Here is a 55937-nt window from a genome sequence, read left to right on the forward strand (position 1 = left end):
TGGCATTGGAGCTCAGTAACATTTTCACGACTACAAAAGAAAAAATATACGGACTGACCAGGCTGGCTAAGTGGCACGAAAAGGTCAGGCAATCCGGCTTCAAATCATTCAATACCGTTGCCCGCTCGATTGAGAATCACTACAAGACCATTGTTAACTATTTTGATAACAGAAGCACCAATGCATCCGCTGAATCTTTCAATGCGAAGATCAAAGCGTTCAGGGCGCAGTTTAGAGGAGTCAGGAATGTAGAATTCTTCCTTTACCGCCTTACCCAGTTATATGCTTAATCCAAGGTGCTCCACAACATTTGGTCTTGATCCACAATTGCTTTTCACCCGAAATTGCACAAGGCCGCTCAATTATACTACTTATAAGCCATCTCTATGTCAACATAATTTTACATATTTGAGGCAGTCCAAAATGTATTGTTACCATCATCTGACTCAATGAAAAGAATATTTACCTATTTGCCGCTGCTTCTGGCTTCCTTGCTCCCCTCATCATGTACCATGGTCGATCACGTAATACCTGATCCGGAGCCAACCGTATATGTTAGCGGGTTTGACGTATCAAACCTGGGTTATGAAGGGAAGTACTGGAAGAATGGCGCATCAGTGATACTGCCGAAGGCTGCATCCAGTATTTCGATAGAACCCTTGTCAATTGCGGTATCCGGAAATGATGTGCATGTGGTAGGATTCGAGGGGAATGCGCAATTTCAAACCATCGGCAGATATTGGAAAAACGGTGTAGTAACGCAGCTCGATGGCGTGCCGGGGATACTGAATGAAGTCGTGACGTCAGGAAATGACGTTTATATTGCCGGTGTTAGCTACGCTCCCGATTCAAGTAGTACTAGTGCAACTTACTGGAAAAACGGAAAATCAGTCAAACTTGACAATGCGGTACATGGCGGGGCGGATGCCATTGCGGTGTCCAATAATGACGTTTACATAGGAGGCTATACTTTTACCTACCTTCCCGGCGCTCGCACTATCGCAACTTATTGGAAAAACGGAGCAGCCATACCCCTGGGAGATGGTTCTAAATTCACGTCGGTTAATTCCATTGCCGTAGCAGGCAACGATGTCCATGCCGTGGGTTACGTGGTAGATGATTCCACGTCCAGCTATGTCGGTAGATACTGGAAGAATGGTGTAGAAACTCCGTTAACAGGTGGAGAAAAGTCATCTAACTTTCATGTGAGAGTTTCAGGTAGTGACGTATACATTTCAGGTAATGATGAAATTAGTCCTGGGAGATACAGAGCAAAATATTGGAAAAATGGAATCCCAACAATACTGAATGACGCGGGCGCTTCCAGTACGGATATTCGGGGTCTTTACGTTGTAAAGAATGACGTTTATGTGACGGGAGTTAGTCTCTACCCCGTGGGTTGGGTTGCGAAGTACTGGAAGAACGGCGTTCCTGTGAATTTGTCAAATGGAACTACAAGTGCTCATCCAACTTCCATTTTTGTGTTACAGCAGTAATATTCTAGTTTAGTAAAAGAGACCATGAATTCCTGTAACAGGATTCATGGTCTCTTTTGCTTCTCCTTCATTAAAACCACCCCCACCACCGCCGCAGGAAAAATGCAACCCATTCATTATCTTCGCCATGCAAATATGAAGAAGATGACGTTGTTGAAGAAATTCCTGCTTTTTGTGCTGTTGGTTGCGACAAATATTTCCCTCTATTATTCTGTGATTATCCTCGAACCCCAGGTCGACTACCGGGTAGTTTTCATTGTCGTGCGTGCGATGCTCGTTACAAGCGTGCTGATGCAGGTACTCACGGCGACGGGGTTCATGAAGGAAGAAAAACCTTGGTGGTAACCCCGTCACGCGACGCATTTATTTAGCCTTGAACCGGATCCATGATTCGGCGCGATCTCTCACCGCGGTATAGTCGTACGGGGTTTTTTGTAACTTTTTATAAGTTTCTAAATTGACAATGGAGAAAAGTCGCATCCGGAGTGAGATCGGTGTCCAGGGATTCAGGTGGTAATCTATGATGTAGAACTGTGACCGGGTCTCGCCTACGGCCATGTTGGCCGTGTTGATATCGGCAGACCAATCGAGAAAGTCTTCTGTATCGATTCCGCCGACGGTCATGTAGAGTGCATACTGATTTTCCTGCCCCTTAGGTGGCTCGGCGATCCGCTTGTAAGTCAACTGCACTTTGTACCGGTACAAGAAGTCTTCTGTGCCCGTTTTTTGCCACGAATATTCTTTCCCGGGTGCAAACAGGGAATCTGTGGGTGTTAGCGTTGCAGCGACAGCGGTATTGGAGCTGCCCGACATAAATTCCAGCTTTTCTATTTCAAACTCACAAGGGAATGCACGGGATTGTCCGTTAAGTCTGTTACAGTTAGGAACCGGCTCTGGGACCACGTGGTCGTCGGTGCAAGACATTGCCAGGGAAAGCGCAAACAGCAGGATGGCGGAAAGAAGTCGGAGAGCGGAAATGTTTTTTGTCATAGTGAATGCAGGGTATGTTTAGATTAGCAAATGGATTTATAGAGAACTTGGCTGAATTGATATTCAGCCGGTAGCTTGTCATATTTAGTTATCTTATTGTTAAAAGCCATTGCGGGCTTGGGATACTCGTTAGCTGGTCCAATAACCTTAATTGGTAGCCTTGAACCTGATCCACGATTCGGCACGATCCCGGAATGAAGCATAGTTATACGGAGCTATCTTCAATTTTTCGTTGGTTCCTCGATTGACAATCGCAAATAATTGCATCCACAGCGGACTGGGACTCCAGATAGCAAGGTCATATTCGATGTAGAAAAACTGCGAGCGGGTTTGACCTACTGCCATATTGTCGGTATTAATGTCAAAATCCCAATTTATAAAGTCTTCAGAGTCGGTACCGCCACGTAGCAGGTACAGGTTGTATTGATTATCCGTCCCTTTCGGTGCTTCGGCAATACGCTTGAAAGTCAGCCGCACTTTGTACGTAACGTTGAAGGTTTCAGTGCCTGTTTTATGCCACGTATAATATGGGCCTTTCCGTTCAAAAAGCGAGTCGGTAGGTGTTAACGTCTCGAAGGCAGTGACATTTGAACTGCCCGACATGAAGTCCAGTTTCTGGATTTCAAACTCACAAGGGAATGCGCGGGGTTGCCCGTTGGTTCTATTGCAATTGGAAACCGGCTCTGGGATCACATGGTCCTTCGTGCAAGACATTGCCAAAGTAAGTACAAATAGCAGGGTGGCAGAAAGTAATCGGCTGGCGGAGAAGTGCTGTTTCATAGTGAATGTTAGGGTGTAGTTTGAGTAGTAAATGATTTATCATGGAAATGATATGCAGCCGGTAATTTGATCCAGCTGCTCACCGCAAATGAGTCGATGAAAGAAGTGAAACCCTGATGAATATATCAGAAGCAATAACCTCAATTGGTAGCCTGGAACTTGATCCACGATTCTGCACGGTCTCGTAATGCGGTATAGTTGTACGGAGCAACCTTCAATTTTTCGTAAGTGTCCCGATTGATAATTGCAAATAAATTCATCCACAGCGGACTGGGATTCCAGTTAGCCAGGGAAAATTCGATGTAGAAAAACTGCGAGCGGGTTTGACCTACGGCCATATTGTCGGTATTAATGTCAAATCCATAATTTATAGACTCTTCATAGTCGCTACTGCCCTGTAGCAAGTATAGGTAGTAGCGATTATCCTTCCCTTTTGGCCCTTCGGCAATACGCTTGAAAGTCAGCCGTACTTTGTACACAATGGTGAAATTTTCGGTGCCTGTTTTATACCACTTATAATATGCCCCTTTCCGTTCAAAAAGCGAGTCGGTAGGTGTTAACGTCTCGAAGGCAGTGACATTGGAACTGCCCCACATGAAGTCCAATTTCTGGATTTCAAACTCACAAGGGAATGCCCTGGGTTGCCCGTTGACTCTATTACAATTGGAAACCGGCTCTGGGATCACATGGTCCTTCGTGCAAGACATTGCCAAAGTAAGTACAAATAGCAGGGTGGCAGAAAGTAATCGACTGGCGGAGAAGTGCTGTTTCATAGTGAATGTCAGGGTGTAGGTTGAGTAGTAATTGATTTGTAATCAGAAAGATATCTATTTAATATAGAAAGTCAAATAAAAGTAAAATTTAGTATACTTATCAATTATTCTTCGGTAATCCGTCATTTGGGTAATCAGAAATACCGGTATTGCCCGGCAATTCACCGCTACTATCCTCAGTTAACCCCGCAGTTTTTACAATTCATACAGCTTACCCAGGCATAGGACTGATTCTCCAATGATTTTTGCATCGCGGATACAAAATTCCGTGTGACAAAATTCATTTAATCAGCCATGAAACGTATTTCCTATTTCATCATTTGTTTGCTCCTTACTTTGGGGGCGTGTAAAGAAAACACTGATCCTACGCCTGTCGATGGTAATCCTGAAATGCCCGGCCCGCCTGCCAATGAAGCCGGCGCCGTGCAGCCGGTAGGAACGCCCGAGGGAGCGGCGGTCGTCAAGACGATCGGTGCGGCCGGCGGAACGATCGCTTCCGGCGACGGGCGGTTTACGGTAACGGTGCCTGCTGGGGCGCTGGACAAGGATGTGGCCATCTCCATGCAGCCTATTTCAAATACCAATGGCTCGGGTGTCGGGGCGGGGTATCGGATGCTGCCCGATGGCCAGAAATTCCTGAAAGCACTCACGATGACGTTCGCCTACACCGAAGAGGAGGTCGAGCAGACCATGCCCGAAGCTTTGGGTATTGCGTATCAAAACAAGGAAGGGGTATGGATGTCCGTAGGCGGCTTAGCGCTGGATAAGGCGAAGAAAAGCATTTCCATCGAGGTGGATCACTTCACGGACTTTACATTCTTTGAATACGTATGGGTCGATCCGGTTTATAAGGCCATTGATCCAGGTCGGTCGGTGACGATCAGAGCGTATGGATTGGGCACAATCAATATACTGGCGAAGAAGTTGCCCAAGGGTATGGAAGTAGCCCTTCCGAAGCCCAATGAAATTGATTATATCGATGGCTGGCAGCTCGAAGGTGAAGGTAAATTGTCGGGGAGCGGCAAGGAGGTGGTGTATTTGGCGCCTGGCGAGATCCCGGCGAAGAATCCGGCGACGGTCACGCTGAAACTGACATCGCCCACAAAGGAGGTAGCGGAGCTTTACACGAGGATATATGTGGTACCGGAAGGCGTGTCGTTGCAGGTAGGCGGTGGCGGCTGGATCCACCTGCCGATTTCCGGGGCAAATTTGTCTGGCGCTATCAAAGGAATCGATGCGCAGGACGGTTCCCGGGTGATCAATATCAAATGGCATGGCGGCTCCGGTGCCATGGGTGCGTTAGGTACTTTCAAATGGACGGTCAAAACGGTAACGGCTATCTACAAGCCCGATCAGACCACGCAGTATATGCATTTTTACGGCAAAGCACCCTACGTGAGCGATGGCTCGCTGAAAGTGGATGCTATGCGGTACGGAGAACTGATGGGGACATTCGACGTGCAGCCTGCGGGACTCTACGTCACCACCTACCCGCCCGTTATCAGTACTTCGAGTATGCGTGGGGTTTTCAGGGTTAAATGCTTTGATTGCGCTAAATGACAGCGGGTTCCTGAACAAAAAGCATTTACTTTACAAAAAGCATTTTCACCGCAAACCTTACACCCGAATCCCATGGCCCAGCTCAAAAAAGAAGACATCAAACAGGAGGTATTCGACCTTTATGACGACTATGCGCACGACCGGATCGATCGCCGCAACTTTGTGCAAAGCTTGTCCGCCTATGCGGTAGGAGGTGTAACGGTGGCTTCGCTGATGGGCTTCCTGATGCCCGACTACCAGGGACAGATCCAGGTACAGGCGAGTGACCCACGTTTGCAATCGGATTATGTGAATTATGATTCTCCCAAAGGCGGGAAGACGATTAAAGCATTGCTGTCCAGGCCTGCGGAAGCAAAAGGGAAGCTGGGAGGAATTGTGGTAGTGCACGAAAACCGGGGATTAAACCCGCATATCGAAGACGTGGCGCGGAGGGCGGCATTGGCCGGTTTTATTTCCATCGCGCCGGATGCGCTTTCACCGCTGGGTGGGTATCCGGGTAATGACGATGCCGGTCGTGAGTTACAAGCCAAGCGCGACCGTAATGAAATGCAGGAAGATTTTATTGCTGCCTATGAATATCTGAAAAACCACAAGGACTGCAATGGAAAAATCGGTGTGGTGGGTTTCTGCTTTGGCGGGGCCATTGCCAATATGATGGCGGTGCGCATTCCCGACCTGGCGGCTTCGGTACCATTTTACGGCGGGCAACCGGCTGCGGAAGACGTCCCGAAGATCAAAGCGCCGTTACTGCTGCATTACGCGGCCCTGGACACGCGCGTGAACGAAGGCTGGCCCGCGTACGAGAAAGCATTGAAGGAAAATCACAAAACATATACGGCATTCATGTACCCGGATGCAAACCACGGCTTCCACAACGATACCACGCCTCGGTACGATAAAGCCGCAGCCGAACTGGCCTGGAAACGGACGATCGATTTCTTTAAGGAAAAACTGGCCTAGCAGGACAGGAATATCGTTTTAAACCAAATCGCCCCGCGGAGAAGATAGAAGTCTCGCGGGGCGATTGCATTATGGTCTTTGCCTGTTGAAATAATCGGTGTGGTATTGCCGGAGCTTCTGGTCGAGCTGGTAGCCGGTGCGGTAACGTTCGCCGATCCTGAACCCGCGGGTATAGCTGTATTCCCAGCGGAACTCGTCGGTTGTCCGGAACCTGGCTTTTTTACCCTGGGCAATCTTTCCGGGCGGTATAGGAACTGCGAAATTGAAACCGGCGGTTGTCCCGTTATTGGTTTTCATAATGTACAAACCCACTTCCGCATTGGTAAACTGCCTGATCAGGTCGAAACGGGCACCTTCATCGCCGGCAAGATATCTCCCGCCCGACAGTTTCAGCGTCACATCCGGTTTAGAAAGCCGGTAAGCCGCGTCGGCGATAAGTAGCAGGTTATCCACGTTTTCGTAGTAAATCCCGGTTTTGGTATAATAATACAAGCCGGTAAGGCCGCCTTCCAACCCGAACGACCACGGGCCGGAGAGGTCGTGATGGCGGTACTGGACATTTACACCGTATTGATCATTATAAAAATAACCCGCCGAGGCGCTGACGAAATGCTTACCGAATGCAAGAAACTGGTTCAGGAATAGGGGTGCCGGGCGGATGATCTTCGGGCGGTTGTCCATGTCGTTGGTAATCGGGAAGAGCACGCCTGCATTCAGCGCCATTCCTTTCCAGAGATAAAACTGCGTTTGGAGTAAAAGGCTGGTGTTGCTTTGCAAAGTCTTCTCGCGGTAGCCAAAATTTGCCGCAAACACCGGTTGGAGCCAGAAGTCGAACTTGTACTTGTTCAGCAAAAAGCGGGGCAGGTGCATTTCGTTTTTTGCGAGCTGTCGATAACCGATCCGTTTGCCTATGCTGTAAGCGCCTATCGGCACGCCCTGGAATAGCGGTACGAACTCCCGCCTATTCGAATCGGGCAAAGCGCGTTCCATTTCCACCATTCCCACGTAAGGATTACGGTAAAGCCGCTGCTCGTAAGCTATTTTCCCGGAGTCGGAACCGATCGTCAGGTTTTCAAAATTGTTGAGCAACTTTTCCTTTTCAGAAACGGGCGCAGGCTTGGCTGGCTTCGCGCGCGCCGCTTCCTGGTAATTGCGCAACCTTTTGGGGAGCGGAAGCATATTCAATGCATAGGAAGTCCCGAAAGTCACCTGGTCGAAGTTCAGTACGCCGGCCTGAACGGTCCACCGTTTGAAGAGCGTGGCGTAAAGTCCGGTATTGAAGTGCTGGCTGTCCCATTCGGCCATGAACCCCGCTTTGTTGTCGAACCGCAGGTTGAAACCTCCGAAAGGTCCCGACAAGTAGCGGTAGGCAAGGTCCTTCTTCTTGATGATTTCAAGATTGCCCAGAATGTTGTAGTTGCTTTTTTCAGATTCGTCGCGCTGAAGGTGGATCGGGCTACCGAATCCGGCCGTGACGTCGGCGTAAAAACGATTCCCCAGGCGGAGCGTTTTACTCGCTACGAGTGCATTGGTAGACAGTGAATTATCGATCCCGAACGGGGCCGAAACAATGATGGCCACTGAGGGAAGTTTGCTGGTTTCCTTTAAAAGCAGGTATTTGATATCGAGCTGCCGGTCGCCGATACCCTTTTGGCCGCGCTTGACTTCGTTATTAATCCGCAGCAGGTTGACGTTGATTTCGAGTCTCGGCAGCAATGTCAGATTGGCAAAATAGATTCCCTCCGAGTTTTTACGGTTGAACCTGAAACCGTAATGAATCGGATTGAAATGGTAGCCAAACTGGAATGCGGCATCGTCCGTCTGACGGGCCGTAGGGATGTAAATCAACCCCGGCTTACCCGAAATGTTCGTTTGTGCGTGTACGTGAGTGCTCAGACATAGAGCAAGCAGAAAGGGAAACAATACATTTCCCCTCCTGCTCCTAACAAATTGAATCATCCGCCTAATCGTTATTTGCCGCCGCCCTGGTTGTGGCAGTTTTCGATCATTTTATTTCTCAATTCGATCGCCTTCGCAAGAGCTTCGTTGTAGCTGGCTTCTACGCGGGCGGTGTTTGAGTTTTTAACTTCTTCTGCACGGGCTTTCGCGATGGCCGCGATTTCCGTACAGGTACCGATCTTGGCAGCTTCGAGCTGGTTTACCTTGGCCAGGTAGTCGAGCAGCTGAACGTTGATCAACGCTTTCAGGTATTCGTACTGACCCGGTTTCAGGAACGGCTTCGCTTTTTCCAATGCAGCGAGTGCATCGTTAGCGATTTTGATACCTACCTGACGAAGTGCTTCGAAATGCTCTGCGCTGTTTTCACCGGTACATTTCTCAAGGTTACGCTGAATGCGTTCCAGGTCCTTGTTGTAGGCATCGTTGATTTTGTCCAGCTCTCTTGCTTTGGCGTCGTCGAGGCGCTCTTTGGTTCTGTCGAACTTCTCGTTGGCACGGGCGATACAATCGTCTACGTTGCCAGCTTCAACAGCTGCATTTTGGGAAGCTGTTCCTTCGGTAACGGCGCCTGTGCGTCCGCCGTCAGGAAGGCCATCTACCTTTGCAGCGGTGAGTAGCGACAGGTAGCCCTGAAGTTTCGCGTCAGCGGTAGCTTTGCTCAGGATAGCGCGCACCTGGTCTGAATTCAGAACGGTTTTAGTTGCCTGCGCCGGGGTTACCTGGTTCAACGCCTTGATTTCAGCTTCGGTAAAAGAAGTAGAAATTTCCTCGGCTGCCGTAGCTACGCTTGCAGGGATATTTCCCGCAGTAACCGTGCTCAATGATTTGTTCAATTCTTCGGTTTTTGCCGAAGTTTCCACTTTTCCGGGGACAAGTTTAATGTCCGGTGTTTCTTCCAGTGTGGTAGGGGCCATTTCGAGCTTGTCCAATTGATTGGAAAGCTCCGTATCGGCTGGTTGGAGTGAATCCGCTTCTTTGTCCTTACAATCATAAAGGAAGAATGTAAGGAACATCAGAAGGGATAGTAACCTCAGTGCACGTGTTTTCATACGAGTTAGATTTAGTGAAAAAAGATATTAGGCGGACTATTAAATTGGTTCAATAAGTACAATATTCTCCCGGGTCAGCATGCCTGTGAAGGCCTGACCTAACGCTGGCTGGTTACCGGTTGTAAACAGTCTGGTATCCCCAATCGCACAATAATGCCGGGCATTGCCTTCGTAAGACAAGCTGCATACGCGAACGGATACTCCTATATGTTCCTTATCACGCCATTCCGCAACCCATTTGGTTGTGAAGCATGATCAGGACCGCACGTGCCTTTCCCGCATTCCAAAAGGAATTTTCGCAATTATCAGTAAGAGGAAGATGGTCCGACATTCCCGGAAGGGAAGCCGGTGAAACAGAATTGTTATAAGATAGGGTCGGAGTATTCAAATGCTCCCATAGGCAGGGGCGCATATTGCCTCGTGGCGAAAGCCGTCGGTAAGTATTTTCCATCATGTCATTTAACGTTGAGTGAGTTACTATCCAGACAGAGTTTTCATTCGAAAATGAAATTCCACTAGCAATGTGTAGATGTTATTTTACTTCAAATCTGCTACATGTAAAATAAAATCTACAACAAGTTTAAAGCATAAGATTTCAATTTCAAAATAAAAATATCTCTACAATCTCATAATGAATTGATATTGAGATAAATAAATTTCAATAGGACTGAATATTAAAACTTGTTCTTTTAAAAGTCACATGATGAAAACACGGTTGAGTGTCGTTTTTTCTGGAATAGTCCGTGACGATCATGCCGATCTTCGGTGACCGGCGGCCGGTTGTGCATATTCGTCTGCAAGAGCGGTTTTGTGCGGTATTATCGTTGGTTATTTACAGTTTTTTCGAAATGAGTGACTATATTATTCTGATTGGATGCTTTTTTGTGTGTATCCAATCATCCTGAACCTCTCATGAATTTTTTCAAACTGCTCCGGCTCAAAACAGTGTGCATCCGGTTTCCCGCTGCCTTGCTGCTGATTTTCCTGCTCGTTGGTATATCGCATGGCCAATCCATCGACCTGCTCATCAAAGGCGGCCATGTAATCGATCCTAAAAACCGTATTGACGGTATGATGGATGTCGCTGTTACCGGCGGAAAAATTGTGCAGGTATCTGCGTCCATCCCTGTTTCCGATGCTAAAAAAGTAGTTGAGGCGAAGGGAATGTATGTCGCACCCGGCTTTATCGACATGCATGTGCATGTTTTCAATGGTACCACACCGGAGTCCTACATTGCCAATGCGGCTACGAGCGTCGCGCCCGACGGTTTTACATTCCGCACGGGCGTTACCACGGTCGTGGATGCGGGTTCGTCGGGCTGGCGCAATTTCAAACTTTTCAAAGCGCAAACGATCGACCGTGCGCAAACACGGGTTCTTGCGTTTCTGAACATCGTCGGTACCGGTATGGCGAGCCGCTACGAGGAGCAGGACCTGAGCGATATGAACCCGCAGATGGTCGCTAATATGATCAAAAGATTGTATCCCAATATCATCGTCGGAATCAAATCGGCGCATTACTGGGGCGATTACAGCCAGGTGCAGCGCGCCGTGGAGGCCGGGAAACTAGCCGAGGTACCTGTAATGGTCGATTTTGGAGAGCACCGCCCGCCGTTGTCGATCGAAAAGCTGTTTCGTGAATACCTCCGCCCCGGCGACATTTTCACGCACACGTACGCGCACGGGCCCAACGACCGCGAAACGGTGGTCGACGAGCAGGGTAAAGTGAAACCTTTTGTGCTCGAAATGCAGAAAAAGGGCCTTGTGTTCGATGTCGGCCACGGGGGTGGTGCATTTGCGTGGCGACAGGCAATCCCGTCCATCAAGCAGGGCTTTCTGGCGAATGTCATCAGCACCGACCTGCATACCGACAGCATGAACGGCGGCATGAAAGGTCTCGATAATGTGATTTCCAAATTTCTGAACATGGGTGTGCCGCTGCCCGACGCCATATTGCGCGTGACCTGGAACCCGGCGCAGGTGATCAAACGCCTGGACTTGGGTAGTTTGAGTGTAGGCTCGGAAGCTGATATTACCGTTTTCAGTGTGCGCACCGGCGATTTTGGGTTTATAGATGCCCGCAGGTTGAAAATGAATGGAAACAAAAAACTGGAAGCCGAACTGACGCTCCGGGCGGGTAAGGTGGTGTGGGATTTGAACGGCATCGGCGCCGCTCCCTGGGAATCTGAAATGCAAAGTAAATAGGCGGTATGAAAAAGATAATCTGCCATTTTCGCTCAAATCTCAGCTTGCTGATCGCATTCTGGCTCGTGCTAATGCTGTCGCAGGACGGTTTTGCGCAGACTTACGAGCTGGTGATCAAAGGTGCGCACGTCATCGATCCGGCCCATTCGAGGAATGGCAAAATGGATGTGGCGGTGAGCCAGGGGAAAATTGCAAAGGTTGCTTCGAATATCAGTGAAACCGCCGCGCAGGTAATTAATGCGGAAGGGCTTTACCTCACACCCGGGTTTATCGACCCGCATACGCATGTGTTCGTAGGCACGCAGGCGGGGCAATTTGCCAACGGTGTCAACAGCGTTTCGCCCGATGATTTTACATTCAGGTCGGGGGTAACTACGGTTGTCGATGCCGGTACTTCGGGCTGGCGGAGTTTTCCATTGTTTAAAAAGCAGGTGATCGACCAGTCCAAAACGCGCATTCTGGCTTTTCTGAACATTGCAGGTGGCGGAATGACCGGCGCGGCACATGAGCAGAATTTGCAGGATATGAATGTCGATTCTGCGGTTGCGGTCATGCAGCAGTACCCGGACGTTATCGCAGGCGTCAAAATCGGACATTATAACGGAAAAGAATGGACGCCGTTCGATCATGCATTGCAGGCAGCAAAGCAAGCCGGCAAGCCGCTTTTTGTAGAATGCCATTTGCCCGAATATGCATTGGAAGACCAACTGGCGAAGATGCGGCCGGGGGACATCATTACCCACACTTTCGAGAACATCAAAGAGCGTATGCCGATCGTCGGCGAAAACGGCCAGGTACGTCCATTCGTCCTTGCAGCGCAGAAAAGAGGCGTCTTGTTCGATCTGGGCCACGGAGGCGCGGGTTTCTGGTTCGATCAGGCGGTACCGGCCGTAAAACAGGGTTTTTATCCCAATTCCTTCGGCACCGACCTGCACCGTTTCAGCATGAACTCGGCTATGAAGGACATGGCTAATGTGATGTCCAAATTCATGGCGATGGGTCTTTCGCTGGAACAGGTGGTGGAAATAGCCACCTGGAATGCCGCAAAGGCTCTTAACCACCCCGAACTGGGTAATCTGAAAAAAGGTAACCCGGCCGATCTTGCGTTGTTTCGTCTGCGGGAGGGCGTTTTCGGTTTTATGGATTCGGCCGGGAACAGTATCAGCGGCAGCCGCAAGCTGGAAGTGGAAATGACCGTCCGGCAGGGAAAGGTCGTTTGGGACCTGAACGGACTGGCGGCGAAGAAAAAAGCATTTTAACCGAAACTGTCATGCATTCTCATTCTTTCAAATTCAAAAGGTTCGGGACCTACCTGAGCCTGGCGCTCGTTACGCTTGCACTCGCGGGCGCTACGCATATGCGTACGGAAAAACTCCCCGCCGGCGATCCTGATAATGGAGGCCTCACTACGCCTGACGGCTTCGAAACGGTTGTAGTTGCCGATAGTACGGGGCTGGCCCGGCATATCGTGGTGAATAGCAATGGCGACATTTATATCAAACTCCGTTATTTCGGCAAGGGGCAGGGTGGCGGCACCGTCGCGCTCAGGGACACGAATGGCGACGGCAAAGCGGATATTATACGAAACTTCGGCAACTACCAGGACCATAGCAGCCTCGCCAACGGCATTGCCATCCGGAACGGTTACCTGTATTATAGCTCTTCCTTAGCGGTTTACCGCAGCAAACTCATTCCCGGACAACTTCTGCCCGACGAAAAAACCGAGCTGATCTTGCAGGACGATCACGAGCATGGTGCGCATTGGCATATCACCAAACCCATGGCTTTCGACGACCAGGGTAATATGTATGTGCCCTTCGGCGCGCCTTCCGACGCTTGCCAGGATATGGTGAATTCGCCGGGTGGAAAGCCGGGTAGCCCGGGAATAAATCCTTGTCCTGACCTCGAAAAGCACGGCGGCATATGGAAATTCAGCGCCGATAAGCCGAACCAGACCCAATCCGACGGCACATTGTACGCTACCGGCTTGCGGAGCATCGTAGGAATGCGGTGGAACCCGGCAGATAAAGGCCTTTACGCGGTCGTTCACGGCCGCGACAACCTCCACCGGCTCTTTCCCGAGCTTTTCAGCGGCTGGCAGAGCGCCGTATTGCCTTCCGAGGAATTTGTAAAAGTGACCCAGGGTACCAACGTCGGCTGGCCGTATTATTATTACGATCAGATGAAAGGGAAGAAAATGCTCAATCCCGAGTATGGCGGCGACGGCAAAAAGGAAGCGGAGGGAGCGAAGTACCAAAAGCCGTTGATCGGTTTTCCGGGGCACTGGGCGCCCAATGATGTGCTGTTTTACCAGGGAAACCAGTTTCCCGAGCGTTATAAAAACGGTGCATTCATTGCTTTTCATGGTTCCACCAACCGCGCGCCTTATCCGCAGGCGGGCTATTTCGTATGTTTTGTACCGTTCAAAGACGGCAAGCCTTCCGGCGATTGGGAAGTATTTGCCGACGGTTTCGCGGGAGTCGACCCGATTATCAATGTGAGCGACGCGCAATTCAGACCGATGGGCCTCGCCGAAGGCCCGGATGGCTCGCTTTACATCACCGATTCTCGCAAAGGCAAAGTGTGGCGGATCATGTTTAAAGGCGATAAAAAAGGCTTTGGCACAAGCCAGCTGGCATCGATGGAAAAGCATAAGCAACTCGCACACATACGCACGCCCGACGAAGTAGCTGACAATCTCGACATTAAAACCAAGGAGCTCGGTCAGCGCATTTACAATACCTATTGCACGCCCTGCCACCAGCGCAACGGACTCGGCGACGGCAGTCGTTTCCCGCCGCTCGCGGGTTCCGAATGGGTGACGGGCAATAAAAAGCAGTTGATAGAAGTGGTTGCCAACGGCCTCGAAGGTCCTATTCAGGTGGGCGGCAAGCCTTATAATGACCTCATGCCGAAGCACGATTTCCTCAAACACGAGGAAATGGCCCAGGTACTTACCTACATCCGCAAGAACTTCGGGAACGACGCCGACGCCATTTCGGTAAGCGACGTGCAGCGGGTGCTGGGAAATTGATATTGATCCAAAGCAAAACACCCGCCGAAGCATATCCGGCGGGTGTTTTTGTGCAAATGCGGAAAACTAAGGCATCAATACCTTTTTACTGATCATGCCAGCATTGCTCCGTTGCAGTTTCAGGATATAAATACCTGCGGAGGTGCCGTTCTTCGGCTTTAATGTAAACTCGTTGCCAGTCTGGCTCAGCGAAAATTTTACCGCTTTCCCCGACAAGTCGAAAAGGCTTACATTCGAAGCGCTTTCGTTTTTAAGCAGGAACCTGATTTCCCTCCCCGATGCCGGATTGCCCAAAAGCTCGAATGCAACGCTATTGGCACCATTGTCAATGGAAATCATGCGTGAAAATTCAAATTTTCCGTCGGCATCAACCATTTTGAGGCGGTAGTAATTGTTGCCCGCGAAAGGTTTGGTATCGAGGAACCCGTATTGCTGTGTCGCTGCCGAATTGCCTTTTGCCTGCACACGACCGAGCTGGATGAATTCTTTCGCATCCGTACTTCTTTCGATATCGAAATGACTGCTGCCGGCTTCTTCGGTGGTGGTCCAGGAAAGGCTGATCGCATTATCGAGCAAAGAGCCGTTAAAGCGTGCAAGTGTTACGGGCAGTGTGATCGTACAACCGTTTCCAAGCTCGGCTATAATTGCATTCGGCAGGCTGGGGCCGGTGAGTACCACCCATATCGTACGCTTGTCTTCCAGGTGATCATAGTCGTATGGCTCATCCTTGCTATGGATCGGTTGCGAGGATGAAAGGCTGGTCACGCCGCTATCATATATCTCCTCATCACCTATGCCAAAGGTTGTATTTCCGTTGGTCAGCACACCGTCGTCGAGGTATAATTTATACGTTACGTTAAATGCCGTCGGGTTGGTGGTGATGATATCCAGATCATAAGTTCTCGGGCCGTCCGGCTCGTTGCAATTGATTTTACCAGTGATCACCGGGTCGTTTATTTGCAGGTTGAAACCCTTTGAAAAACAGTGAACGGAAGGTTTCTGGCTGGCTGCCTGGGTAGACCATACGTCGCCTTTCAGAATCGGAAGGTCGGCACATGCTCCCGGCACAGGGAATTGAATATTTTCGATTGTGATACGGGATAATGCGCCTCCAAGGTCTTCTTCCAAAATAGTTAAACCCGCAAATAGCGGTATTACAGTAGCGTCGGCGCTATAATCAGACAACAATGACACTGCGCCATCCATATCGATGGCAAGCGTGGCGAGAACCTTTTTAAGGTCGCCGGCTTCCGGTGCTTTTTTTGTGTAATCAATAATGGGATATTCAAGAGGTTTCCATAAGTGCACATAGGTAAACTTGTTACCACCATTTCTATCGATCGTGAAGGAAAGGTTAATGTTAACAATACAATCCGAGCCGCTGGGAGAAACACTGTTAAGTTCAATTGCAGGTTCTGTCAACTCGCACTGTGCGAGAGACTTGACGGGGACAGACAATGCCGCGAGGACAAGGCATGCCCATAGGTAAAAAGTTTTCATGATAGAGGACGTTTAGTGACTAAAAAATCATAGATCAATATACTTCCAATATCTTCAAATAGTTAAAAGATAGAAACTTTGATAAAGTATTTTCTACTAAACCGTTACTAGATATACGTTACTGTAAAAGTAGTACCTAATATGCTATATTTAGTTGTATTTTCCAGTAGAATTACTGAGTAAACCTATATAAATTTATTTTTATAACACTGATTGATAGTTATTTATACCTTGGGTGAAGTATTTCTTACGATGTTTTTGATCTTAATGAGACCAATTCTAATATAAAGTTACATATTTAAAACATGTTGGGTGGGTGGTAAAATGACTATTAATAAAGTACAATTTTCGGGGCTGAGACTCTCTTGGAGGAATCCAATTCGGATTTGTGACCCTTTGGCAAAAGGAAGTGAAGTAATACTATATTGATTTAACAACAATCGTAGCATCATCATGTGCAAGCCCCATTGCCACCCGGGCCTGATCTTTGAAATTAAACACATGCCCATCCCGGCGGACTTCGTCGACGAGCGAAAAATCGATCGTTTGGATAAGCCAGCCTGGTTCCTGAGGGGTTTTGGAGGAGATGATGCCCTCTTCGGGCATGTCTTTATCGGGTGTCGTATAGCAAGCCGCGTAACCATAGTTGATATCGACAGCCGGCGACCATGCCGCTTCACCGACCGTTTGGGAAACGATGGTGTAAGCCTGGTTTTCGAGGGCGCGGGCGCGGGCTCCTACGTGTACGCGCGTGGCGCCCCGGATGGTTTCGGTGCAGCTTGGGGAGAGGATCAGTTTGGCACCGGCCTCGCAAAGTTTCTGTGCACCGATCGGAAATTCGACGTCGTAGCAGATCTGAATGCCGAATTTGCCCCACGGTGCTTCAAAAACGGTGAGTTGTTTCGGCGCACTCTCAATGCCCCAATGCTCGTTTTCGAAGCGGGTCATGAAAAATTTATCCTGGTAACCGGCCAGTCCATTGACCGAAAAGACAAAAGCGCGATTAAGGTTTAAGCCGTTTTCAATCACCGGAATGCTCGGCGCCACGATGGTGACGCGGTATTTGCGCGCAAGCGTTTCAAATGTTGCGCAAAAATCATTTTTCAGATTGTTCAGCTCAGTTATCTGACGGCGAATATCGTTCCGGATTTCATCATCGAAAATGCTCACAAGCTCCATCGCCCCATACTCCGGAAAAAGGAGCAGCTCCGCACCTCGGATCGCCGCGTCGGACACCCATTTTTCGGTGTGGGCCTGCCAGGAAGCGAAATCCGGGTGTTCGGTGATCGGGTATTGCGCCGAAGCGACGGTTACTTGCTGCATAGGCTTAGCTGTTGAGCGGTTTTGTCCAGAAAATCATGGTTTTGGGCGAAGGAACAGGTTCTCCCAAATCGGGCCATTCCATGGTACTTTGCAATGTCGGCTCTTTCCGATAACCGCGTTTTAGCCAGAATGCATCATTGGAACGGTATTCGGCAGGTTTCAGCGGGTGATGCTCGCCGCGGTCAACGGAACAGAAGCAGCAGCTTTCCATCGTGCTGAGGCTTCGCGCGTGCGCCTCGCGCTCGTCGAAAAACCGGTGGCCGAGCCCCATTCCACGATAGGCAGGCAAAAGAATGCTTTCACCGAAATAGCAAATGGTATTTACGTCAAAACCGGCCTCTTCGAATGGCTTGCGTATTTCTGCCGTTTCGTCTTTCAGCGGAATGCAGGTCGTTGCCCCCACCATCGCATAGCCATCATAAACAGCGAACAAAAAAGATTGCTCCGATTGCAGGTAGGTTTGCAAATAGCCCTTTTCATATTCCTCACTGCCTTCGTACAAATAAGGATAGTCCCTGAAAACAGCAATGCGGAGCCTGGCAAGGTCGTCAAACACTTCGGCGATGGCTGGCCCGGTTTTTCGCACGAATGTCAGTTCGGCGGTCATGGTTTGGAAACGAGTTCGATCCAGAGCGGCAGGTTATAATAGGTGGTAACGCGACTGATTTTGCCGTCGGTCACTTCCAGGAATGCGCCTGCGGGAAGCACATACGACTGCCCGTGCGCTTCGGGAAGGCCCTCTTCCGCCTGTTTGTAAATGCCGTTCACCACGAACTCCACGGCCACACGCTTATCCTGCGATTCAGTAAAAAACACCATGTTTGTCAGCGTTTCCTCGTAAGCTTCGTCCATTTTTTGAAGGAATGCAGTGAATTTGTCCAATCCAACGCGAACGTCGCCCTGGTTGGCTTCGTGCCTTACTTCGGGGTGGAGTAATGCGAGCATGCCTTTCCAGTTTTTGGCATTGAAGGCTTCATAGTATTGCTGAACGGTTTCTAGTGCAGTCATATAAGTATCTATTTAAAAACGATTGAGGTCAAAAATGGGGCTAATATGCTTAAAACGGCTTTTCATCGAGCGAAATCTGGCCGTTGGCATCTTTACGGTACACGCCAATGACGTTGGGTGAAAATTCAGAACAAAAATGCGGTTCGCTGGCGGCCAGGGTGTTCGGGAATGGTTTCGCGGCATTGAAAAAATAGACTGTCGTGGTGCCGTATTTGGTGTAGGGCATAAGGTCGCCGTATTTGCGCAGGTCCTTTGAATGCGTGTCCTGCACAGTCACCGCATACACGCGGACGATCGGGCCGGTATTGTTTGCATTCCGGTACAGCGCCACTTCCCGAAAGCCGCCTTGCAAGTCGGCCACGGTGGGCTGCGACGCGGAATCGTAGACGATGTAGCCGATAATCACGGCCAGCGCCAGCAGCAACAGGTTTTTCTTGTTCTTGAAAAATTTCATAGGTATCAAAGGAAACCGATTTTTACTCGATTGAGTGCATTTACAGGATTTAAAACTCCCCGTTTGAAACGAAAAACACACGCATTTGCTCAATAAGTGCCTGAACCGACGCGACTTTGAATAGCTGGTTTTGGAAGATGATTTCCGCCATAAAACCATTTTCTGCCTCGGACACCCTCACAACGCAGTCAACATCCCGGTACCTGCTGATGCCGTACCCTTCCCGTTGCAATGCGCGCCGGGCCCAGAAGAGCGGCTTATCAGGCCCTTCGAGGTAAATCTGTGCATTGTTTTTGGGTTGATGAATAGTAAATGTGCCGGTAGCGCGGTCGAATGCAAAGCCGCTTCTTGCAAATGTGGCTTCGAATGCCCCGTTCAGCACCAGGTCTTCGGGTAGGCCGGTCATTATCGTCCCGTTCGGGTGCATGAGCCAGAGCTCATCGGCGGTTTGCAGTGCGAGGTCCAGCTCGTGCGTGCTGAGCAGGATCGCCTTGCGCGTATCACGTGCGAGCGTATGCAGGAGGCGCATCATTTCGACGCGGTTGGGCAAATCCAGATGGGCCGTCGGTTCATCGAGCAGGATCAGCGGGGTGTCCTGCGCGAGCGCGCGTGCGAGCATTACTTTCTGCCTTTCGCCGTCGCTGAGCTGGTGCATATGCCGGTCGAGCAACGGGGCAATGCCGGTCTGTTCAATGCTTTGGGCTATTTTGGAATGATCATCCCGGGTGAGTGAGCCAAGCCAATCGGTGTACGGCGTGCGTCCCAATGCAACCACCTCCCGCGCATTCAGGTTGCCTGCGTCGATCCGGTCGGTGAGCACGAGGCTGAGTTTTTGGGCAAGCTCGACGGGTTTCAGCGTTTGGAGCGGGCGTTCGTCGATCCTGATTTCGCCCGCCAGCGCCGGTTGCAGGCCGCTCAATGTGCGCATTAATGTGGATTTACCTGCACCATTCGAACCCAGCAGGCATACCAGACTGCCCGGCCTTAGCTGTAAATTGAGGTCTTCCGCTACCGTTCGTACAGTACCGGACGACCGGTAACCGATCGCCAGCGCGTGCGTTTCGACTATGGGTTTCCGGTTTTTCATGAAAATGACGTGCGAATGTTATTACGCCGGATGATGATCCAGATCACCACGGGAGCGCCCAGGAGGGAAGTCACGATGTTGATCGGGATGACGGTTTGCGTGCCGGGAAGCTGGGCGATGATATCGCAGAGCAATAGCAGCACGGTTCCGGTAAGGCAGGTTGCCGGAATAAGCACCCGGTGGTTGGACGTCCCGAGCAGTGAACGGGTAATATGGGGAATGGCAATGCCCACGAAGCCGATCGGGCCGCAGAAAGCGGTGATGCTGCCGGTGAGCAGGCTCGTGCTGAGCATGATCAGCAAGCGCGTCCGCCCGACGCTAAGTCCCATGCTTCTCGCATAGTTTTCACCTAATAGCAGCGCATTCAATGATTTGGAAGAAGCAAAAGCAAGCAGCAAACCACCCGTGACCACGCCCGAGAGCACGTACAAATGGTAACCCGTAACCCCGCCCAGCGACCCGAACATCCACATGATGTATTCCTGCAACTGTTCGGGCTGACTGAAATATTGCCAGATACTGATAATCGAGAGCGTGATCGTACCGATCATCACGCCTACGATTAGCAGGATCACATTGTCACGGATACGGCCCGCGATCAGCAGAATAAGTGCCAGAACGCCCGCCGAACCCAGCGAAGCCATGCCGATGATCAGCCAGCTCCCCGAAATCCCCAGTTGGCTGATCGCGTACATGCTCGCGCTGCTCCCGCCCGCGAGCATTACGGCTGCTACTCCCAGCCCCGCGCCCGCGGTAATGCCCAGCTCCGACGGCCCGGCCAGCGGATTTCGGAAGAGCGTTTGCATTTGCAACCCGCTTACCGACAGGCCACAACCGGCGAGGATGGCGGTGATGGCTTTGGGTAAACGTATTTTTTCAATGATAAAAAGCCACGCACGGCTTTCGGATTCGCCCGTGGTCACTATCCGGAATACTTCTTTGAAGGGTATCGCCACCGAGCCGAGCATAATGTCCAGGCAGAACAGGGCGAGCGCAAGAATGCCCAGGAGAATGAATAGCCAGCTTCTGTTTTGAGTATTGTAAATCATTCAGGAAGCTGTTTATAATACACGAGCTGATGCTCCGGGAGCAGTTCGGGATGGAAAATCCGGATCAAATCGGCCAGTACGGTATGCGGGTTCACGCTGCCAGATTCGAAAAAATCGTTGGAACCCTGCTCGCTCACGCGGCGGTTGTAACTGTACACCCTGCCTGTTTTCATGGCCTTGAAATCGCCGTAGCGGGAATCCTGCGCGAGAATGCTTTTCCGGGTGTCACGACTGTCGAAACCGACATTGAGCCAGTAATCGGCTGTGAGCGCGAACGGGTAAACGGCTTCAAAGCTAAGGGGCAGGCTTCCGGTTGCAGGCGAATCGTGCCAATGGTAGTCGGCCCCGGCGTCTTTGAAAAAGCGTGCCATGTAGCTATTGCCCGCCGGCATAAACCAGGCATCTTTCGTGTTCAGTCCGGAAAGTACCGTGGGCTTGGGCGTCGCATTCGAGGCAAGTGCAGAGAGCCGCTCATATTCCGCTTCCACCTGGGCAAATTTTTCATTGACGAGCGCTTCCTTATCCAGCAATGCGGCCATGAGCTTCACCCATTCGGCGCGGGCCAGCGGCGTCTGCTCCACCCATTCCGAATTGATCAGTACCGGTATTCCGGCTTCTTTCAGCATGCGGTAATGGTCCATATTACCGCCGGGATTACCGATCGTCATCACCAGGCCGGGCTGCATTTCAATGACTTTCTCATCATTCAAACCCTGGTCGCGGCCTACGCCCGCTATTTTTCCAGCCTTGATCGACGCGATTACCTTCGGCGAATACACGTATTGCAGGCTGCCCAAGCCCGTCAGCACATTTTCCGCATCCAGAAAACCCAATAAACCGACGTGCATGGACGACATTGCCACCAGATTTGTTACCGGTACCTCTATGCGCTGGGCACGTGGATAACCGCCGGGCAATGCTGCTCCCTTTTTTTGAAGGATATATTGCAAAGTATCGCCTTCTCCGCCAAACGGGTTAATAATGCTGACCAGTTTGAAATCTTTGAAATACTGTATGCTGAAACCTTTCGCGTGGTGGATTTCGGTTTTTGTGAAACCTGTAATCGTATCATTAACGGCGATCTGTTCTTGCTGTTCGTTCCGATTGGAATTACACCCTTGAATGACCAGGGTCAGCAACAAGAGCAGGTGGGAAATTCTGGGCATGACTATATGCGGGAAAATTAATTTTCTCAAATATAGTTCAGCATTTGTTTGACACCATTCATTCCTTTCTGCATTGTATCCACAGAACGTGTACCGTGATAGTAACCTGCTAGGTGTAGTTCGTCGTAGACGCTGGCCAGAATTCTCAGAAGCTTCTTGTCGTACTTTCTCAATCGGCTCATGTAATCTTCAATGCTTTTGGGCTTTGTGAAATGAATCCCTTCTTTCTGCCGGAGATACTCATCCAGAATGAGCAATGCCGCCGAATAAGCCGTGCCGGCAGCCATTTTTACATATTTAACATCCGCATATAACCCATCTTTCTTACCGGCTTTTTCAGTCAGTATCAGGCGTGCGTTTTCGAGGTAGCGTTCGGCTTCCTGTGAGGGGGTAACGGGGGCATTTTGTTCGGCCATAGTGCTGTATAAGATTTGTTTACCTTAATACGCTCACTTTTGGATAAAGTAACATTCAAGTTAACAATAAATTGCGGATCGCATTCTGGCATACTTTTGATAAATTCCACAATATGCCAAAACAGCCTCTCTTACAGTTTACCGGGAAAAGTATTTACTGCGCCGTTGCGGACGTCCATATCGATCCGTGGATGCCGGTCGGCCGGGCGATCATCACGCATGCACACAGTGACCACGCGCGTTGGGGTAGCCAGCATTATCTGGCCCATAAAGACAGTGAGCCTATTTTGCGGCTCCGGCTCGGGCAGGATATTAACCTGCAAACCGTTCAGTATGGTGAGAAATTCATGATCAACGGTGTGAAGTTTTCGCTGCACCCCGCCGGGCATATCATCGGCTCGGCGCAGATCAGGGTCGAGTACCAGGGTGAGGTATGGGTAGCCAGCGGCGATTACAAGCTGGAAAATGACAATTTTGCTACGCCGTATGAACCAGTGAAATGCAATGTGTTTATCACTGAATCCACATTTGGTTTACCCATCTATAAATGGCAGCCGCAGCAGCAGGTAATGTCGGAGATTGACGACTGGTGGGCGCAAAACCGCGCCGACGGCAAAGCCAGTGTGTTAATGGGCTATTCGCTCGGAAAAATGCAGCGGATTTTGAAGAATATACAGTTGCAGGATTCGGTCATGTATGCGCACGGAGCTATCTATACCGTGAATGAGCGCCTGCGCGAGGCTGGTTTCGATTTGCCGGAATTGACATTGGTTACCAAAGAAACCGATCGCAAACTGTTTAAAGGTGCGCTGATATTGGCGCCTCCCTCTGCGGATGGCACAACTTGGATTAAGAAATTTGCACCCTATTCGGTCGGCTATTGTTCAGGTTGGATGGCATTACGCGGCGCCAAGAACCGCCGGGCGGTGGACCAGGGCTTTGTGCTGAGCGACCACGTCGACTGGCCGGACCTGAACCGGGCCGTGAAGGAAACGGGCGCCGAAAGAGTGTATGTGACGCACGGCTACACGAGCATATACTCGCGCTGGCTGAATGAAAATGGCATTGAAGCAGCGGAAGTGACCACGATGTACGGCAATGAGGATGAGAATGAGGAAGAAGAAACCGTGCAGGATGCGTCGGCAGGCCAGGACGCATATCAAGAACACAAGCAGGAGCTCGATGGAGCTGTGAATGCCGATAAAGACGGTTCTGAGCTATGAAACAATTTGCAGACCTCTTCATGAACCTCGACCGCACGAACAAAACGAATGCGAAGGTCGATTTGCTGAAAAATTACTTCCTGGCCGCCCCGGACGACGATAAGCTCTGGGCATTGACATTGTTTACAGGTCGAAGGCCGTCGTTTAAGGTCAATCGCACGCAGGTGAAAGAGTGGGCGGCGGCGGAAGCAGGCGTTCCTATGTGGCTTTTCCAGGAGAGTTATCACAGCGTAGGTGATCTGGGGGAAACCATTTCGTTGCTTTTGCCACGCACGAGCATTGGCGGGTCGGATAAATCGCTTTCCGAATGGTTCCGCTACCTCGGTATGCTGCCCGGAATGACCGATGAAGAGAAGCACGACCACATCACTCAGGCCTGGATGCAGCTTTCGCAGCTTGAGACATTCGTGTTCAACAAATTGCTTATGGGTAGTTTCCGCATCGGCGTGTCACAAACGCTGGTGGTACGCGCATTGGCGGAAGCCACCGAAACAGATTCCAATGTGATCGCCCACCGCGTAATGGGGCAGTGGGATCCGCTCGAAACCACTTTTGAACAACTGATACTCGATAAAGGTGAAAACGACAATGCGTCGAGGCCTTACCCGTTTTTCCTCGCTTACCCGATCGAAGGTGACGTGGCCGACCTCGGCGAAGCCAGCGACTGGTTTGCCGAATGGAAGTGGGACGGCATCCGTTCGCAGATCATTTACCGGAACAAAGAGCTCTTCATCTGGACCAGGGGCGAGGAGCTATCCACCGAAAAATTCCCCGAACTGCATTTCCTGAGCGACGTCTTGCCCGACGGTACCGTGCTCGATGGCGAGATCGTAACCTATTCCAACGGCCGCCCGATGCCGTTCAATGTGCTGCAAACCCGTATTGGCCGTAAAAATTTATCCAAAAAGGTGCTGGAAGAGGCACCTGTGGCATTTCTGGCCTACGATATGCTCGAAGCAAACGGCGTTGATATCCGAGGGCTCACGCAGGAGCAACGCCGCGCGCAGCTGGAAGCGTTACACGCGAATGTACCCGCGCAAAACTATTTCAACCTGTCGCCATTGATCGATTTCAAAGATTGGCAGGCCCTGCGCGACCTCCATTCGCAATCGCGCGAAAACATTGCCGAAGGATTTATGATCAAACGCAAGGCGAGTACCTACCAGGTGGGCCGTAAGAAAGGCGACTGGTGGAAATGGAAAATCGACCCATTGAGCGTCGACGCTGTGCTCATTTACGCTCAAAAAGGCTCCGGCCGCCGCGCCGAGCTCTTCACCGACTACACCTTCGCCGTCTGGGGCGACGATGGCAAGCTCGTCCCGTTCGCCAAAGCCTACTCCGGCCTCACCGACGCCGAAATCGGGCAGGTAGACTATTTTATCAAACGCAATGTGCTGGAAAAATTCGGCCCAGTCCGCACCGTCAAGCCCGAGCTGGTTTTCGAAATCGGATTTGAGGGGATCAATGAATCCACGCGGCATAAATCCGGCATCGCGGTGCGGTTTCCAAGGATTTTAAGGTGGCGGAAGGATAAGAAAGCGGAGGAGGCGGATAGTTTGGGGAGTTTGAAGGAGATATTGGGTAATTATAAATGACCGATTGAACATCAATCTTTTAATACACTATTTGTGCCCGAATTTGGAATAGTCGGGTCAGGGATTAAATGTTATTTTTGTAGGTAGCTAAATGAAACCGATATGGAAAGTCAGCTGGATAGAATTACAATAGACGAAGCGGTATGCAATGGGAAGCCGGTAATCAGAGGTTTTCGGATCACCGTGAAAACGGTTTTGGAATACCTGGCCGCTGGCGAAAGCATTGAAAATATCCTGTCTGCTTATCCATTCCTGGAAGAAGCCGACATTAAAGCATGCATCGAATTTGCTGCTAAAACAGTTGATGGCGAACATTTCTCCTTAACCGCTGCCTGATGCCGGCCTGTCGCTATTTGATAGACGTCAACCTTCCCAAATTTTTCAGCTTTTTCAATTCTCCCGAGTTCGAGTTTGTGATCGATATCAATGCTAAATGGCCTGACCGGGACATCTGGGATTATGCACGCGAGCATGATCTGGTCATCGTTACAAAGGATTCGGACTTCTATCACCGGTGCCTGCTGGATAAGGAGCCCGTAAAAGTCATTCATTTGAAGTTGGGTAATTTACTATTGAAAGATCTTCATGATTTTTTTCTTGCTAACTGGGAGTTGATCACGATACATCTTACAGATGCTAGAATGATCATTGCTACGGCGGATGGTATCGAGGTTTTCCATTTGTAGTTTTAATCATAGTCGCGCAATTCAGTTACTTTATAAATTAATTTTCGTTAAAATATAACTATTTTAATGCAGGAAAGCGGCTGGTACGCAGCCCGAAAATTTATGTGCGCGATAGTGGCATTACCCATGCTTTGATGGGCATTGAAAATTTCAATAACCTGCTGGCGCATCCTGTTGTCGGCGGGAGCTGGGAAGGGTTTGTAATCGAAAATATCATGAGTGTGGCACCAGCCCGCATGCAGCCCTATTTTTACCGGAGCGCAGGCGGTGCCGAAGCCGATCTCATTCTGGAATTTGCCGACGGTAAAAAGTGGGCGATAGAAATCAAGCGAAATTCAGCGCCCAGTTTGTCCAAAGGATTTTACATCGCCTGTGAAGATATTCAGCCGGATAAAAGGTTTGTCATTTATTCCGGAAAAGACACATTTCCCATGGGCGACGGCGTAATCGCCACTTCGCTCAATGCTGTTATGGAGGAAATAATGAATTATTGAAAACCAATCGTGGGCTTCTGCGTAGCAAGCCAGCTATATTTCACCAAATCACCTGTACATTGTTGTACAAAGTGAATTTCTTATCGATTGAAATGATAGTTAGTGCCTCCGCAACTGCAGTTGCGATTAGCATTCTGTCGAATGGGTCGCGATGGTTGTCCCAAAGCGGCAGTTCATCATAAAGGTCGAGATGCTGTGGCTTTATGGTCAAAGTTTGAATGCCGATCTTCTGCGTTTCGTTGTAGTAGCGAGAGATAGGATGCAGCAATTCCAGTTTACCTGTCTTCTTTTTGATGGCCATCTCAAAGAAAGACAAATAACTTGTGTAGCAAATGGCGCCAGGATCTTCGATGATGTTTCTGACTTTTTCAGAAAGTTTGTGATGTTGACCAAGACTCCAAAGTATTGTGTGTGTATCGAGTAGATATGCCATTAAATATAGTCGGATAAATCGTCAAGGCTTTCATTGAAGTCTTCTGCCATCTTAATGGTTCCTGCCATACTACCTAATTTGCGTTTTTGGCCGACCTGTGTGCCGTCAGTACTCATAAAAGTCACCAGAACTTTGCTGTTTTTCGTCACAGGCGGCGATTCTTTGAGAGTTACTTTCCCATTTTCATAAATTCCTTCAATGGTGGTAAGCATAGCTTTAACTGGTTGATTCCTTTAAACAAATATAACAATTCAGGTCGATTAATGACAGCAGCACGTTGGCGACAGACCCTATGGCATAGAAGTTGGATTGCTTTTGTATAACACTTTCAGTTGATTCAATTCAAAACGAAATTCCCCTTGACCAAATCCCGCGGACATAGCATTGTTGAGCAATGGTTTAAAGATAAAAAGTGGAAGTGGGCGGCCTTTCAGAAGGAGGCGGCTGCGGCTTATCTGGCGGGGAAAAGTGGGTTGGTGAATGCGCCGACGGGCAGCGGAAAGACCTATTCTTTGTGGTTGCCGATCCTGATCAGGCACATTAATTCGATTCCTAAAAAGCCGTTAAAGACTAAAAAGGGGTTACAAGTCCTTTGGATCACGCCGCTTCGGGCGCTTTCGAAAGACCTTTTCCGGAATATGGAAACGGCGGCACTTGAAATGAACCTCACGTGGCGCGTGGGCATACGTACGGGCGATACGGGCACGCGCGAGCGCAACGAACAGAAACGCCAAATGCCCGACGCGCTCATTATCACGCCGGAGAGCCTGCACATGCTTTTTACGCAAAAGAATGCCTCCGAATTCTTCAAAAACCTCCATACGGTCGTGATCGACGAGTGGCATGAGCTGATGGGCAGCAAACGCGGTACCCAGACCGAACTGGCGCTGGCCCGCCTGCGCACCATCAACCCGGGTCTTCAGACTTGGGGCATCTCGGCCACCATCGGAAACCTGGAAGAAGCCAGGCAGGTACTCCTTGGCATGCAGTTCCCGCAGGAAAACGCCGTGACGGTCCGTGCGAATACCGAAAAGAAAATCCGGGTAGAAAGTATCATCCCCGAACGTGTCGAGACGTTGCCGTGGTCGGGGTACATGGGTATCAGGCTGGTGGATAAGGTCGTGGAAGTGGTGAACAAGAGCCGTACAACGCTGCTTTTTACGAATACGCGATCAGGAACTGAGATATGGTACCGCACGATTATCGAGAAATACCCGGAGTTTGCCGGCATTATGGCTCTGCACCACGCGTCGCTCGATCGCGAGATCCGCGATTGGGTGGAAGAGGCATTGCATGACGAGCGCTTGAAACTGGTGATTTGCACGGCTAGCCTCGATTTGGGAGTAGATTTCCGGCCTGTGGATACGGTTATCCAGGTAGGAAGCCCGAAAAGCATCGCGCGGTTTGTGCAGCGGGCGGGCCGGAGTGGTCACCAGCCGGGCGTGGAAAGCAAGATTTATTTTTGTCCAACCAATGCATTGGAACTGATCGAAGCGGTTTCGTTACGGGAAGGCGTGATCAAAAACATGATCGAGGATAGACCGCCGGTTGCTCACGCATTCGATGTATTGGCTCAATGGATGATCACATTGGCGGTGGGCGAGGGCTTCGATGAGGCGCAGCTTTTCGAGGAAGTTCGGAATGCGTATGGCTACCAATACCTGAACCGCCAAGAGTGGGAATGGCTTTTAGGATACATTACTACCGGCAGTTCGTCGCTCACGGTTTATGACGAATACAAGAAAGTGGAGCGCGTGAATGGGCGTTACGTGGTGACGAGCCGGCGCATTGCGCATCGACATTTGCTCAGTATGGGCACGATCGTTTCGGAAGTTTCGCTAAAAGTGAAGCTGCAAAGCGGCAAATACCTGGGTGCGGTGGAAGAGTCATTCGTTACCTGGATGAAGGCCGGCGACGTTTTCTTCTTTGCGGGTATGAGTGTGGAATTTGTACGAATCCATGAAATGACCGTGACGGTGAAAAAGGCCGATGGGAAGAAAGGCTACCTGGTGCGCTGGGCGGGGGGTAGGATGCCGCTTTCGTCCCAACTATCCGCATTCATCCGTGAACGCCTCGCCGATGCGATCGAAAACCCGCATAAGGAAGTGGAACTGGCCAAAATGCAGCCGCTGCTCGAATTGCAGGCGAAGCGCTCGGTCATTCCGAAAACCAACGAGCTGCTGATCGAGCAATGCGAAACCAGGGAGGGATATCATATCTTTATATTTCCGTTCGAGGGGCGGCTCGTGCATGAGGGAATGTCGATTTTGCTGGCCTACCGCATTAGCCAGCTGCGGCCGATCACGTTTTCGGTGGCGATGAACGATTACGGTTTTGAGTTGTTAAGTGATCAGTATGTCGATGTCGGCGAAATCCTGGGCGAAACCGATCTTTTCTCAACCAAACAGCTCGTGGACGACATTTACCAGAGCGTAAATGCGACGGAAATGGCGAAGCGGAAGTTTCGGGAAATCGCAGCCATTGCCGGGCTGATGTTTCAGGGCTATCCGGGTAAATATGTCAAAACGAGGCAGTTACAAGCGTCTAGCTCGTTGCTTTTCAATGTGATGAGTAAATACGAGGACAATAACCTGCTGATCAAACAGGCATATCAGGAGGTTCTGACCTACCAGCTCGAAGAAGTCCGCATGCGTCAGGCGCTGGCGCGGATCGAACATCAGAAAATAGTCATACAACACACCGACAGGCCCACGCCATTTTCGTTCCCGATTATGGTCGACAGGCTTCGGGAACAATTAACTTCGGAAAAACTGGACGACAGGATCCAGCGAATGATCAAACAGTACAGTAATGCAGATTGAGATCAGAGGTAACCGCTTTATATTATTGACGCAGCGCGCGATTTTTTGGGAAGAAACGCAAACATTACTGATCGGGGACCTGCATTTAGGTAAAATCACGCATTTCAGGAAAGAAGGCATCGCCATCCCCAATAATGCCATCGCCAACAACTTCCAGCGGCTTAACGAGCTTGTGCAGCAAACCGGCGCCACCCGCATCATTTTCCTCGGCGACCTTTTCCACAATGAATACAATTCCGAATGGGAAACCTTCCGCGAATGGCGCGCCGAACACCACTACATCGAAATGATCATCGTCATGGGCAACCACGACATCCTGCCCGTAAGCCTCCTGCTTGAATGTGATCTGGAAGTGTATATTAATGATTATGAGGAAGATATATTCATTTTTACCCATCACCCGAAAATAGAGTTTGACACCTCCAAATTCGTTTTTGCAGGCCACGTGCATCCAGTTTTTACTTCCTACGGCCGCGGCCGCCAAAGCGTGCGGCTGCCATGCTTCGTCATCGATAAGCACCAGGCCATTCTACCAAGCTTCGGAGTATTCACGGGAGGTTATCAAATGGGGCTCGCTGATGATCGAAAGATTTATATAACTACTGAAACGCGGGTTTTTTCGGTCTGTTAACTGTTGATTTTTAAGTTGTTATGATAAAACCGGAAAAATATGGAATCAGATTCCATATTTTTCCGGTTTTGCTTATTTTTGATGTATGATCGAAAGAATAGCTGCGTCAAAAATCGAACAACTGGCCACCCAGTTCAAGTCTGTGGCTGTCACGGGGCCTCGTCAATCCGGTAAAACCACATTGTCAAGATCATTGTTTCCTGATAAGGCATATCTCTCACTTGAAAACCCGGACGTCCGGCGGTTTGCATTGGAGGACCCGCGTGGTTTTCTGTCAAGATATGAATCCGGGGCTATTTTCGATGAAGTGCAGAGGGCGCCTGAGCTGTTTTCATATTTGCAGGAAATCCTCGACGAATCTCCTTCGCCCGGCCGTTTCATTCTCACGGGTTCAAACAATTTTCTGTTACAGCAAAACATTTCTCAAACGCTGGCCGGCCGTGTCGCCATTGTCAATTTGCTTCCATTTAGTACGGAGGAGCTTTTTGGAAACATGACCGACGTACCCGATGAGAATCAACTCATATTCAAAGGGCTATACCCACCGATTTACGAGCCGGGAATCCCGCCGGAAGACTGGTTCCCAAACTATTTGCGGACTTACATCGACCGTGACGTCAGGCAAATCAAAAACATTACCGATCTAATTGTATTCGAGCGATTTATGCGACTGCTTGCGGGAAGAAGCGGCCAGGAATTGAACCTGACTTCTCTCGCCGTCGACACCGGTGTGGACACGAAAACCGTGCAGTCGTGGATAGGAATTCTGGAAAGCAGTTTTATCATTTATCTGCTTCGTCCGCATTTTAAAAACTTCAACAAAACCCTCACGAAACGGCCCAAAGTGTATTTCTATGATACCGGGCTGGTTTGCTCCTTGCTGGGAATCTCGGCTATCGAACAACTGCCGCTCCACCCATTGCGCGGCGCGCTTTTCGAATCCCTCGTGGTAACCGAGCTCGTGAAGCAACGGACCAACGCCGGCAGGCCCGTCAATCTTTACTACTGGCGCGATAAAACCGGGCGGGAGGTTGACATCGTCATCGACAATGGCCTCACCTTAATCCCTGTCGAGATTAAAGCCGGAAAGACCGTTAACAATGAATTTTTCGGCAATATCACCTATTGGAAAAAGCTAAGCGGTGCGACGACCGGCTACATCGCCTACGCCGGAAATCAGATTGAAGAGCGTTCGAATGGGATTAGTGTAATGAATTGGTTTGAGTTGTTGAAACGGGGTGTTTAGACTCGCGGCCTGCATTAAGGAGGCTCCATACGGAGCCCCGTCGCAAGGCTGAACTACGGTATGCTACAAACAGAAGATTCCTCCGGAATCAATCTTGCCGCGGAAGTTCCGGAGGAACATCCTGTTTCTAGTAATCTAGCGATGCAAAATATGTACGGCTCCGGATGGAGCCTCCTAACGAGCGCATCCGTCAAAATCACCGATAATGCTCTCCCAGCTGCGCAATCAAATTGATAACCCGATTCTGATTCACAATATGCATCCGCATTTCCAGGCTCATATTCTCCATGTTTTCAGTACAGAGAAGGCTTTCTGTCATGAATGTCAGCGAATTGATGATTTCGCTGGGGCTGTCGGTTTGGAAGAATGCTTTGATAATTTCGTGTTCGTCTGATAAAGTGTTTTGAAGTGTGGTCATAGCTGCTTGAAGTTGAATGTGAAAAATCAAAAAGAGCTTACGGAGAACTCCGTAAAAACTGGCAAATAAAAAAGCCTTTATGGCTTGTATCGGACTATGGTTTCGATTTCAAAGTGACCGTATTCCAGTAATATTTGTCGCATTCGTTTTTCTGAAATCCCCTTTCCATAAATGTAATCCTGCATTGCCTGAACTGCTTTGCCGCGCTTTTGCTCAGGAGTTAAAGTGGGATATAAATTTTTGACCCACCAGTCAAAGGCTTCTTCAATAGATTGGAACGTTGTCATTTCATCAAAACTAATGATTTTATGGAAAACTCCGCAATTACTTTCTCAGGTTTTTTCTATCAGAAGTTCACGTACCTCGTCCTTGAACTCTTCATCGATACGTCGGCTTACTAGGAGGCCCTTTATGATTTTTTGAAATTCAAATTCCGTCACCACTCCGCAAAATGGAATATCGCGTCTGGAGTTGAGGGACAGTAATTCTGCATCGGTATAAGAGATGTATAACCATTGCAATTCACGTAGGTATAAGCATGCAATCCGTTTGCTGAGGTTTCGTGATCAATGCAAACGAGTGTATCGAGACTTTCGCGACTGCGCGTAATATGTTTCAGGTTTTTCTCAAACTGCGAGGTGCAGCAAACGGTTGTAAGGTACCCGCCATCGATTTTCTTTACGAAAACGTGGTAATGCGGAATGCCGTTGGCTATTTGAGGATCAGAAATGTATAGTATATTTCCTGAGACTAGTGCGTCCCGCAATTCTTTTGCCGTCATATATTGCGGCAATTATGCGTTTGCGGATTCAAAAAACAGTTCACGGGCTATTTCCAGGTCTTCCGAGCTGTTATTGAAAAGTCCCGTTTCATCAATGTAGTTTTCGAAAAAATCATTGATGTCCATTTTGTAACTGGAACCAGACTTTTCAATTTTCTCCTGAAACCGCTTCCATTCGGGGAAATAATGCGAATAATTGGCCAGCTCGAATTGATCGAGATTGTTATAATGCTTCAATATCTCGTCGGCTACTTCAAGGTCAGTTTCGGAAAAAACTTTTGGATTAACTTCCTGTGCGGATTTGACATTATGGCCGTCAAGCGTAAGAAATTGATCAAAATAAAGCTTTTCACTGGATTGAGCCGCTGTTTTGCCCTCAATCATATTCTTCGTATTGGAAGGGACCGCGCCCCATTCCATCGCATAATGCGTATCTCCCGTGACAGTCCGCACGTATTTTCGGAGGTGTAGCCTGTTAACCAGCCAGATCAGTTTGAGCGCCTTCATTTTATTGATGGCCCCCTGGTTGTAACTGGCAAAATAGTTGATTAACTGAACTGCTTTTTTGTGATTGTAGGCTTTCATGTTGATTTGTGTATAGTTTCTGCACGGCAAATATAACTAATTTGGAGTGAAACCATTAGACTCCCACTCTGGCCCGGTTTTATAACTATTCCCTACAAACCGGACACAAAAGCCATGGCTGAAATCATAGATATCAAAGTCAACGGGAAACAGCATCGTGTGGAGGCCGACGCGGATATGCCGTTGCTGTATTTACTTCGTAACAAGCTGGAAATGAATGGTCCCAAGTATGGATGCGGGATCGAGCAGTGCGGGAGTTGTATGGTGTTGCTGAACGGTAAGGCGATGCCTTCTTGTGTGATACCGGGTTCAGCCGCGGCAGAGTACGAGGTGGTTACGCTGGATGGGCTTGCGCGTGGCGGGAAGTTGAGTATTGTGCAGCAGGCATTTATCGATGAGCAGGCGGCCCAGTGTGGTTATTGTATGAATGGGATGATCATGTCGGCCACGGCGCTGCTTTCGGAAAATCCGAAGCCGTCGGATGCGGAAATACGTCAGGCACTCAATCGGGTGTTATGCAGGTGCGGCACACATACACGGATTATCAATGCGGTGAAGAAAGCGGCTGCACAGATGAATGGAACTCAAAAAGAGGAGAAACCATGAATGCATTTCAAGAATCGGAGATAGGTGGGGAAAGTGAGATGGCCAAATTCGCTGGAACAAGCCGACGCGAGTTTCTTAGAAATTCCGGGCGATTGCTGATCGGTTTTCAAATGTTACCGTTCGTGTGCGCGGCAATGGATGATAAGTTCACGGCGCACCCCGTCGCGGGCAATGGCAAGTCCATCGATTCGTGGCTGCAATTCGATTCGGAAGGCATTCTGACGGTCATTACCGGCAAGATGGAGCTCGGGCAAGGCATCCGGACGGCATTGATGCAAATGGCTGCCGAAGAGCTGAATTTGCAGATGGACCGCGTGCGGATTATCGTCGCCGACACGGCACAAACGCAGGACGAGCGCTATACCGCGGGCAGCGGGTCGATCGAGGGAAGCGGAAATTCCATACGGCAGGCAGCAGCGGAGGCCCGACGGGCTTTGTTGAAATTGGCGGCGGACCATTTCAATGCAGTTCCGGAAAAGTTGACAGTTGAAAATGGATTGATTCAATACGGCGCAAAATCGATCGCCTACCAGGATTTGATCAAAGGAAAGCAGCTCGAAATGGATGTTACGGGCAATGCACCATTGAAACAACATACGGAATACAAGCTGGTAGGGAAGGGTGTGGCGCGGACGGATATTGCCCAAATGGCCGCAGCCCAGCCCTACTATATTCAGGACATGCGGCTGCCGGGAATGGTGCACGTGCGGGTTTTGCGACCGCCGGTTTACGGGGCTAAATTGGTTTCCTTGCCCCGTGACGAGGTGTTGAAGCTGCCGGGTGTGAGTCAGTTGGTGGTGAATGGGAGTTTTGTGGCTGTGGTGGCTGCGGATGAATATCAATGCATTAAAGCGTTGCGGCTTCTGCGCGAAAAAGCGCAATGGAGCAGCCCTGCTCTATCGCCGTTGCCTGCCGGACTTTATGATGATATTCTGCAAAAAGGCACAGGGACGGAAACCGTCGAGGAAAAGAGTGACGTTGACAAAGGCCTTTCCGGCGCTTCGGTGAAGTTGGAGGCGGTTTACAAGCGGCCCTACCACATTCACGGATCGATAGGCCCGTCGTGCGCGATTGCGGAATGGAAGGATGGCTTGCTGACGATCTGGTCGCATAGCCAGGGCGTGTACCCGCTTCGAAGGACGATTTCAGACCTTTTGAACCTGCCGGAAGGCAAAATACGGATCATCGGCGTGCCTGGTTCGGGATGCTATGGGCACAATGGCGCCGACGATGTAGCGGGTGATGCCGCGTTGATGGCGATGCAGGTGCCGGGTAAGCCCGTGCGCGTGCAATGGATGCGCGAGGACGAGCACCAATGGGAGCCTTACGGTTCCGCGATGGTTTTGCGCATCAAAGGAGGGTTGGATGCGGAGCGACGGGTGACTGCCTGGCAGACGGAAATCTGGTCGGATACGCATTCGACGCGGCCGGGGGGGAATGCGGGGCATTTGCTGGCTGGACGCGATCTTGAAAAATCGTTCAGTTTTAAAAGCGGCGGGTTTTCGGGCGGCAGTCATCGCAATTCGGTGCCGTTGTATGATTTCAGTGCTCAAAAAATCATTTTACATAATTACAAAGGCCCGTTGCGGACGTCGGCGCTGCGAAGCCTGGGCGCTTATGCGAACATTTTTGCATTGGAATCTTTCATGGACGAGCTGGCATTCAAGGCGGGGAAAGATCCGGTCGCATTCCGGTTGGCGCATTTGAAAGATCAGCGGGCGAAGGCAGTAGTGGCGCTTTTGGTGGAGAAAGCGGGATGGAGAAGGGACGAAGTAGGAAAGGGAGGATGGAGGAAGGGGAGTAAGGAGCTTTCGGGCGAGGGTTTCGCATTTGCCCAGTATAAAAATAATGCGGCGTATTGTGCTGTGCGGGCGGAGGTTTTGATTGACCCTGTGAAGAAAACTTACAAGGTGACGAAGCTGAGCAGCGCGATCGATGCCGGGCAGACGATCAATAGTACGGGCGTTATCAACCAGACTGCCGGCGGGATGATCCAGGCGGCGAGCTGGACGATGATGGAGGAGGTAGTTTACGACCAGAAGGGCATCGTGAGCACATCTTGGGACAAATACCCGATCTTACGCTTCGCAGAAGTGCCTCATACCGAAGTGTTTCTGCTCGACCGCCCCGAACTGGAACCCATGGGGGCGGGCGAGGCCGCACAAGGTCCCACCGCGGCCGCCATTGCCAATGCGATTTTTCACGCCACAGGTAGTCGCCTGCGCGAAATTCCATTGTTACCGGAAAAAATCGATTGGAAAAAGCTTAGCTGAGCGCTGCCTGTGCGGCCGGTGTTTTTACTTTTAAATGCTTGCTGATCACGCGGATCAGTTCTTCCGCTTTGAAAGGCTTCGTCACAAATCCACTGAAATTGCATGCCGCTATTTCAGGCGTTTTTTCGGCAAAAGTATCGGCCGTGAGCGCGATTGCAGGTACATTCCGGTGCCTCGGGTAGGAACTTTGGATCTTTTTCATGGCCGTAATGCCATCCATGACCGGCATTTGAATATCCATCAAAATCAGGTCGAAATCGGCGGTTTCCAGCACGTGCAGCACTTCTTTACCATTGTTGCAAATCACAAATTCGGCTTCCCATTTATTGAGCAGGTGTTTGAGTAGAATCTGGTTGGCGAGAATGTCCTCCGCGGCCAAAATGCGGTAACCTTTCAGCGATGAGGTCGAAGGTGCATCCGTTTTTTCTTCCTCATAAGATGTGCTTCCCTTGCCAAAATTGAGTACCACGGTAAATGTGCTTCCCTGGCCGAGTGTGCTCTGTGCGGAAATGGTACCGTTCATAAGCTCGGTAATTTTGCGGGTAATGCTTAGTCCAAGCCCCGTCCCGCCGAAATTGCGGGCAGCATTGTTATTGTGTGCTTGTGAAAAACTGTCGAAAATCACGCTCAGCTTGTCTTCCGAAATGCCTATTCCCGAATCGGATACGGCTATTTTGAGGTCGATATGGTCGCCGTGATCGTGGGCGAGGTGTACGCTGACTTTCACAAAACCGCCCTCCTCCGTGAATTTGATCGCATTGCCGATCAGGTTGACCATGATCTGATTGAGCCGGTATGGGTCGCCCATCACAATTTGCGGCACTTCGCTGCTGCAATCGAATGTAAAATCGATCGATTTCTCTTTGGCCCGGATTTCAAAAGTTTTCATGAGGTAGCCCAGCTTCTCACGCAGGTCGAACTCGAAGCTTTCCAGACCAAACTTACCCGCCTCGATTTTAGAGAAATCGAGGATGTCGTTTAGTATAACCATCAGATTGTCAGCAGAATACTTGATGGTATTCAAATGCTGCCGTTCCTCGCCCGTAAAGCCGCCCGATAGCAGCAGGTCCGTAAACCCGATAATCGCATTCATCGGCGTGCGGATTTCGTGGCTCATGGTCGATAGGAAGTCGGATTTGATGCGCGTCGCTTCCTCAGCGTCTTTTTTGGCCTGAATCAGCTCCCGTTCGGCTATTTTGCGTGAAGTAATGTCGATCGCCGTGCCCAGTACTTCCTGCACGCGCCCGCGGGCATTCCGCTTGAACGGCACTTCACGTGTAATAATCCAGATCTCGGAGCCATCCTTGTGCCTCAGCCTGAACTCTTTTTCCACCACTTCCGCGTCTTTCACCCGGTAGCGCATGTGGTTGTAGTGCGCGCGGAAAGTGTGCAGGTCCTGCTCGTTGATAATCCGCGCGAGACCTTTCCGCGTGTCGGTTTCCACTTCGCATTCCGAGTAGCCCAATATCTTCCATATCTGTTTGTTATGAAAGATATTGGTCCACTTCTCGATGTCGATCACATAAATGATATTGGGCGAGAGGAGCGCTACTTTGTTTATAAACTCCTCTTTTTCAGCTAATTCATGCTCCGCCACTTCACGGCCCTTCTCCATTTCGAGCATTTGCCCCATGGTATGGAACACCTTCGTCAGTTTCTCCGAAGTAATCTCCGATTTGGGAAAATAGTCCAGCGCACCAGCCTTCATCATCTCCACAGCCAAGCGTTCGTCACCGTGCGATGTGAGCACGATCACGGGCAGGTGTTGCGCACGTTTTTTAACCGCTTTAAGCAGTTCCAGCCCATTGGTTCTGGGTAGCTGGTAATCGAGGAAAATGCAGCCCGGCGTCCAGATATCAAGCATTTGGAGCGCTTCTTCGGCATATTTGCATACTCGGATCTCCCCTATTTCCACCTGCGCCTTGCTGATCGCGCGGCTCAGTTTCATAGCGTCGATATCGTCGTCTTCAACAAGCAGGATGGATAGAGGGGGCATAAAAGGGGGCTGATATAGTGGTGAAATGAGCCTTACTGAGGATATTCACAAAGCGTCCAGTAGCTGTTTAATGTGGAAACTGCGGCAATAAATCGGTCCATCGACAACGGTTTGAGGATATACCCGGCTACGTTCAGGTTAAATGCTTCGATTTTGTCGCTGTCTTCGTTGGAAGTAGTCATCACAAAAACGGAAAGCGAACTGAGCGACGGGTCCTGCCGGATCTCTTTCAGGAACTCGATACCGCCCATTTTAGGCATATTCAGGTCGAGCAGCACGATTTTCGGCTTGGGATATTCCGAATTTTCGGAACGGAGCAAATTCAATGCCTCGATACCGTTGGATGCGACGACAAGCTGGTTGGAAATGTTGTTTTTCTTGAATGCCCGCTTGACATTCATTACATCAACTTCGTCATCTTCTACGAGGAGTATGGTCATCGGTACAGGGTTGGTAAAGGACATTTCTTTAAATTTTGAATAGTAGTTAAAATGGGTTATCAGACATGCTCGATGTCTTTTGCTTCGTTTTTTGGCCAGGTAAAAAGGAATGTCGTTCCTTCGCCCATGACCGTTTCAATGCGGATCTGGCTATGTTTTTCATCCAGGATTTTCTTCACAATGGCCAGGCCCACGCCGGTGCTTTCCACCTCGTCACGCGCTTGGAGCGTCTGGAAGATCACGAATATCCGCTCGTGGAACTCAGGACTGATGCCCGGGCCGTTATCGCCAACATAAAATTCAAATTGGTTGCCCAGGTCTTTCCAGCCGACGGTTATATTGATTTCGTCCTTGTCGTTATACTTGATACCATTTGAAATCAGGTTTTGCAGGATCTGGGTCAATGCGATCCTCTCAGCTTCTATCTCCGTAGTTGCCTCTCCCTCGATCCGGAATGAAAGCGGTTTTTTGGTACTGAACGACTCGCGGAGCTCGTCTACAAGGCTTTTGATCAGGAACTTCTCTTTCACGGTTTTCATCCGGCCGGCGCGCGAATAGGACAAAATGCCGTTGATCAGGTTTTCCATCCGGTGCACCCGCCCGCGCAGGAGCCGGAACTGGTCCTTGGTTTCGCCTTCGAGCATGTCGGCAATATCCTCCTCGATCCATTCCGAAAGGTTATTGATCGCCCGCAGCGGCGCCTTCAAATCGTGGCTTACGACGTAGGCAAACTGATCGAGCTCGGCGTTGATGCGTTCCAGGTCACGGGTGTACGATTTCAGCTTCGTTTCGGCCGTCACGCGTGCAGTCACGTCCGAAAGCGTACCGGTGAAGCCGATATGCTGGCCATTGGCATAATAGGGGCTCAGCGAAACGCCCAGCCATTTTTCCTGGCCGTCGACGGTGATAATCCGCAAGGTTTCTTCTTTGCCCTGGGTTTCATTATTCAGCAGTTCCGCCAGTTTTCCCCCGGATTCGGGCTGAGGCAGAAATCCCGCAAAACTTTGGCCGAGGCTCGATGCTACCGGATATCCCGTAATGCTTTCCCATGCCTGGTTAAGATAGGTAAGGTTGCCGTCGCGGTCCAGCTGCACCAGCACCTCCGAAATGCTGCCCACCACTTCTTCGAGCCTTTTGCTGGTAAGGGCTGCCTCTTCGGTTTTCTCCTGCGCAACGCGGCTCAGCTCGCGGTTCGCTTTGAAAAGCTCCCCGGAACTTTGTTCGAGTATGAGTTCCATCCGCGTCAGATCGTCCTGGTATTCGGTATATGCTTGATTTACAGCTAATAAAAAATCCTGCATATCGGGATGCTCGGCCAGTTCAGGCGGTAATGATTTCCTGATCTGCCGTTTTAAAAGCCGGTGGTAACTGGTTTCGGTTAATTCGAACGTCTGCATGGGTTATTCGCGGAATGTCGTAATGGTCATGGTTTGATTGTGCAGCTCGCACAACGAATCGCGGTTGAATGGCGCCAGTTCGCCGTAGGAATAGAAGCCCGTCATAATGGGCCCGTCCAGCACTTCCGAAACACATTCTACCTCTTCTTCCACCATTTGCTTCAACACCAGCTTGCGCCCGACGCAGCTTACCAGGATCGCAAACTCCGCATTATTGTCGAGACCGCGGGCAGCTTCATGCGCCGCTTCCTCGGCACCGTTGATCAGCCGGTCATTATTGGCTTTCATAAGTCTTACAAATGATCCCTCGGGAATATCGCCGGCGAATGTGAGGCTCTTTTCGTCCTCGTTAATGCCCAGGATCGTGCGTACCACCGGTGCGCGGTCCTCACTGTCGCGCATACTCAGCGGAAAGAGAAGGCCCGACGAAGGCAGATCTTTCGCTTTTTCGCCGAGGAACGATTTGTAGAGATCCAATGCCGGTTCGCCGTCGATTTCGTAAAGGATATTGTCCTGGGAACGGGTAACACGCCTGTCGAGCCCGAAACTGTCCCAGCCGCCACGCGAGCCGTAGCCGACGGAAAGTTTTTCGCCATAAAATCCGATTGCCGCGACACTCTCGCTCGCAACTTTTCCATCGGGCTCGATAATGATCGTACGGGCGAAATGCGCGCCGTCGCCCGCGAGGCCGCCGGTGATGGTAACGCCGTCCGTCAACCCCTCGGTCATACCTTTCACGAGGTCGGTACCATTGACTTTCAAGCCATCGGATACGACAAAAACGTGTTTCAGGCCTTGCGCCGGAAGTTGGGACACGAGCTGCTTGCCGGCTTCCGAGCTATCGAAAGCAATGTCTTCGAGGCTGATTTTAGAACTTTGTACCGAAACTTCATCGAAAGCAATGCCTGTAACGATGACGGTGTGTTCCTTCACCGACTCATTGGCAATCTCCCCGGCGGTGGAGCATCCGGAAAACACCGCGTCGGGATATTGCGCAGCCAGCTGGCGCGAAATGTCCGTTGTTTCAAGCAGTTCGCGGTCGCCGAAAATGAATAACAATTGCGGTGAAAACGAGAACGGGATTTTGGAAGCGCGATCCGAATAGACAAACTGTTCAATCTGCATAAATACAGGTGGTTGCGGCGGTTTAAATCGATCTACAATTTACATAAAACTTTTGAGAACGAATTATTTTTACGCTACACGCTGTATGACTGAGTTAAATTGATTTTGGCTACGAAATAGATGGAAATGAAATGCCCTTGATTTTACGGAATAGTTCTACGGCATAAAGGTCCGTCATGCCCGACACAAAGTCGAGAACGGTCTGAATCCTCGAATAAGGATCGGTTTTGGTGGTAATGAACTGCTTCGGGATCAGGTCGACGAGCTTGCGCGTGTAATGCGAGTTATTATTGAGATAAGCCGGTACAAACTCTTCCAGCAACCCGCCCATTACCTTATAACCCGCCACTTCGATCTGCACTACCGACGAGTAGTTGTAAATTTTCTGGATCGAAATCCGTTCGATCTCCTTCATCGCCGAACGGTGTGGCTCGGGAATGCGGTCGATAAGGCTCGCATTGAAATCGCCATTCAGGATCGTATGCTGTTCATTGATAAACAGTTCCGAGCAGGTGCCTATAAGCGTACTAATGGATTTGGCGCGGAGTAAGCCAATTTTTGCATCATCGTCATCGATGTCTGCCAGTCGGCCCGGCATGCGCGGGTCGTTGCACAATGCGAGCAGCAATGCTTCCACTTCCTGGTAGGAGAGGATTTTGAGCCGATGCGCGTCTTCGAGGTCGATGATGTTGTAGCAAATGTCGTCCGCTGCCTCCACCAGGTACACCAGTGGGTGCCGTTTGTAAACCACCGGCGTTCCCGAAACCTGCGACAAGCCGAGTTCGGTGGCTATCTTCTGAAATCCAGCTTGCTCCGACTGGAAGAAACCGTATTTTTTGGTATAAATATTCGCTTTCTGGTGCCCTGCAAGCGATTCGCAAGGGTATTTGGCAATAGCGGCGAGGGTAGAGTAGGTCAACGCGAAGCTGCCGTAACCCTTGCCCGCATACGGGTGCGTGAGAATGCGGATCGCATTGGCATTACCTTCGAAATGCGTCAGATCGGCCCATTGCGCGTCACTGACTTGGTTTTTGTATTTCAAACCATCGCCATCCGTAAAATAATGCGAAATGGCCGCTTCTCCTGAATGCCCGAACGCGGGATTGCCCAGGTCGTGCGCGAGGCAAGCCGCCGAAACAATGTTGCCGATCTCGCTGATTAGCGGCAGGTCGTCGTCGATCTGGTGGTTTTGGGTTCTTAAGTGATTGTAAAACATCCGCCCGAGCGACTTGCCTACACTCGCTACTTCCAGGCTGTGGGTAAGCCGGTTATGGACAAAAATGCTTCCGGGAAGGGGAAAAACCTGCGTTTTGTTCTGCAACCGGCGGAAAGGCGAGGAGAAGATCAGCCGGTCGTAATCGCGCTGGAACTCCGAGCGGGCCTCGGTCGGATCGGAATTGTACTTGTCTTCGCTGCCCCAGCGCTTCGCCGACAGCAATTGTTCCCACTTCATCATATTGATTTCAAAATAAACGGCAAAACTAATGGCTTTCGGTGAAAATATGCAGGGAAAGGCCAGCCATGCTGATTTCAGGTAGAAACCGAAACCCCGCGGACTTTTAACGGAGTAGTAAACAGGGATTTATTTCAAACCGGAACAATATGAAAAAGCTAGTAGGATGCTTGATTTTGGGTATCATTTCAATCGTATGGGCAGGCTCGCCGGCGTCGGCGCAAAAGAATGAAGCGCTCGCCGGGGAAATGCGCGAAGCCGTAACCACATTCTTGAAAGTCCTTACACCCCAGCAGCGCCAGGAAGCCGAACTTCCCTACGCCGACCTCGCCCGCTTCGACTGGAATTTCACGCCACGCGCCCGAAAAGGCATTACTTTCAAAACCATGACACCCGCCCAGCGCAAAGTCGCGATGGCGATGGTGCGCGTGGTGCTCAGCCAGGAAGGTTACAGCAAAGCCGAACAAATCATCGACCTCGAAAACGTACTCCGCGTAGTAGAAACCCGGCCAGCCAACGATACCTACCGCGACCCCGAAAATTACGCGTTCCTCGTGTTTGGCACGCCGGGTAATGATCCCTGGGGCTGGCGGATGGAGGGACATCATTTGTCGCTGCATTTCTCCTCGATCGACAACCAGGTAACCTTCACGCCCAGCTTTTTCGGCAGCAATCCGGGTCAGGTGATGGCCGATATGCCGCAAAAAGGCAAGCGTATCCTCAAAGCCGAGCAGGACCTGGCATTCGATCTCCTCCACACCCTCGACGCGTCCCAACTTGAAAAGGCCAATCTTGGAGCCAAAGCCCCCAACGAAATATTCACTTCCAACGCCCGAAAAGCCTCACTCGCCAAGATGGAAGGCATTGCCATGGGCGAGCTGAATGCAAACCAGAAAGCGGCATTCAAAAAACTCATTATGGCCTACCTGCAACGCTACCACGTAACGCTTAAAAACCAGCAATGGGCCGAACTTGAAAAGAACGGCCTCGACAAAATCCACTTCGCATGGCTAGGCGACCAGCAACCTGAAATCGGCACCGGCCACGGCCACTACTACCGCATTCACGGCCCGACGTTCCTCATCGAATTCGATAATACGCAGAATGGCGGGAACCATATCCACTCCGTCGTAAGGGATTTGATGAGTGATTTCGGGGAAGATTTGTTGCAGGCGCATTATGAAGCGGGGCATAAAGCCCCCTAATCCCCCTTTTTTAGGGGGACTCTGCTAACCGGACTGATTTTCCCAACGACACGTTCACCACCCTTTAGGGCCGGGGCTGAAAGACTAACGATCAAAACCACACTATTACCATGATGCACGAAGGCGCAAAGCCAATCCTCTTCCAAAGAGCACAAGATCTTAGAAAACGCGAGACAGAGGCCGAGAAGGTACTTTGGGAAAAACTATCGAACAAGCAACTTGGAGTCAAGTTCAGGAGACAACACCCGTTGTACCGTTTCGTCGTTGACTTCTATTGTCATGAATTACGACTCGTTGTCGAAGTTGACGGTTCTGTTCATGACTCGTCAGAGCAAACGGAATACGATGAATTTCGGACAATGCTAATCAATCAGCTGGATATCAAAGTAATCCGGTTCCGAAACGACGAGGTTTTTAACGAACTGGACAAAGTTCTTGAAATCATCAGGCAACATATTCTTCCGCGCTCGTAAATTTGGGTATGACACCACACCGCTACTTCATTATCAACAAGCCGCAAAACATGGTTTCCCAGTTCGTCAGCTCGGATGAGGTGCGGTTGCTGGGGGCGCTGGATTTTGAGTTTCCGGAGGGGACGCATGCCATTGGGCGGCTGGATAGCCTTTCCGAGGGGTTGCTGATCCTTACTACCAATAAGAAGGTTACTAATCTGCTTTTTCAGGGCGAGGTGCCGCACAAGCGTACCTACTGGGTGAATGTGAGCCACGTGGTACTCCCCGAAACGGTGGAGCTGCTGCGCACGGGCATTCCTATACGAGTGAAAGGGGGCGGTTATTACACAACGACACCTTGCGAGGTCGGGATCATAGACCGCCCTGCGATTTTAGATAAACATCAAAACGAAACCCAGCCCGATGTGCCCAATACCTGGCTCAGCATTACGCTCACGGAGGGCAAATATCACCAGGTGCGGAAGATGGTCCGTGAGGCTAGCCACCGTTGCCGACGACTCATCCGCGCCAGTATCGAAGATTTGGAGCTCGGCGATCTGCCGCCCGGCGGTGTGAGGGAGATTGAAGAAGAGGCGTTTTTCAGGTTATTGAAAATAGCAAACTGGAAGTCAGCGATTCCGTCCGGCGATTACCTGTAAGAGCCGTCCATCGAAAATTCGGCATTCTAGTTGTCGGCCGGATTAGTTTTAAGCCATTCTTTCACCAAACTGATCGCGTTATGAACCTCATTGGAAACATTATCTGGCTTATTTTCGGCGGATTTGTCGTTTTTATCGAATATATGGCTGCCGGGCTCGCGCTCTGCCTCACGATCGTCGGCATTCCGTTCGGGATTCAATGTTTCAAAATCGGTATCATGACGCTCTTCCCGTTTGGCCAGCATGTGCGGGAGGTGCCGGGAGATTCAGGTTGTTTATCGACGGTCTTCAACATCATCTGGATTTTTCTTGGTGGTATCTGGATTGCATTGACGCATTTGGTTTTCGGTATTTTGCTGGCGATCACCATTATCGGTCTGCCGTTTGCGAAGCAGCATTTCAAGCTCATGAGCCTCTCTTTCGCACCGTTTGGAAAAGAAATTTATTCATGAAAGCGATCGTCATCACTCAACCCGGCGGGCCTGAAGTATTGCAAATGCAGGAGGTAGCCACGCCGCATCCGACCGGCTCGCAAGTACGCATCAAGGTATTCGCGGCAGGTGTAAATCGCCCCGATGTTTTCCAGCGGAAAGGCAACTATCCCCCGCCGCCGGATGCGCCGCAGGACATTCCTGGCCTGGAAGTGGCTGGTATCATCGAACAAACAGGCCCGGAGGTTACCATCTGGAAACCCGGCGATTCCGTTTGCGCATTGCTGGCGGGCGGCGGTTACGCGGAATATGCCCTCGCGGAAGCCAGCCATTGCCTGCCCATACCCGTTGCTTTCAACCATTATAGCGATGCTTTTGCCCGGGCGGCCTCGTTGCCGGAAACGGTGTTTACCGTCTGGCATAATGTCTTTCAGCGGGGGCAGCTGCGGAAGGGTGAGCGCTTCCTCGTACACGGGGGCACGAGCGGAATCGGTATTACGGCTATCCAGCTGGCCAGGGCATTCGGTGCCAGCGTGTTTACCACCGCAGGGTCGGAAGAAAAGTGTGCTGCGTGCGATGCATTAGGGGCCGATATCAGCATTAATTACCGGGAAGCAGATTTCGAAGAACAGCTGCGCGAGCTCGGTACAGACGTCATCCTGGATATGGTCGGCGGTAATTATATCCCCAAAAACCTGCGTTTGCTGCGCGAGGAAGGCCGGCTTGTTTTTATCAATACTATGAAAGGCGGAAAGGTCACCGGCGAAGATGTGGTAGATTTTAGCCTGATCATGCGGAAGCGGCTAACCGTCACCGGCAGCACGCTGCGAAACCGCGGCCATGCTTTCAAAGCAGCATTAGCACATGAGATACGGGAAAACGTGTGGCCGGTTATGGAACGCGGTGCATTTCAAACCGTAATTGCGGAGACATTCCCGCTGGCGGAAGCTGCCAGAGCCCATGCATTAATGGAAACCAGCGACCATATCGGCAAGATTATTCTGCTGAATCAATGGCCGTAAGCCGGTGGTTAAGGATTTTTGAAATCTGATCGGCCTGGGCGTAAACCATTAAATGCCCGCCGCCTTCGATGATAATGTCGGGTTTCACAATGACGATCGGGATGAGCTTGTCGGCCGTTCCATGAATGTGGAAAAGATTATCGATGCGCTCTTTCCGGTTCCAGCCGCTCATCCGTACGAGCGCCCATTTCAGGAACTTACTATCGGTATCGTGCAGGATCATTTTGAGCAGTTTCTTCAATTCCGGCGTGTCCGCGCCGAAATAGCGGTAAGTAATCCGGTTTGCAGACTTTAATAAGGGCGCTGACAGCGGCGACATGAGCAGAAATTTGATCATTAACTGGTAAAACTTCGAAAGCGGAACGCCGGTTGACATACTCGAAATGAGTGTAACCTGCTGCGGACAGGCGATATCTGCAATTTCCGAAGCAATCACCCCGCCGAAGGACAGCCCAACCAACTGAAAAGGCTGCGAAGTATCGATCTGCTTGCTCAGCCGGGCCGCATAATGCTGCAATGTCTCTTTCTTCTGAGGTCTGACCCATTTGATATATTGCACATTAAGCCTCGGATCGAGTTTCAGCTTGGTAAACACGCGCTCGTCGGCACCGAGGCCGCTGATGAAGTATACATTCATTTTCCTCGCGGCGGGCATGTCAACTGCGGCACTGTCGGGCGCGGCAGCGGCTTGTGATGCGGAAAATGAAAGAAATGCCAATAGAAAACAGGAGTTACGGATATTCGAAAACATGATGGAGTGCTTTCTTTATGAATATACGAACTCCTGCAAAAATGATGCCGCTATTTCGAAAAATTAAAGCGAATGCCGCCCATCAGCCACCGGCCGGGCATTACGGAGCCTAGAATGTCGCTGTATTGCTTGTCGAATGCATTGTCGGCCTGGACAAACACACCTAGCTGGCGTTTCAGGAAAGCATACTCGGCCCTCGCGTTGAGGATAAAGTAATTTTTTGAAACAGTGGCTTCGATAGCCGATGCTTCTCGCTCTGCCCGTTTTTTGTACAAACCATTCAAACTCACCGAAAAATTGCCCACTTGGTAAATGGCTGAGAAATTGGCGAGGAATTTGGCGTGCGACGAGAGGTAGAATGACTGGATCTGGCTTTTGTTATCGCTGTCAAGCCAGGTAAGGCCTGCATTCACGAACAATTTCTGGTTATCGGAAATGGTGTTCGACGACTGGATATCGAGTTCAAAACCTGTGGTATTCACCTCCGCGATGTTCAATGCGAGGCCGAAGCTGCCGGTCGGCGAGAGGTTATCCTTGCGGGGCATTTGTGCGTAGGGTGTGGTCACATAGTCGATCAGGTCCTTCTGGCGGCGCTGGAAAAACGTGCCCGAAACTTTGAGCTGCGCGGCCGAACTGCTGGTAAGGAACCAGTCGGCGCCGGCTTCGTAGCTGAATGAGCGTTCGGCTTTCAGATCGGGGTTGCCGACGCTGCCGCCTGTAACGAGCGTTTTGGCGTAGTTATTGAAACGTTCCGTGAAATCGGCGTCGCGGATGGTTTTGCCGGCGCTTGCGCGTAGCTGCCAGTTTGCTTTTTTGTAGGACAAATTGATCTGGGGCGAAACTTCGGTACCAATGCTTTCACGCCAGTCCATGCGGACGGAAGGTGTGACTGTAAAATCCTCACCGATTGTCTGTACCACTGAAACAAATGGGGCCAGCTGATTCAGCGTATGGTTTCCGCGGTCGTTGGATTTGATGTTCCGCTGCTGAAAATTGACGCCCGCGATCAGGTTTGTACTTGAAGTGAGGCCCTGCTGCAAGGTAGCGAGCCCTTGCCAGAGCCTGGATTTACTGCTGTTTGCAATGGAATGTGGGTTGAAAAGATAGGTATCCTGCACCGATTTAAATCCGCCATCGATCGAAAACGCTGTTTTGTTCTTTTGATAACCTAATCTTACCTGGTTCCACGACATTTTAACCTTTTCGCTGGCCGTGTCGGATTTCAGCACTGTGTAAAAGTTTTGAGCCGCGAAATCACGGTGGTCGAAAGAGCTGCGCACGGCCAGGTTCCAGTGTTGGGAAATGGCGTAATTGAGGGAGAGTGAGGCTGTATTATTATGAAAATAGCCCTTAATGCCCCTCTGCTGCACGCCTGAGGAATTATTTGAAAGAAAACCTCCTGAAATGGCCAGCCTGTTGCGCTGTACAAACGCGCCGACATTGGCATTAAACAATCCATATTCTCCGGCGCTGACGCCGCCGTTCACCTGCGTTTTTTGTACCGCATTATCATCACCCGAATTAGCCAATCGCGCAGCAAATGTTTTGGAAATCACATGGATAACCCCGCCAACGGCATCCGAACCGTACAATGCGGACGAGGCACCTTTCAAAACCTCGATCCGCTCGATTTCGGCGGGAGAAATAGGAATATAGCTGTTAAAATGGCCCGTGTTGGGATCATTCAAACGAATACCGTCGAGGATCACGAGCACCTGCTGAAACGTACCGCCCCGCAAAACGATGTCGCTTTGTGAACCTTGCGGCCCGCGCGCCTGGATTTCAACACCCGGAACGTAGCGGAGCAGGTCGTCGATGCTGTGCACCGGCAGTTGCTGGAAGTATTCGCCTTTGATGACTGCAATGTTGCGCCCCGTTTGCGACGCACGCTTTTCAACGAGCGAGGAAGTGACCGTCACCGGGTCGAGTGATATTTCCTGGGCAAATGTGAGGTTTGCGATGAATGACAGTAAGAGGGTGGTGCCTAAGTAATGTAGTTTCATAAAGAGGTGTTTTTTTGACCGCCGACGGCCGACCGCTGACCGCCGATTGCAAGGAAACGGCGGTCATTTCTAAAACAAATCTACTATCTTGCCGGCCCGTTTATATGCTCCGGTTTGAATCTTATGAGTAGTCCGGTTGAAATACCTTTCAAGAATGTGATCCTGCTGGACCGTGCGTCCGGGACACCTGTTTATTTACAAATCGCGCACCAGATGATCAATGCCATTCAACGTGGCGTGCTCGTAACGGGTGTGCAATTGCCTGGTACTCGGGCGCTTGCGGAAATGCTCAATGTGCACCGCAAGACAGTCGTGGCGGCTTATAACGAACTCGACGCGCAAGGCTGGATCGAGATGTTGCCAAACCGCGGGACGTTCGTGACCCGGAAGAGTCCGGTGGTAACGGGTAGCGCTTTGCCGGCCAATGTGAGCGATTTGAAGCAATACCCGCAGCAAACCGGCTTTGCATTCGAGGAAAGCATGCTGCTCGACCGCCCGCTGTCGCTCTCGCGCGTGGACCTGGAATTTACCGATGGCCTTCCGGACGTGCGCCTCGCGCCGATGGACAAGCTTGCAAAGGCCTATTCGAGCGTTTTGAGAAGAAATAACAACCGGAAATACCTTACGTATTCGCATGTGGAGGGCAATATCTGGTTTCGCGAGCGGCTGGCGACCTATTTGAACAACACCCGGGGCCTGCACATCGGCGCGGAAAATATTATCACCACGCGCGGCATTCAAATGGGCATTTACCTCGCCTCGACGCTGCTGCTGAAAAAGGGTGATAATGTGGTGGTGGGCGATTTGAGCTACTATGTCGCCAACATGATTTTTCAACAGGCTGGCGCGAATATCCTGTCGGTACCTGTGGATGATCAGGGTATTTCGGTGGAGGCCGTGCGGCAACTTTGCGGGCACACGCCCATTCGAATGCTGTACATCACGCCGCACCATCACTACCCGACGACCGTCACGCTGAGTGCCGAGCGGCGGGTGGAATTGCTGAATTTGTCGGTGAAATACGGCTTTATCATCCTGGAAGACGACCACGACTACGATTTTCACTATAACAGCAGCCCGGTACTGCCGCTGGCGAGTGCCGACGGGGCGGGGATGGTCGTATACGTGGGTTCGTTTTGCAAAGCGTTGGCGCCGGGATTGCGCTCGGGTTACGTGGTGGCGCCGCAGAATCTGATCCGCGAATTGGGTAAAATGCGGCGCATTATCGACCGGCAGGGTGATCTGATGATGGAACAAGCCCTGGCCGAACTGCTCGACGAAGGCGAAATTCAGCGGCATATCAAGAAGGCGCAAAAGGTTTATCACCAGCGCCGGGATTTGTTTACCGGGCTTTTGGAAAATGATTTCGGCCCTTACCTGACATTCAAAGCCCCACCGGGCGGCCTGGCGATCTGGACCGAATGGCGGCGGGATATCAACCTCATGCGCGTGAGCAAGGAGTGCCTGCGCGAGAACCTGCATTTACCCCAGACTTTGCTTTTCCAGACCGGACGGCTCAGCGCCATGCGGCTCGGGTTCGGTAGCCTGGACGAAAAGGAGCTGCGGGAGGCTACGTCCATTTTAAAGTCGGCGCTGGAAAAGACCGGGTAATGCAGTGGTGCGGTTGGAATGCTGATTTATTCAATTAATTTGGGATAAATTCCTATTCGTGCATTTCAACCTGGCTACCGCATGAACAAACGTACTTTCATTAAACTTTCATCCGCATTAATGACGGCTCCATTACTTTCCCCGCTGAGCGGCTGGGCCAATGCCGACAAGCTCCGCAACTGGGCAGGCAACCTCGAATACAGTACCGACAAGCTCGATTTGGGCAAGAATTTGCAGCAGGTGCAAACGATCGTCAAGAAATATCCCCAGCTGAAAGTGCTCGGTACGAAGCATTGTTTCAACGACATTGCCGATACGAAAGACCAGTTTATTACCGTCGTCGGTGCGGAAGAGGTGATGGATTTAGATACCAAAAATAAAACCGTGACCGTAAATGGCGGGCTGAAATACGGCCAGCTGGCTCCCTACCTGCATGAAAAAGGTTTTGCATTGCACAACCTGGCCTCGCTGCCGCATATTTCCGTCGCGGGGGCGTGCGCTACGGCTACGCACGGGTCGGGCGAGAAGAACGGTAACCTGGCGACGGCGGTATCGGCTATGGAAATCGTGACGGCGGACGGGGAGGTCGTAAAGTTGAGCAGGGATAAGGACGGCGAAAAATTCAATGCGTCGGTGGTGCATTTGGGTGCATTGGGTGTGGTGACGAAGGTGACGCTGGATGTGCAGCCGACGTTTTTTATGGCTCAGGTTGTGTACGAAAATTTGCCTTTGAACCAACTCAAATCGCATTTTGATGAAATAGAGTCGAGAGGTGATAGTGTAAGCCTTTTTACAAACTGGTCTACCGAGGACATTACGGAGGTTTGGATAAAGTATAAAACGAATAGTGAAAAGCCTTTGAAAGCACACCCGGATAACGAGCTTTTCGGTGGAAAACTGGCAACGAAAAACCTCCATCCGATCCCGGAACTCTCGGCCGAAAACTGTACCGAACAAATGGGCGTGCCGGGGCCGTGGTACGAGCGGATGCCACATTTCAAAATGGGTTTTACGCCAAGTAGCGGCAAGGAATTGCAAACAGAATACTTCGTGCCACGAAAGAATGCAGTGGATGCGATCCTCGCTGTTTCGAAAATGGGCAACCAGATCAGCCCGCATTTGTTTACGTCCGAAGTACGGACCATTGCTGCGGATAACCTGTGGCTGAGCCCTTGTTACAAGCAGGATTCGGTGGCGATCCATTTTACGTGGAAGCAGGACTGGCCGGCAGTGAGCAAGCTGTTGCCGGTAATCGAGAAGGAACTGGCACCGTTCAACCCGAGGCCGCATTGGGGGAAATTGTTTACCGTTTCGCCGGGGTTATTGGAAAAAAGGTATGAAAAGCTGCCGGAGTTCAGGGAGCTGGCTGCGCAGATGGACCCGAAAGGGAAGTTTCGCAATGCGTTTTTGAATTTGAATGTTTTTAAAAAATAGATGGCGCGAAGCCGGAGCTTCGCACCATCCTGACGGAATTAAATAGCCACTCCGAGCGTTTACTTTAACGTGACTCATCTTCCATAAGTAAACAAATACTTCTGATGGCTACCAAACAAAAGGCACTTCCACCCGCGAGCGTGGAGCTTACCGCCGACAAGATTACCGAGTTATACATGCATTACTGTCTGGAAAACCACAAAAAGCCGGAATCGGTTTATTTGTTTTCCAAAGAACACGGCTTTACGGAAAGGGAATTTTACAAGTTTTACACATCGATCGATTCACTGGAAAGGCGGGTTTTCGTGAGCTTTCACAACATGGCCGTGAATCTGATCAACCAGAGCGGGGAGATCGACGGCGTCGGTTTCCGGGATAAGTTGCTGGCTTACTATTTTACATTGGTTGAGATACTGACGGCCAACCGCAGCTATGTGGTTTTTGCATTGAAAGAGGAAAAGAACCGGCTCAACGGCATTTTGAAGCTGAAAGAGTTCCGCAACAGTTTCAAGGAGTACATCCACGAAATCAGCAACGGTTACCTGAAAGCCAAAAGCGAACGCATTCGTAAAGCGCAGCAGGACGCATTGGAAGAAGGTGCGTGGATTCAGCTGCTGCTGACATTGAAATTCTGGATCGACGATGAATCCGTAGGTTTTGAAAAAACAGACCTCTTCATCGAAAAATCGATCCGCGCTACATTCGACCTGATCGATACCACGCCGTTGGAGAGCGTGATCGACTTCGGGAAGTTTCTCATTAAAGAAAAATTGAAGTAGGAATGGAAACAATTGACAGTATCCCTACTTCCAAAATACGGCGTGCCACCCGGCTTATTTCGACAGGGGTTAAGATTGGGGGAAATTACCTGAAATATTACGGCGAGAAGATCACAAGCCCGGAAACGGCGCGCGATAACCTCAACAATAACAATGCGGAGGATATTTATGATAGTCTCAAAAGCCTGAAAGGCAGTGCGTTGAAGCTTGCCCAGATGCTGAGTATGGAGAAGAACTTCCTTCCGCAGGCTTATGTGGAGAAGTTTTCGCTGTCGCAGTTCTCGGTACCGCCGCTTTCGGCACCGCTGGTGGTGAAAACATTCCGGAAATATTTCGGCAAATCACCGCTCGAACTGTTCGATACATTCAATCCGAATGCGATCAATGCGGCAAGCATTGGTCAGGTGCATAAGGCGACGCACGAGGGCAAAGAGCTGGCGGTGAAAATCCAGTATCCGGGCGTAGCAGAAAGCATTTCGTCGGATCTGGCGTTGGTGAAGCCTATCGCGATGAAGATGTTTAACATCCAGGCCAAGGATTCGGACAAGTATTTCAAGGAAGTTGAAACGAAGCTGACGGAGGAAACGAATTACATTCTTGAAATAGCCCAGAGCAGCGAAATCGCCGAGGCTTGCGAGCATATCCCGAATCTGCGTTTTCCCAAATATTATCCTGAGTTTTCCAGCGAGCGTGTGATCACAATGGACTGGATGAATGGTGTGCATTGGTCGGAGTTTTGCAAAACGAATCCCGACCAGGAGACGGCCAACAAAATCGGGCAGGCATTGTGGGATTTCTATATGTTCCAGGTGCATCAGCTACGCAAAGTCCACGCCGATCCGCATCCGGGCAACTTCCTGATCGACGAAAACGACAATCTCATCGCTATCGATTTCGGTTGTATCAAGGAAATACCGGAGGAATTCTATATCCCGTATTTCGAGCTTGCCGAGCCTGAGAATCTGAACAATCCCGCGATTTTTCACGCCAAGTTAGCTGAATTGGAAATCCTTACCGACAAGGATACCAAAGCAGAAACCGTCTACTTCTCGAATCTTTTCAGGGAAATACTCGCATTGCTTACGCAGCCATTTCATTCAGAAACTTTCGACTTTTCTGACGAAGAATTTTTCCTGAAACTGGCCGCATTAGGTGAGAAATATGCCAACGACAAAGAGCTGCGCAAAATGAATATGAACCGCGGCTCGAAGCATTTTATTTATATCAACCGCACATTCTTCGGGTTGTTCAGCCTGCTGCACGACCTCAAAGCGGTGGTGGATACCAAGCAATTTGTAAGCTGACACCAATAATCAATAACCGGTCGTGAGCAATCACGACTGGTTTTCTTCTCCTGCATTTTCCCCACCTGGCTTTTTCAGGTTTACAAAACGGAACAGATTATTGTTCGCCTGCTCGGGCGTCTGGTCGCCAAGCAGAATCCCCCAGGGTTCCAGTCCGGGTACCCGGTCGAAAATCACTTTCATCATCGCAATCGCCGGAATCGAAAGGAACATTCCGGACAATCCCGCGAGCGCGCCTCCTACGAGCACGCCTACGATCGATACCAATGCGTTGATCCGCACTTTCGAGCCGACGATAAATGGTACCAGGAAGTTGTTATCAATGATTTGAACCACAATAAAAATCCCAACGACACCCAGCAACACATCTATTTCCGGATGGCTGATAAACGTTACCATTACCGCCAATGCAGTCGCCACAAGACCGCCAATGTAAGGAACGAGGTTCAGGATGGCCGCCATTACGCCCAGCAGAATGGCATATTGCACATTCAGCACCAGCAAGCCGGCGGAATTCAATACGGCTACGGCGGTTGTTTCGAGCAATAACCCTACCATATAACTCTGAATGATCGATTTGATCTCTCCCAAAACTTCCAGCACGCGGTGTTTTTGCTCTTCGGCGAATAGTACCACCGAGAAATGGATCAGCATGGCCCGGTAGTAAAGCAAGAGGAAAGTGTAGATGGGAATGAGGATCAAAGTCCCGAGCGGACCGGTTACCGCGCCGAGCGTTTCCGGACCCTGGAAGGTTTCCAGCGTTTTGCTTTGCGCATTTTTGAGGTATTCCGCCTGCTGGCGGTAGCTCACGCTATATTCCCGCCGAATCCACCGGCGCGCATCGCGGTATACGTGATCGATGTTCTTTTTCAACTTCGGCCATTCGTCGGAGAAATCAGCGAGTTGCATGGAAATCAGCACCGTTACCGCCGAAACGATCAGTATCGCAATCGTCAATGCGATTGTAATAGCCATCAATTTCGGAATGCCTATCCGCATGAGCCGTTGTTCCAGCGGGCGCAGCAAAACCGCAAGCAGCCCGGCCAATGCGAGGGGTACGATGATGTCCTGGCCCAAATAAATGGCAACCATGATAATGCCGATCGCCAGGAGGGTTAGGGAGAGTTTTTGGTAGAAGGGTTGGGGTGCAGAAGTTTCCACTGGGTAATTAGTTTAACCGGCTGGTAAAGGGATTTGGAGAACTATAAACTCTTCTTGAAATTTTCAAAAATTAATTGAAAACCACACACTTTCAAATGCAATGGTTGTAATT

54 protein-coding genes are annotated in these 55937 nt (G+C 50.4%); 27 read left to right on the forward strand and 27 right to left on the reverse strand.

Features of this window, described 5'->3' with window-relative positions:
- From BLQ88_RS31985 to BLQ88_RS31995, 3 genes are all read left to right on the forward strand, one after another.
- The coding region (locus tag BLQ88_RS31985) for a transposase (protein ID WP_143016981.1) at positions 1 to 290 on the forward strand (290 nt) is incomplete at its 5' end.
- 159 nt (positions 291 to 449) lie between these two features.
- Positions 450 to 1496 carry a hypothetical protein gene (locus BLQ88_RS31990; RefSeq protein WP_090157102.1) on the forward strand — a complete coding sequence of 349 codons (1047 nt, stop codon included), beginning with the start codon at positions 450 to 452 and terminating at the stop codon, positions 1494 to 1496.
- A gap of 135 nt (positions 1497 to 1631) precedes the next feature.
- Positions 1632 to 1841, forward strand: coding sequence for a hypothetical protein (locus BLQ88_RS31995; RefSeq protein ID WP_229212954.1), 210 nt, complete (start codon positions 1632 to 1634; stop codon positions 1839 to 1841).
- 18 nt (positions 1842 to 1859) lie between these two features.
- Here BLQ88_RS31995 and BLQ88_RS32000 read toward each other — a convergent pair whose 3' ends face one another.
- The 3 genes from BLQ88_RS32000 to BLQ88_RS32010 all read right to left on the reverse strand — a co-directional run bounded on the left by BLQ88_RS32000 (position 1860) and on the right by BLQ88_RS32010 (position 4039).
- Complete coding sequence (locus BLQ88_RS32000) at positions 1860 to 2486, reverse strand: hypothetical protein (protein ID WP_090157103.1); 627 nt, start codon at positions 2484 to 2486, stop codon at positions 1860 to 1862.
- A 147-nt stretch (positions 2487 to 2633) separates the two neighbouring features.
- Positions 2634 to 3266, reverse strand: coding sequence for a hypothetical protein (locus tag BLQ88_RS32005; protein WP_143016982.1), 633 nt, complete (start codon positions 3264 to 3266; stop codon positions 2634 to 2636).
- A 140-nt stretch (positions 3267 to 3406) separates the two neighbouring features.
- Positions 3407 to 4039: a hypothetical protein gene (locus tag BLQ88_RS32010; RefSeq protein WP_143016983.1), complete on the reverse strand. Its 633-nt coding sequence runs from the start codon at positions 4037 to 4039 to the stop codon at positions 3407 to 3409.
- A gap of 294 nt (positions 4040 to 4333) precedes the next feature.
- Here BLQ88_RS32010 and BLQ88_RS32015 point away from each other — a divergent pair, with 294 nt between their 5' ends.
- Positions 4334 to 5599 carry a hypothetical protein gene (locus BLQ88_RS32015; protein WP_090157106.1) on the forward strand — a complete coding sequence of 422 codons (1266 nt, stop codon included), beginning with the start codon at positions 4334 to 4336 and terminating at the stop codon, positions 5597 to 5599.
- Positions 5600 to 5671: 72 nt separating this feature from the next.
- Positions 5672 to 6559, forward strand: a complete 888-nt coding sequence (locus tag BLQ88_RS32020; RefSeq protein ID WP_090157107.1) for a dienelactone hydrolase family protein — start codon at positions 5672 to 5674, stop codon at positions 6557 to 6559.
- Between the two features lie 69 nt (positions 6560 to 6628).
- On the opposite strand, the gene BLQ88_RS32025 is transcribed toward BLQ88_RS32020, so the two are convergent.
- Both BLQ88_RS32025 and BLQ88_RS32030 read right to left on the reverse strand, forming a co-directional pair.
- A complete protein-coding gene (locus BLQ88_RS32025) occupies positions 6629 to 8518 on the reverse strand; it encodes a YjbH domain-containing protein (protein WP_143016984.1) in 1890 nt (629 codons plus the stop codon).
- 11 nt (positions 8519 to 8529) lie between these two features.
- The gene (locus tag BLQ88_RS32030; protein WP_090157108.1) at positions 8530 to 9567 is read right to left on the reverse strand and encodes a hypothetical protein; all 1038 of its coding nucleotides are present in this window, start codon (positions 9565 to 9567) and stop codon (positions 8530 to 8532) included.
- 912 nt (positions 9568 to 10479) lie between these two features.
- Here BLQ88_RS32030 and BLQ88_RS32035 point away from each other — a divergent pair.
- From BLQ88_RS32035 to BLQ88_RS32045, 3 genes are all read left to right on the forward strand, one after another.
- Positions 10480 to 11772, forward strand: a complete 1293-nt coding sequence (locus tag BLQ88_RS32035; RefSeq protein WP_090157109.1) for an amidohydrolase/deacetylase family metallohydrolase — start codon at positions 10480 to 10482, stop codon at positions 11770 to 11772.
- Between the two features lie 71 nt (positions 11773 to 11843).
- A complete protein-coding gene (locus BLQ88_RS32040; RefSeq protein WP_090157197.1) occupies positions 11844 to 13031 on the forward strand; it encodes an amidohydrolase/deacetylase family metallohydrolase in 1188 nt (395 codons plus the stop codon).
- An 11-nt stretch (positions 13032 to 13042) separates the two neighbouring features.
- Positions 13043 to 14806: a PQQ-dependent sugar dehydrogenase gene (locus tag BLQ88_RS32045; RefSeq protein ID WP_090157110.1), complete on the forward strand. Its 1764-nt coding sequence runs from the start codon at positions 13043 to 13045 to the stop codon at positions 14804 to 14806.
- A gap of 66 nt (positions 14807 to 14872) precedes the next feature.
- Here BLQ88_RS32045 and BLQ88_RS32050 read toward each other — a convergent pair whose 3' ends face one another.
- From BLQ88_RS32050 to BLQ88_RS32090, 9 genes are all read right to left on the reverse strand, one after another.
- Positions 14873 to 16306: a T9SS type A sorting domain-containing protein gene (locus BLQ88_RS32050; RefSeq protein ID WP_090157111.1), complete on the reverse strand. Its 1434-nt coding sequence runs from the start codon at positions 16304 to 16306 to the stop codon at positions 14873 to 14875.
- 420 nt (positions 16307 to 16726) lie between these two features.
- A complete protein-coding gene (locus tag BLQ88_RS32055) occupies positions 16727 to 17629 on the reverse strand; it encodes a carbon-nitrogen hydrolase family protein (RefSeq protein WP_090157112.1) in 903 nt (300 codons plus the stop codon).
- A gap of 4 nt (positions 17630 to 17633) precedes the next feature.
- Complete coding sequence (locus tag BLQ88_RS32060; RefSeq protein WP_090157113.1) at positions 17634 to 18236, reverse strand: GNAT family N-acetyltransferase; 603 nt, start codon at positions 18234 to 18236, stop codon at positions 17634 to 17636.
- Positions 18233 to 18637: a ketosteroid isomerase-related protein gene (locus tag BLQ88_RS32065; protein ID WP_090157114.1), complete on the reverse strand. Its 405-nt coding sequence runs from the start codon at positions 18635 to 18637 to the stop codon at positions 18233 to 18235. The genes BLQ88_RS32060 and BLQ88_RS32065 overlap by 4 nt, the downstream gene beginning before the upstream one ends.
- Before the next feature lie 49 nt (positions 18638 to 18686).
- Positions 18687 to 19091 (reverse strand): hypothetical protein, encoded by a 405-nt coding sequence (locus tag BLQ88_RS32070; protein ID WP_090157115.1) that lies wholly within the window; start codon positions 19089 to 19091, stop codon positions 18687 to 18689.
- Between the two features lie 49 nt (positions 19092 to 19140).
- Positions 19141 to 20178, reverse strand: coding sequence for an ABC transporter ATP-binding protein (locus BLQ88_RS32075; RefSeq protein ID WP_090157116.1), 1038 nt, complete (start codon positions 20176 to 20178; stop codon positions 19141 to 19143).
- On the reverse strand, positions 20175 to 21227 hold the full coding sequence (locus BLQ88_RS32080; RefSeq protein WP_090157117.1) for an iron chelate uptake ABC transporter family permease subunit: 1053 nt from the start codon (positions 21225 to 21227) through the stop codon (positions 20175 to 20177). Before BLQ88_RS32080 ends, BLQ88_RS32075 begins: the two co-directional genes overlap by 4 nt.
- On the reverse strand, positions 21224 to 22393 hold the full coding sequence (locus BLQ88_RS32085; protein ID WP_090157118.1) for an ABC transporter substrate-binding protein: 1170 nt from the start codon (positions 22391 to 22393) through the stop codon (positions 21224 to 21226). The genes BLQ88_RS32080 and BLQ88_RS32085 overlap by 4 nt, the downstream gene beginning before the upstream one ends.
- A gap of 26 nt (positions 22394 to 22419) precedes the next feature.
- The gene (locus BLQ88_RS32090; protein ID WP_090157119.1) at positions 22420 to 22809 is read right to left on the reverse strand and encodes a DUF5618 family protein; all 390 of its coding nucleotides are present in this window, start codon (positions 22807 to 22809) and stop codon (positions 22420 to 22422) included.
- Positions 22810 to 22922: 113 nt separating this feature from the next.
- On the opposite strand from BLQ88_RS32090, the gene BLQ88_RS32095 reads away from it, so the two are divergent.
- The 5 genes from BLQ88_RS32095 to BLQ88_RS32115 all read left to right on the forward strand — a co-directional run bounded on the left by BLQ88_RS32095 (position 22923) and on the right by BLQ88_RS32115 (position 26807).
- The gene (locus tag BLQ88_RS32095; RefSeq protein WP_090157198.1) at positions 22923 to 24032 is read left to right on the forward strand and encodes a ligase-associated DNA damage response exonuclease; all 1110 of its coding nucleotides are present in this window, start codon (positions 22923 to 22925) and stop codon (positions 24030 to 24032) included.
- The gene (locus BLQ88_RS32100; RefSeq protein WP_090157120.1) at positions 24029 to 25627 is read left to right on the forward strand and encodes an ATP-dependent DNA ligase; all 1599 of its coding nucleotides are present in this window, start codon (positions 24029 to 24031) and stop codon (positions 25625 to 25627) included. The genes BLQ88_RS32095 and BLQ88_RS32100 overlap by 4 nt, the downstream gene beginning before the upstream one ends.
- A 102-nt stretch (positions 25628 to 25729) precedes the next feature.
- On the forward strand, positions 25730 to 25963 hold the full coding sequence (locus BLQ88_RS32105) for a DUF433 domain-containing protein (protein ID WP_090157121.1): 234 nt from the start codon (positions 25730 to 25732) through the stop codon (positions 25961 to 25963).
- The gene (locus BLQ88_RS32110; RefSeq protein ID WP_176885177.1) at positions 25963 to 26313 is read left to right on the forward strand and encodes a DUF5615 family PIN-like protein; all 351 of its coding nucleotides are present in this window, start codon (positions 25963 to 25965) and stop codon (positions 26311 to 26313) included. The genes BLQ88_RS32105 and BLQ88_RS32110 overlap by 1 nt, the downstream gene beginning before the upstream one ends.
- Positions 26314 to 26447: 134 nt before the next feature.
- On the forward strand, positions 26448 to 26807 hold the full coding sequence (locus BLQ88_RS32115) for a DUF4143 domain-containing protein (protein ID WP_510185995.1): 360 nt from the start codon (positions 26448 to 26450) through the stop codon (positions 26805 to 26807).
- Between the two features lie 40 nt (positions 26808 to 26847).
- Here the strand turns inward: BLQ88_RS32115 and BLQ88_RS32120 are convergent, their stop codons facing one another.
- Both BLQ88_RS32120 and BLQ88_RS32125 read right to left on the reverse strand, forming a co-directional pair.
- A complete protein-coding gene (locus BLQ88_RS32120; protein WP_090157123.1) occupies positions 26848 to 27240 on the reverse strand; it encodes a type II toxin-antitoxin system VapC family toxin in 393 nt (130 codons plus the stop codon).
- Positions 27240 to 27452, reverse strand: a complete 213-nt coding sequence (locus tag BLQ88_RS32125; RefSeq protein ID WP_090157124.1) for a hypothetical protein — start codon at positions 27450 to 27452, stop codon at positions 27240 to 27242. Before BLQ88_RS32125 ends, BLQ88_RS32120 begins: the two co-directional genes overlap by 1 nt.
- A gap of 147 nt (positions 27453 to 27599) precedes the next feature.
- Between BLQ88_RS32125 and BLQ88_RS32130 the strand changes: the two genes are divergently transcribed.
- The 3 genes from BLQ88_RS32130 to BLQ88_RS32140 all read left to right on the forward strand — a co-directional run bounded on the left by BLQ88_RS32130 (position 27600) and on the right by BLQ88_RS32140 (position 31939).
- Positions 27600 to 30062 (forward strand): ligase-associated DNA damage response DEXH box helicase, encoded by a 2463-nt coding sequence (locus BLQ88_RS32130; RefSeq protein WP_090157199.1) that lies wholly within the window; start codon positions 27600 to 27602, stop codon positions 30060 to 30062.
- Positions 30052 to 30693, forward strand: a complete 642-nt coding sequence (pdeM, locus tag BLQ88_RS32135; protein WP_090157125.1) for a ligase-associated DNA damage response endonuclease PdeM — start codon at positions 30052 to 30054, stop codon at positions 30691 to 30693. The genes BLQ88_RS32130 and pdeM overlap by 11 nt, the downstream gene beginning before the upstream one ends.
- An 85-nt stretch (positions 30694 to 30778) precedes the next feature.
- Entirely contained in the window at positions 30779 to 31939 is a 1161-nt protein-coding gene (locus BLQ88_RS32140; protein ID WP_090157126.1) for an ATP-binding protein, read from the forward strand.
- 196 nt (positions 31940 to 32135) lie between these two features.
- Here BLQ88_RS32140 and BLQ88_RS32145 read toward each other — a convergent pair whose 3' ends face one another.
- The 3 genes from BLQ88_RS32145 to BLQ88_RS32155 form a co-directional block, all read right to left on the reverse strand.
- Positions 32136 to 32357, reverse strand: coding sequence for a hypothetical protein (locus BLQ88_RS32145; RefSeq protein WP_090157127.1), 222 nt, complete (start codon positions 32355 to 32357; stop codon positions 32136 to 32138).
- 77 nt (positions 32358 to 32434) lie between these two features.
- Complete coding sequence (locus BLQ88_RS32150) at positions 32435 to 32644, reverse strand: hypothetical protein (RefSeq protein WP_090157128.1); 210 nt, start codon at positions 32642 to 32644, stop codon at positions 32435 to 32437.
- Positions 32645 to 33150: 506 nt separating this feature from the next.
- The gene (locus BLQ88_RS32155; protein WP_090157129.1) at positions 33151 to 33723 is read right to left on the reverse strand and encodes a Panacea domain-containing protein; all 573 of its coding nucleotides are present in this window, start codon (positions 33721 to 33723) and stop codon (positions 33151 to 33153) included.
- A gap of 114 nt (positions 33724 to 33837) precedes the next feature.
- On the opposite strand from BLQ88_RS32155, the gene BLQ88_RS32160 reads away from it, so the two are divergent.
- The gene (locus BLQ88_RS32160) at positions 33838 to 34329 is read left to right on the forward strand and encodes a (2Fe-2S)-binding protein (RefSeq protein ID WP_090157130.1); all 492 of its coding nucleotides are present in this window, start codon (positions 33838 to 33840) and stop codon (positions 34327 to 34329) included.
- On the forward strand, positions 34326 to 36602 hold the full coding sequence (locus BLQ88_RS32165) for a xanthine dehydrogenase family protein molybdopterin-binding subunit (protein ID WP_229212955.1): 2277 nt from the start codon (positions 34326 to 34328) through the stop codon (positions 36600 to 36602). Before BLQ88_RS32160 ends, BLQ88_RS32165 begins: the two co-directional genes overlap by 4 nt.
- Here the strand turns inward: BLQ88_RS32165 and BLQ88_RS32170 are convergent.
- The 5 genes from BLQ88_RS32170 to BLQ88_RS32190 form a co-directional block, all read right to left on the reverse strand.
- Complete coding sequence (locus BLQ88_RS32170) at positions 36595 to 38598, reverse strand: response regulator (RefSeq protein ID WP_090157132.1); 2004 nt, start codon at positions 38596 to 38598, stop codon at positions 36595 to 36597. The genes BLQ88_RS32165 and BLQ88_RS32170 overlap by 8 nt on opposite strands.
- Positions 38599 to 38630: 32 nt before the next feature.
- Entirely contained in the window at positions 38631 to 39062 is a 432-nt protein-coding gene (locus BLQ88_RS32175) for a response regulator (RefSeq protein ID WP_090157133.1), read from the reverse strand.
- Between the two features lie 35 nt (positions 39063 to 39097).
- Positions 39098 to 40435 (reverse strand): sensor histidine kinase, encoded by a 1338-nt coding sequence (locus BLQ88_RS32180; protein ID WP_090157134.1) that lies wholly within the window; start codon positions 40433 to 40435, stop codon positions 39098 to 39100.
- Positions 40436 to 40438: 3 nt separating this feature from the next.
- The gene (locus BLQ88_RS32185; RefSeq protein ID WP_090157135.1) at positions 40439 to 41560 is read right to left on the reverse strand and encodes an FIST signal transduction protein; all 1122 of its coding nucleotides are present in this window, start codon (positions 41558 to 41560) and stop codon (positions 40439 to 40441) included.
- A gap of 109 nt (positions 41561 to 41669) precedes the next feature.
- Positions 41670 to 43016 carry a deoxyguanosinetriphosphate triphosphohydrolase gene (locus BLQ88_RS32190; RefSeq protein WP_090157136.1) on the reverse strand — a complete coding sequence of 449 codons (1347 nt, stop codon included), beginning with the start codon at positions 43014 to 43016 and terminating at the stop codon, positions 41670 to 41672.
- 146 nt (positions 43017 to 43162) lie between these two features.
- Between BLQ88_RS32190 and BLQ88_RS32195 the strand changes: the two genes are divergently transcribed.
- The 5 genes from BLQ88_RS32195 to BLQ88_RS32215 all read left to right on the forward strand — a co-directional run bounded on the left by BLQ88_RS32195 (position 43163) and on the right by BLQ88_RS32215 (position 46782).
- Positions 43163 to 44218, forward strand: a complete 1056-nt coding sequence (locus tag BLQ88_RS32195; RefSeq protein WP_090157137.1) for a DUF3500 domain-containing protein — start codon at positions 43163 to 43165, stop codon at positions 44216 to 44218.
- Positions 44219 to 44328: 110 nt separating this feature from the next.
- Positions 44329 to 44691 (forward strand): endonuclease domain-containing protein, encoded by a 363-nt coding sequence (locus BLQ88_RS32200; RefSeq protein WP_090157138.1) that lies wholly within the window; start codon positions 44329 to 44331, stop codon positions 44689 to 44691.
- Between the two features lie 8 nt (positions 44692 to 44699).
- The gene (locus tag BLQ88_RS32205; RefSeq protein ID WP_218132979.1) at positions 44700 to 45329 is read left to right on the forward strand and encodes a pseudouridine synthase; all 630 of its coding nucleotides are present in this window, start codon (positions 44700 to 44702) and stop codon (positions 45327 to 45329) included.
- 80 nt (positions 45330 to 45409) lie between these two features.
- The gene (locus tag BLQ88_RS32210; protein ID WP_090157140.1) at positions 45410 to 45781 is read left to right on the forward strand and encodes a YccF domain-containing protein; all 372 of its coding nucleotides are present in this window, start codon (positions 45410 to 45412) and stop codon (positions 45779 to 45781) included.
- Complete coding sequence (locus tag BLQ88_RS32215) at positions 45778 to 46782, forward strand: NAD(P)H-quinone oxidoreductase (RefSeq protein WP_090157141.1); 1005 nt, start codon at positions 45778 to 45780, stop codon at positions 46780 to 46782. Before BLQ88_RS32210 ends, BLQ88_RS32215 begins: the two co-directional genes overlap by 4 nt.
- Here the strand turns inward: BLQ88_RS32215 and BLQ88_RS32220 are convergent.
- Both BLQ88_RS32220 and BLQ88_RS32225 read right to left on the reverse strand, forming a co-directional pair.
- Positions 46757 to 47533 (reverse strand): alpha/beta fold hydrolase, encoded by a 777-nt coding sequence (locus tag BLQ88_RS32220; protein WP_090157142.1) that lies wholly within the window; start codon positions 47531 to 47533, stop codon positions 46757 to 46759. The two genes, BLQ88_RS32215 and BLQ88_RS32220, sit on opposite strands and share 26 nt — an antisense overlap.
- Positions 47534 to 47583: 50 nt before the next feature.
- Positions 47584 to 49536 carry a TonB-dependent receptor plug domain-containing protein gene (locus tag BLQ88_RS32225; RefSeq protein ID WP_090157143.1) on the reverse strand — a complete coding sequence of 651 codons (1953 nt, stop codon included), beginning with the start codon at positions 49534 to 49536 and terminating at the stop codon, positions 47584 to 47586.
- Between the two features lie 123 nt (positions 49537 to 49659).
- On the opposite strand from BLQ88_RS32225, the gene pdxR reads away from it, so the two are divergent.
- The 4 genes from pdxR (at position 49660) to BLQ88_RS32245 (ending at position 54664) form a co-directional block, all read left to right on the forward strand.
- Positions 49660 to 51147: a MocR-like pyridoxine biosynthesis transcription factor PdxR gene (gene pdxR / locus BLQ88_RS32230; protein WP_090157144.1), complete on the forward strand. Its 1488-nt coding sequence runs from the start codon at positions 49660 to 49662 to the stop codon at positions 51145 to 51147.
- Between the two features lie 81 nt (positions 51148 to 51228).
- Positions 51229 to 52581 carry a D-arabinono-1,4-lactone oxidase gene (locus BLQ88_RS32235; RefSeq protein ID WP_090157145.1) on the forward strand — a complete coding sequence of 451 codons (1353 nt, stop codon included), beginning with the start codon at positions 51229 to 51231 and terminating at the stop codon, positions 52579 to 52581.
- Between the two features lie 104 nt (positions 52582 to 52685).
- The gene (locus tag BLQ88_RS32240; RefSeq protein ID WP_090157146.1) at positions 52686 to 53360 is read left to right on the forward strand and encodes a TetR family transcriptional regulator C-terminal domain-containing protein; all 675 of its coding nucleotides are present in this window, start codon (positions 52686 to 52688) and stop codon (positions 53358 to 53360) included.
- 2 nt (positions 53361 to 53362) lie between these two features.
- On the forward strand, positions 53363 to 54664 hold the full coding sequence (locus tag BLQ88_RS32245; protein WP_090157147.1) for an ABC1 kinase family protein: 1302 nt from the start codon (positions 53363 to 53365) through the stop codon (positions 54662 to 54664).
- 30 nt (positions 54665 to 54694) lie between these two features.
- Here BLQ88_RS32245 and BLQ88_RS32250 read toward each other — a convergent pair whose 3' ends face one another.
- Positions 54695 to 55825 carry an AI-2E family transporter gene (locus BLQ88_RS32250; RefSeq protein WP_090157148.1) on the reverse strand — a complete coding sequence of 377 codons (1131 nt, stop codon included), beginning with the start codon at positions 55823 to 55825 and terminating at the stop codon, positions 54695 to 54697.
- Between the last annotated feature and the right edge of the window lie 112 nt (positions 55826 to 55937).

Origin of the sequence: Dyadobacter soli (assembly GCF_900101885.1) — a bacterium.
GTDB lineage: Bacteria > Bacteroidota > Bacteroidia > Cytophagales > Spirosomataceae > Dyadobacter > Dyadobacter soli.

Excerpts from the sequence above, each read along its gene's own strand:
- BLQ88_RS31990 (WP_090157102.1), top strand. The coding sequence starts at position 450 with ATGAAAAGAATATTTACCTATTTGCCGCTGCTTCTGGCTTCCTTGCTC.
- BLQ88_RS31995 (WP_229212954.1), top strand. The coding sequence starts at position 1,632 with ATGAAGAAGATGACGTTGTTGAAGAAATTCCTGCTTTTTGTGCTGTTG.
- BLQ88_RS32000 (WP_090157103.1), bottom strand. The coding sequence starts at position 2,486 with ATGACAAAAAACATTTCCGCTCTCCGACTTCTTTCCGCCATCCTGCTG.
- BLQ88_RS32005 (WP_143016982.1), bottom strand. The coding sequence starts at position 3,266 with ATGAAACAGCACTTCTCCGCCAGCCGATTACTTTCTGCCACCCTGCTA.
- BLQ88_RS32010 (WP_143016983.1), bottom strand. The coding sequence starts at position 4,039 with ATGAAACAGCACTTCTCCGCCAGTCGATTACTTTCTGCCACCCTGCTA.
- BLQ88_RS32015 (WP_090157106.1), top strand. The coding sequence starts at position 4,334 with ATGAAACGTATTTCCTATTTCATCATTTGTTTGCTCCTTACTTTGGGG.
- BLQ88_RS32020 (WP_090157107.1), top strand. The coding sequence starts at position 5,672 with ATGGCCCAGCTCAAAAAAGAAGACATCAAACAGGAGGTATTCGACCTT.
- BLQ88_RS32025 (WP_143016984.1), bottom strand. The coding sequence starts at position 8,518 with ATGATTCAATTTGTTAGGAGCAGGAGGGGAAATGTATTGTTTCCCTTT.
- BLQ88_RS32030 (WP_090157108.1), bottom strand. The coding sequence starts at position 9,567 with ATGAAAACACGTGCACTGAGGTTACTATCCCTTCTGATGTTCCTTACA.
- BLQ88_RS32035 (WP_090157109.1), top strand. The coding sequence starts at position 10,480 with ATGAATTTTTTCAAACTGCTCCGGCTCAAAACAGTGTGCATCCGGTTT.
- BLQ88_RS32040 (WP_090157197.1), top strand. The coding sequence starts at position 11,844 with ATGCTGTCGCAGGACGGTTTTGCGCAGACTTACGAGCTGGTGATCAAA.
- BLQ88_RS32045 (WP_090157110.1), top strand. The coding sequence starts at position 13,043 with ATGCATTCTCATTCTTTCAAATTCAAAAGGTTCGGGACCTACCTGAGC.
- BLQ88_RS32050 (WP_090157111.1), bottom strand. The coding sequence starts at position 16,306 with ATGAAAACTTTTTACCTATGGGCATGCCTTGTCCTCGCGGCATTGTCT.
- BLQ88_RS32055 (WP_090157112.1), bottom strand. The coding sequence starts at position 17,629 with ATGCAGCAAGTAACCGTCGCTTCGGCGCAATACCCGATCACCGAACAC.
- BLQ88_RS32060 (WP_090157113.1), bottom strand. The coding sequence starts at position 18,236 with ATGACCGCCGAACTGACATTCGTGCGAAAAACCGGGCCAGCCATCGCC.
- BLQ88_RS32065 (WP_090157114.1), bottom strand. The coding sequence starts at position 18,637 with ATGACTGCACTAGAAACCGTTCAGCAATACTATGAAGCCTTCAATGCC.
- BLQ88_RS32070 (WP_090157115.1), bottom strand. The coding sequence starts at position 19,091 with ATGAAATTTTTCAAGAACAAGAAAAACCTGTTGCTGCTGGCGCTGGCC.
- BLQ88_RS32075 (WP_090157116.1), bottom strand. The coding sequence starts at position 20,178 with ATGAAAAACCGGAAACCCATAGTCGAAACGCACGCGCTGGCGATCGGT.
- BLQ88_RS32080 (WP_090157117.1), bottom strand. The coding sequence starts at position 21,227 with ATGATTTACAATACTCAAAACAGAAGCTGGCTATTCATTCTCCTGGGC.
- BLQ88_RS32085 (WP_090157118.1), bottom strand. The coding sequence starts at position 22,393 with ATGCCCAGAATTTCCCACCTGCTCTTGTTGCTGACCCTGGTCATTCAA.
- BLQ88_RS32090 (WP_090157119.1), bottom strand. The coding sequence starts at position 22,809 with ATGGCCGAACAAAATGCCCCCGTTACCCCCTCACAGGAAGCCGAACGC.
- BLQ88_RS32095 (WP_090157198.1), top strand. The coding sequence starts at position 22,923 with ATGCCAAAACAGCCTCTCTTACAGTTTACCGGGAAAAGTATTTACTGC.
- BLQ88_RS32100 (WP_090157120.1), top strand. The coding sequence starts at position 24,029 with ATGAAACAATTTGCAGACCTCTTCATGAACCTCGACCGCACGAACAAA.
- BLQ88_RS32105 (WP_090157121.1), top strand. The coding sequence starts at position 25,730 with ATGGAAAGTCAGCTGGATAGAATTACAATAGACGAAGCGGTATGCAAT.
- BLQ88_RS32110 (WP_176885177.1), top strand. The coding sequence starts at position 25,963 with ATGCCGGCCTGTCGCTATTTGATAGACGTCAACCTTCCCAAATTTTTC.
- BLQ88_RS32115 (WP_510185995.1), top strand. The coding sequence starts at position 26,448 with ATGGGCATTGAAAATTTCAATAACCTGCTGGCGCATCCTGTTGTCGGC.
- BLQ88_RS32120 (WP_090157123.1), bottom strand. The coding sequence starts at position 27,240 with ATGGCATATCTACTCGATACACACACAATACTTTGGAGTCTTGGTCAA.
- BLQ88_RS32125 (WP_090157124.1), bottom strand. The coding sequence starts at position 27,452 with ATGCTTACCACCATTGAAGGAATTTATGAAAATGGGAAAGTAACTCTC.
- pdeM (WP_090157125.1), top strand. The coding sequence starts at position 30,052 with ATGCAGATTGAGATCAGAGGTAACCGCTTTATATTATTGACGCAGCGC.
- BLQ88_RS32140 (WP_090157126.1), top strand. The coding sequence starts at position 30,779 with ATGATCGAAAGAATAGCTGCGTCAAAAATCGAACAACTGGCCACCCAG.
- BLQ88_RS32145 (WP_090157127.1), bottom strand. The coding sequence starts at position 32,357 with ATGACCACACTTCAAAACACTTTATCAGACGAACACGAAATTATCAAA.
- BLQ88_RS32150 (WP_090157128.1), bottom strand. The coding sequence starts at position 32,644 with ATGACAACGTTCCAATCTATTGAAGAAGCCTTTGACTGGTGGGTCAAA.
- BLQ88_RS32155 (WP_090157129.1), bottom strand. The coding sequence starts at position 33,723 with ATGAAAGCCTACAATCACAAAAAAGCAGTTCAGTTAATCAACTATTTT.
- BLQ88_RS32160 (WP_090157130.1), top strand. The coding sequence starts at position 33,838 with ATGGCTGAAATCATAGATATCAAAGTCAACGGGAAACAGCATCGTGTG.
- BLQ88_RS32165 (WP_229212955.1), top strand. The coding sequence starts at position 34,326 with ATGAATGCATTTCAAGAATCGGAGATAGGTGGGGAAAGTGAGATGGCC.
- BLQ88_RS32170 (WP_090157132.1), bottom strand. The coding sequence starts at position 38,598 with ATGCCCCCTCTATCCATCCTGCTTGTTGAAGACGACGATATCGACGCT.
- BLQ88_RS32175 (WP_090157133.1), bottom strand. The coding sequence starts at position 39,062 with ATGTCCTTTACCAACCCTGTACCGATGACCATACTCCTCGTAGAAGAT.
- BLQ88_RS32180 (WP_090157134.1), bottom strand. The coding sequence starts at position 40,435 with ATGCAGACGTTCGAATTAACCGAAACCAGTTACCACCGGCTTTTAAAA.
- BLQ88_RS32185 (WP_090157135.1), bottom strand. The coding sequence starts at position 41,560 with ATGCAGATTGAACAGTTTGTCTATTCGGATCGCGCTTCCAAAATCCCG.
- BLQ88_RS32190 (WP_090157136.1), bottom strand. The coding sequence starts at position 43,016 with ATGATGAAGTGGGAACAATTGCTGTCGGCGAAGCGCTGGGGCAGCGAA.
- BLQ88_RS32195 (WP_090157137.1), top strand. The coding sequence starts at position 43,163 with ATGAAAAAGCTAGTAGGATGCTTGATTTTGGGTATCATTTCAATCGTA.
- BLQ88_RS32200 (WP_090157138.1), top strand. The coding sequence starts at position 44,329 with ATGATGCACGAAGGCGCAAAGCCAATCCTCTTCCAAAGAGCACAAGAT.
- BLQ88_RS32205 (WP_218132979.1), top strand. The coding sequence starts at position 44,700 with ATGACACCACACCGCTACTTCATTATCAACAAGCCGCAAAACATGGTT.
- BLQ88_RS32210 (WP_090157140.1), top strand. The coding sequence starts at position 45,410 with ATGAACCTCATTGGAAACATTATCTGGCTTATTTTCGGCGGATTTGTC.
- BLQ88_RS32215 (WP_090157141.1), top strand. The coding sequence starts at position 45,778 with ATGAAAGCGATCGTCATCACTCAACCCGGCGGGCCTGAAGTATTGCAA.
- BLQ88_RS32220 (WP_090157142.1), bottom strand. The coding sequence starts at position 47,533 with ATGTTTTCGAATATCCGTAACTCCTGTTTTCTATTGGCATTTCTTTCA.
- BLQ88_RS32225 (WP_090157143.1), bottom strand. The coding sequence starts at position 49,536 with ATGAAACTACATTACTTAGGCACCACCCTCTTACTGTCATTCATCGCA.
- pdxR (WP_090157144.1), top strand. The coding sequence starts at position 49,660 with ATGAGTAGTCCGGTTGAAATACCTTTCAAGAATGTGATCCTGCTGGAC.
- BLQ88_RS32235 (WP_090157145.1), top strand. The coding sequence starts at position 51,229 with ATGAACAAACGTACTTTCATTAAACTTTCATCCGCATTAATGACGGCT.
- BLQ88_RS32240 (WP_090157146.1), top strand. The coding sequence starts at position 52,686 with ATGGCTACCAAACAAAAGGCACTTCCACCCGCGAGCGTGGAGCTTACC.
- BLQ88_RS32245 (WP_090157147.1), top strand. The coding sequence starts at position 53,363 with ATGGAAACAATTGACAGTATCCCTACTTCCAAAATACGGCGTGCCACC.